We start from the raw sequence: 57671 nt of genomic DNA, 5'->3' as shown, positions 1-57671 counted from the left end.
TCTACATAGACTTGATCACTATAAGCAGCATCCATCAAAGCATCACGACTTTTTACTACTCCTGGTCTTTGTGCTAGGGTCTGTAGAATCAAAAATTCCGTGACCGTTAAAATAACAGGTTTATCTTTCCATGTACAGGTATGACGTTCTTGATCCATCACCAGATCTCCGCGTTTAAGAGAAGAGGTAGGAGAAGTTCCTGTTGCAAGCGGTTGGTTGCGCGCATTGGAACGGCGCAAAATAGCTTTGACACGCTCAATGAGAAGACGTTGAGAGAAAGGTTTGGTAATAAAATCGTCAGCTCCCATTTTAAGACCAAACAGTTCATCAATTTCATCATCTTTAGAAGTGAGAAAAATAACAGGAATATCAGATTTTTGACGCAATCGACGCAAAAGCTCCATTCCATCCATTCGGGGCATTTTAATATCGAAAATAGCTAAATGTGGGGGATGGAGTGTTAAACCTTTGAGTGCAGATGCTCCGTCTGTATAGCTTTCAACCCGATAGCCTTCTGTCTCAAGCGCAAAAGATAAAGATGTCAAAATATTGCGATCATCATCAACAAGTACAATGGTTTGCGTGATTGTTGGTGTATCTTTCATGGCTTCTTAGACCTTTCTATTGCTATAATAGCAAACTATCCACGCTATTTATATGGGAGTTCACATTTTTTTTGCAAAACAAATGTGGTACAAATTGTAGCAAAGTAAACCCCCTTTCATTTTTACGGTAAAATCTTACCTTATCTTTGTAATTTTATAATGTTTTTGTGCATGTAAAGATCCCTTCATTTAAGAGAAAATTTTTATTAAGATGTTTTTTCTCAAAATTTAGTATTGTTTTGTTTCAGAATTGAACAAATTTATTTTTGATTGTTGAAGTTTAGAAAAACCGCCTATCTGTTTTTAACAGCAAAGGAAAGAGTGTAGTGACATATGTGCAAAAAAATTGTTTCCACTGCACAAAAGGAGAGCATAATGGGATTGTTTAATTTTATTAAAACGGTTGGCGAAAAGCTTGGTATTGGAAATCATGAGCCAGAAGAGAAGGACTTTAAAGCTGCATTCGAGAATTTCCAACTTGATACAGAAAGAGTGAATATTCAGGTTGAAAATGGTAAAGCTATTTTGAGTGGTGTGGTTCCAGATAGAGAGACGCTTGAAAAAGCTCTTTTGGTTGTTGGTAATTCGCAAGGGATTTCTTCTGTTGATATCGATCAATTAAAGGTTACAGAGACTTCACCTGTAAAAGCTTCTCACTTTTATGAGGTTAAATCTGGTGATAATCTTTGGAAGATTGCCGAAAAAATTTATGGAAAGGGGCAAGGTGATAAAAACACATTTATTTTTGAAGCCAATAAGCCAATGCTAAAATCTCCTGATAAAATTTATCTTGGACAAGTTTTGCGTATTCCTGAGATTAATCACGCTTAAATGAAGAAAGAGAGTAAGTTTTTCATTTCTTTACTGTCTGTTATTCTATAGTGTTAAATGAAAATAAGGAGCGTGGAAAAATTTCCACGCTGTTTATTTTTGATGGAGAGAGATGAAAAAACTTAGTGATGAGGCATTGATTTGGTAGGTGATTTTCCTGCCATAGCATTTACAGAGAAATCAACGTCAACAGTTCCTGCTTTCTCAAACGTCAATTTTGCACTGATTTTTTCACCTAGTTTGAATGGTTGTGAAAGCCCCATGAACATAAGATGATCACCACCAGGTTTAAGGGTTATTTCGCCATTGCCTGGAATTTCAATACCATGGTGCATTTTTTCCATTTTCATAATATCGTTAACAACTGCCATGGAATGGATTTCTGTTGTTTTTACTCCTTTTGTTGAAACAGACATCAAACGATCTGGGAGATTACCATGATTAATGATGTAGAGATAACCGCTACCAACTTTTATACCTCTAGGTGTTTCACGCGTCCAAGGGTGAAGGATTTCTATGTCTCCAACCTTATATTGTTGGGCGGTTGCAGGGTGGGCTATACAAGCAAAAAGAAAAGCCCACACGATATTTGTGATAACTTTTTTGAATGGATAGTGTGTGTAAGTTTTATATTGGGATACGAGCTTTTTTGTTTTCTCCATAAATAATACGATCATTGTTTTACCCTCCTTTATTTAGATTCACTTGTGAATGCTTTCTTTCATTTTTAGCAGAGTTTTTATTCAAAATAAAAGAAAGAATTGCTAGAGTTATATGAATCAAGGAGTGGAGGTATGGACCTTTTAGACTTTAATGGTGCATTTAAAGGCAAAAGGATATTTTTCGCTCTATTCGCGGATTTAATCTGCCGAAGAATAAAGTGAGATTAGGCTTATTCAAAGCGTAGCTCTCAAAAGCAGAGCTGTGTAAGAGTAAATTGACAGATGATATTTTCACAGACAGTGTAAAAATGATGTTTAACGCTATAGATGAGATGGGTGTAAAAAACATCGCATTTATTGATCATGTAAAAAATTGTTATTCTAGATATTTGGTTAAAAGAGATTGTGATATTTGTGGTGTAAGTTATTTGCCTTTAAGTGATATTGGAATTCCCTATCATGATCTCATGTTGCTATGAGAGATTAAGGAAAAAGATGCAATTTTTATTTTTCCAATTTTATAGGTTGATATGTTTGTGAACATCGTAAATAAAGACATGCTATGATGCTGTCTTATCAGTAAAAGGGCGTTTGCGTGTTAATAGAATGCCTATTTTAAAAGAAAATTTTTATTTTAAGAATGTTTCTCTTATGTCTCTCTTGTAGCGATAAGAGCCTGTTCTTATATACGAGACAGAAAGGCTTGTTGCGACTTGCAGTTTATTGTTTGTGTAACTTGAAGTGAGGTGCAGGCTTTGAGTGTTATGAGGAGCTGTCTTATAGAAATGCTTGATGAAGGTTGAGGTAGCTTGCTGAAATGGAGAATATAATATGGCAAAAGTAATTGGTATTGATTTAGGGACAACGAACTCTTGTGTTGCTGTTATGGATGGCAAAAACGCAAAGGTCATTGAAAATTCAGAAGGAGCGCGGACAACACCTTCGGTTGTTGCTTTTACGGATGGTGGAGAGCGGCTTATTGGGCAACCTGCTAAACGGCAAGCGGTAACAAACCCTGAAGGAACGGTTTTTGCGGTTAAGCGTTTAATTGGGCGCCGTTTTGATGATCCCATGGTTGAAAAAGATAAAGCGCTTGTGCCTTATAAAATTGTTAAAGGTGACAATGGTGATGCATGGGTTGAAGAAGCGGGTAAGAAATATTCTCCGTCACAAATTTCCGCTATGATTTTGCAAAAGATGAAAGAAACGGCCGAGTCTTATCTTGGTGAAAAAGTTGAGCAAGCGGTTATTACGGTTCCTGCTTATTTCAATGATGCACAGCGCCAAGCTACCAAAGATGCAGGTAAAATTGCTGGATTAGAGGTTTTACGGATTATCAATGAGCCGACAGCTGCAGCTTTAGCGTATGGTTTGGATAAAAAAGATGGAAAAACCATTGCTGTTTATGATCTTGGTGGTGGTACATTTGATATTTCTGTCCTTGAAATTGGAGATGGCGTTTTTGAAGTGAAATCAACCAATGGAGATACGTTTTTAGGTGGTGAAGATTTTGATATGCGCTTGGTCGGTTATTTTGCCGATGAATTCAAGAAAGAACAAGGGATTGATCTAAAGAATGATAAGCTCGCATTGCAACGCTTAAAAGAAGCGGCAGAAAAAGCAAAGATTGAGCTTTCTTCCTCACAACAAACGGAAATTAATTTGCCATTTATTACTGCTGATCAATCTGGTCCAAAACACCTAACGATGAAACTAACGCGGGCAAAATTTGAATCTCTCGTTGATGATTTGGTTCAACGGACTATCGAACCTTGTAAAGCCGCATTGAAAGATGCAGGACTAAAAGCTGGTGAGATTGACGAAGTTGTTTTAGTGGGTGGTATGACACGTATGCCCAAGATTCAAGAAGTTGTTCAAAGCTTCTTTGGCAAAGATCCACACAAAGGTGTTAATCCTGATGAAGTTGTTGCTATGGGCGCTGCCATTCAAGGGGGGGTATTGCAAGGTGATGTAAAAGATGTATTGCTGTTGGATGTGACACCTTTATCTTTAGGTATTGAAACATTGGGGGGAGTCTTTACACGTCTTATTGAACGCAATACCACTATTCCAACGAAAAAATCGCAAGTTTTTTCAACGGCTGATGATAATCAAAATGCTGTGACTATTCGTGTATTCCAAGGTGAACGCGAAATGGCTAGTGATAACAAATTATTAGCTCAGTTTGATCTTGTTGGTATTCCACCAGCTCCGCGTGGTATGCCTCAGATTGAGGTTACTTTTGATATTGATGCAAATGGTATTGTCAATGTTTCTGCCAAGGATAAAGGAACGGGCAAAGAGCATCAGATACGTATTCAAGCATCAGGTGGTTTAAGTGATGCTGACATTGAAAAAATGGTAAAAGACGCAGAAGAGCATGCGGCCGAGGATAAAAAGCGTCGTGAAGGTGTTGAAGCGAGAAATCAAGCGGAAGCTCTTATGCATTCAACTGAGAAATCGCTGAAAGAGTATGGCGATAAGGTTTCTTCTGAAGAAAAGGAACAGATTGAAACAGCAATATCTGATTTGAAGACTGCACTTGATGGTACCGATACTGAAGAAGTAACAACAAAGATGCAGAAATTAGCAGAAGTTAGTATGAAGCTTGGACAAGCGATGTATGAAGCTTCACAAGCAGCAACAGAAAACACTGAAACAGATACAAAGGATGATGATGTTGTTGATGCTGATTTTGAAGAAATTAATGATAAAAAGAAATAATGTAAGCAAATGTGTTGATTGATGAATAAACCCAGCCTTTAAAGATTAAGGCTGGGCTTTGTTATTTGAGATAAGTTGCAACTTTTTTTCTAAAAATATAAATTAAAAGTAAATCATGATCCATGAAGATGGATGACAAAGAAATTATCAGGAATACATGATGAAGGTTGATTATTATGAAATTCTTGGCGTAACGCGCGAATGTGATGATAAAAAGCTAAAGTCTGCTTTTCGTAAGTTGGCAATGCAATATCATCCTGATCGCAACGCAGGAGATAAAGAGGCAGAGCGAAAGTTCAAGGAAATTGGCGAGGCTTATGAAGTTCTCAAAGATCCTCAAAAGCGTGCTGCATATGACCGCTTTGGTCATGCTGCCTTTGAAAATAATGACCATGCAGGAGCGAATCCCTTTGGAGGTTTTGCTGCAGGTGGTGGATTTGCTGATATTTTCGAAGATTTTTTTGGTGAAATTATGGGAGGAATGCAGCGTAAGCGTAGTGATGGGCGCGAACGTGGTGCTGATTTGAGTTATAACATGGAAGTGACTTTGGAGGAGGCATTTTCAGGAAAAACTGCACAGATTAATATTCCAAGTTCTGTTACTTGTGATGCTTGTGAAGGATCAGGTGCGAAAAAGGGTTCTCAACCACAAGTCTGTGGAACTTGTCATGGAGCTGGTCGTGTACGTGCTGCCCAAGGCTTCTTTTCTATCGAGCGCACATGTCCTACATGTCATGGACGCGGTGAAACCATTACCAATCCATGCCCTAAATGCCAAGGAACGAGAAGGGTGGAAAAGAAACGTTCATTGAGTGTGAACATTCCAGCTGGTATTGAAGATGGTACGCGTATTCGCCTTTCTGGTGAAGGAGATGCGGGTATTCGTGGTGGCCCTAGCGGTGATCTTTATATTTTTCTTTCCATTAAACCGCATGAGTTTTTTCAGCGAGAAGGGGCAGATATTCACTGTCGTGTTCCTATTTCTATGGTAACAGCTGCTTTAGGAGGCGAGTTTGAGGTTTCTGACCTTGATGGTGTCAAAGCACGTGTGAAGGTTCCAGAAGGTACACAAAATGGACGTCAGTTTCGCCTTAAGGGAAAAGGCATGCCCATGTTGCGTCGTCAGCAAGAAAGGGGTGATCTTTATATTCATATCACGATTGAAACACCGCAGAAATTAACACAAGAGCAACGCGAATTATTGCAAAAATTTGAAACGCTTTCAAATCATGAGAATTCACCACAGTCCCATGGTTTCTTTTCACGTATGAAAGATTTTTTTGAAAATATTTCGAGAAAAAATTAGTGAATATGCACGAGGATTCATTATGGGAAAGAGTATGCTAATAAGATTATTTTTATTAGATTTTTTATTACATCACAATTTTTGTAAGGATTAATGTTTTTGCGTTCTTGAAATTTCCAAAAGAGAAAAGGAATCTATGTTTTAGGATGCTGTTTTGTTGTTCTCTATGGATAACTTCAAGCATTAAGAGTATCACCCAGAGAGAAGAAACAGTAAGAACAATTTTATAGCTCTTTTCAAGGGAAATTTTCTGTCTTGGGTAAGGATACAAAGCAGTATTTTACTATTATCTCTCTCTATAAAATTCGTGACAGTAAACCGTTTAATTGATCTTTTCTTATTTTCAAGGATTGAGAAAAAAGAAGAACAGATAGGTAATAGAGCTTTTTCATCTATAATGATACGGCGAATCTCATCATGATTTTTATTTTCATCTTATAAAATCAATTGTTGTATATCTTCCTATTCATTGTTAAAGATTCAAGGATAAAACAGTAAGTTTAGTGTATACGGGCGTGGGTTAAAAGTTTTTCTAATTTCTGCTTCCATTTTACATAATGGTCATACAACAATGATATTTTATACCCCTATTTTATTTAATTGTAGATACTAATTGTTTTAAGAAATCTACCTTTGTTCATTTCGTTATAATTTTTGTGATAATTAAAAAATAAATATTTTCAGGGAGATGGGTAGAGTAAAATTTGTTTTCACTTTTTTTCTCTTCTGCTTAAGAGAGGGCAAAAAGTGATGAGGAGGCTCTTTTGATGGATAAAGTTGAAAATGATGTTGAAGGTGTTTTTGAAAAACAAGCAGCGTTTTTATCGTCTGCTCTACCCTATATGCAAAAATACGAAAATGAAACGGTTGTTGTAAAATATGGTGGTCACGCGATGGGTGATCCTTCTTTGGGGCGGGCATTTGCGCGTGATATTGCTCTGTTGAAGCAATCAGGAATCAATCCTGTTGTTGTCCATGGTGGTGGACCTCAAATTGCTGAAATTTTGATGAAAATGGGGATTGAATCGCGATTTGAAAACGGTTTACGTGTAACTGATGAGCGGATTGTTGAAGTCGTTGAAATGGTTTTGGCAGGTTCCATAAATAAAGAAATAGTCGCTCTCATCAATGCAGAGGGTGAGTGGGCCATAGGGTTATGTGGCAAGGATGGCAATATGGTTTTTGCTGAGAAGGCTTATAAAACTGTCATTGATCCTGATTCCCATATAGAACGTGTTTTAGATTTAGGATTTGTTGGCGAACCTGTTGAAATTGATCGTACATTGCTGGATCTCTTGGCATGTTCTGAAATGATTCCAGTTCTTGCTCCTGTAGCCCCAGGTCGTGATGGTAAAACCTATAATATTAATGCTGATGTTTTTGCTGGAGCCATTGCCGGTGCATTAGAGGCCAAACGTCTTTTATTTTTAACAGATGTTCCTGGTGTTTTGGATAAACAGGGTAAGCTTTTAAAAGAATTAACAATTTCTGAGGCTGAAAATCTCATTAAAAATGGAACCATTTCAGGGGGTATGATCCCGAAAGTAGAAACTTGTATAAAAGCTCTTCAAAATGGTGTGGAAGGTGTTGTTATTTTAAATGGCAAAACGCCCCATTCTGTCTTGCTAGAATTATTTACCGAACAAGGAGTTGGAACACTTATTATTTCATAAGGTATAGAGAAGAACTGGAGGAAGGCACCTTTCATGACTAGTATAAAACAGTTAAAGCATTCTTTGTTAAGCAAACCAGAATTAGCATTATTTGCTGCGACCATATTGTGGGGTATTACATTTTTAGTGGTTCACATCGCGGTGCGCTATAGTGGTCCTCTGTTTTTTGTTGGATTCCGTTTTATTGTTGCATCATTGATATGTGGAGCAATTTTTTGCCGCTCTATGAAAGGTGTAACTGTTTATGAAATTTTTGCTGGGATGGCTATTGGTGTAGGGATGTTTTTGGGTTACGCCTTACAAGCTACGGGACTTCAAACCATTATTAGTAGTCAGTCAGCATTTATCACGGCGCTTTATGTTCCGATGGTTCCAATATTACAATGGATTGTTTTTAAAAAGCCTCCCCGACTAGCCTGTTGGGTTGGTATTGTTTTTGCTTTTGTCGGGCTTATCTTTATTTCCGGACAAAAGCCGGGAAGTTTTGATTTTTCAAAAGGTGAAATTCTAACTTTATTAGGTGCTTTAGCAATTGCAGGAGAAGTTATACTCATTGGAGTTTTTGCCAATAGAGTTGATAGTAGGCGTGTAACAATTATACAGTTATTCTTTAGTGGTCTTTTTTCATTTTTTTGTATGCCTTTGATGGGTGAAAGCATTCCTGAATTTTCATGGATATGGTTGACTATCGGAATAGGTTTGGCATTGATGAGTGCGATCATTCAATTGGCGATGAATTGGGCCCAAAAGTCTATTTCGCCGACACGCGCAACACTCATTTATGCAGGCGAACCTGTATGGGCTGGTATTGTTGGACGTTTGGCTGGTGAACGTTTATCCCCTTTAGCTTTATTAGGAGGAGCGCTCATCCTGATTGGAATTGTGGTGGCTGAATTACAACCGTCACAATGGCGCAAGAAAGTTAAAACAACCGAAAAGATTGATTAATTTTGCTTCTCTTTTATTATGATATTAGCATCTGAAAATATTTCTATTTCTTTAATGAAATTAAGTGGGTTATTATTATAATTGATATAACTTATTGATTCATAATGATAATTGATGATTTATATTGCATCAAATGAAATTGTGTTGCTTACATATCACAAGTGGTGAGCATAGGGATGAAATCGTTTTAAAAAGAAGTAAGAAGTTCTTTTACGAATGCTTTCAAATGTAAGAGCTATCGGCAACATTGAGAATTGGTAAAAAGAATGATGGTATGATGGTGTTGGCACAAAGCTTATTAAGAAAAGAAAGAGAATAGTTTTTATGAACTTTATCGCAAGACTGTATACGCATATTCTATAATGTACGGCATATCAGTTAAGATCAACGAATATGAAAAAGTGAAGAGCGTTTGGGTGTTTTCAATGATTTCTATGGATGAGCAAACAAAAACCTCATTTTTTAGGTTATGAGGAGTGATGTTTTGAGAATTTTTTTATTTATATTTTTGAAAGGCTTTTGGAGAGGTATAATTGGTCTTTGCCTTTTGTGCTATTCTTTGCTAAATCGCCCCTATGACAATAGATCGTAATTATATCCGTAATTTTTCCATTGTGGCGCATATAGACCATGGAAAGTCGACTTTAGCAGATCGTCTGATTCAAATGACTGGGGGGCTTGAGACCCGCGAGATGAAAGAGCAAGTGCTCGATTCCATGGATATTGAGCGCGAACGTGGGATTACTATTAAGGCACAAACGGTACGTTTGCACTATAAAGCAAAAAATGGTGAAACCTATATTTTAAATCTTATTGATACACCAGGCCATGTGGATTTTGCTTATGAAGTTTCGCGATCATTGGCAGCGTGTGAAGGTTCGCTATTGGTGGTAGATGCGAGCCAAGGTGTAGAGGCACAGACATTAGCAAATGTTTATCAAGCTATTGATAATTCACATGAGTTGGTTGTTGTACTTAATAAGGTTGATCTTCCCGCGGCGGAACCTGAGCGTGTAAAGGAACAAATTGAGGATGTGATAGGTATCGATACATCTGAGGCTGTGGAAATATCAGCAAAAACAGGCTTAGGTGTTTCTGATGTTTTAGAAGCAATTGTTGCACAATTGCCACCTCCCCATACTGGTGATGTTAACAAGCCTTTAAAGGCGATGTTGGTTGATAGCTGGTATGATGCGTATCTTGGTGTCATCGTTTTGGTACGAGTCATTGATGGTGTATTGAAAAAAGGTCAAACCATTCGCATGATGGGGACAGGGGCAAAATATCCTGTTGAACGGGTTGGTGTTTTTACTCCCAAAATGATTCAAGTTGATGAATTAGGTCCGGGCGAGATTGGCTTTATAACCGCTTCTATCAAAGAAGTTGCAGATACGCGGGTTGGTGATACCATTACGGAAGAACGCCGCCCTTGTGAAGAGGCCTTGCCAGGTTTTAAACCTGCACAACCAGTTGTCTTTTGTGGACTCTTTCCCATAGATGCAGCTGATTTTGAAAATTTGCGTGCAGCCATGGGCAAATTACGCTTAAACGATGCGAGTTTTTCCTTTGAAATGGAAACATCAGCGGCTTTGGGATTTGGTTTTCGTTGTGGATTTTTAGGGCTTCTTCATCTTGAAATTATTCAAGAGCGATTAGAGCGCGAATTTAATTTGGATTTAATTGCCACTGCACCTTCGGTTGTTTATCGCATGAATATGAATGATGGTTCTGTCAAGGAACTCCATAATCCAGCAGATATGCCTGATATTGTTAAAATTTCTTCTATCGAAGAACCATGGATTAGAGCGACGATCATGACTCCTGATAACTATCTTGGGTCAATTTTAGAACTTTGCCAAGAACGCCGAGGGATACAGGTGAGTTTGTCCTATGTTGGAACACGCGCCATGGTGACATATGATTTACCACTCAATGAAGTCGTTTTTGATTTTTATGATCGTCTAAAATCAATCTCAAAGGGTTATGCTTCCTTTGATTATCAGATGACGGATTATGTAGAGGGCGATTTAGTAAAAATGTCTATTTTGGTGAATGGGGAGCCTATTGATGCATTGTCAATGCTTGTGCACCGTACTATTGCAGAAAAACGCGGACGTTCACTGTGTGAGAAACTAAAGGACCTTATTCCACAGCATATGTTTCAGATTCCAGTTCAAGCAGCAATAGGTGGTAAGATCATTGCGCGTGAAACAATTCGTGCTTTGCGTAAAGACGTAACAGCAAAATGTTATGGGGGCGATGTCACGCGTAAGCGCAAACTTTTAGAAAAGCAAAAAGAAGGCAAAAAGCGGATGCGCCAATTTGGAAAAGTAGAAATTCCACAGTCAGCTTTTATTCAAGCACTCAAAATGAGTAAATAGCAAAATAAGGGAGTATCCTCCCTTATTCATTTTGCTTTTTTATTTTGTTTATTAGCTAGAGTTTTTAAAAACTGCACTTTAATGGCGCAAAAGATCATTAATAGATGTTTTTTCTCGCGTCTTTTGATCAACACGTTTCACTATAACAGCACAATAAAGATTTGGACCCGCTTCACCATTTGACAGTGGTTTACTGGGGAGGGAACCTGGAACCACAACAGAATAGGGGGGAACTTCGCCTATAAAAATTTCACCGGTTGTACGATCAATAATCTTGGTGGATTTTCCAATAAAAACGCCCATTCCTAAAACAGCGCCTTCACGAATAATACAGCCTTCAACAACTTCAGAGCGTGCACCAATAAAGCAATGGTCTTCAATAATGGTTGGATTTGCTTGCAGTGGTTCTAAAACACCACCGATTCCAACACCACCAGAAAGATGAACATGTTTGCCAATTTGTGCGCAAGAACCAACGGTTGTCCATGTATCAACCATTGTGCCCTCATCGACAAAAGCGCCAAGATTGACAAAAGATGGCATGAGTATGACGTTTGGTGCAATATAGGCAGAATGGCGTACAATCGCTCCAGGAACGGAACGGAACCCCGCTTTTTGAAAATCATCTTCTTGCCAACCAGAAAATTTCGAAGGAACTTTATCCCACCAATATGATTGATTGCTACCACCAGAAATGATATGCATGGGATTGAGGCGAAAAGAGAGAAGGACAGCTTTTTTCAGCCATTGGTGAACATGCCATTGTCCATTTTTTTGACGTTCTGCAACACGGGCTTTTCCTTTATCAAGAAGGTTTAATGCATGTTCTACACTCTCACGAATTTCCCCCTTTGTTGTAGTATTGATAGAATCGCGATCGTCAAATGCTTTTTCAATAATCATTTCAAGTTGTGTAAGATTAGTCATGATCAGAGTTCCGTTAAACAAGTTGAAAGCTTCAAGATTTATTCCTTATAATTTAGGGGAGGAAATAGGTTCAGTCAATAAAGTGATGAAGAAGTAGGACAAGTGCATGAAAAAAGACAATAAGAAAAAAAGAAGAGAAAATAAAACGGTTTGGACACCACTTATTCACGCAAAGGATGCTATAGAACAGATAGATAAGGTCTCTGATACAGAGCAAATTTGTTCGCCTACTTATCGTTTAGCGTATATCGATCAGGATTTTATGATGCGTCCTGAACTGCGCTCACAACGTATTGCTCTCGAGTTTTTAAAACCGGAAATAACCCTGCAAGAATATGATATTCAATCAACAGTCGTTTTATTTGGTAGTGCACGGATTCCTGAATCTGGACAAGCAGCATGGGCCGCAAAAAATGAAACACAAAAGAGAAATTTGCATGCTATGTCACATTACTATGATGAGGCAAGGGAATTTGCACGTTTATGCTCACGCTATTCTGCTACGACAGAATATCGTGAATTTGTTATTGTCACAGGAGGGGGACCAGGGATAATGGAAGCAGGAAATCGTGGTGCCATTGATGTTGGTGCACCAACTATTGGTTTGAATGTTGTTTTACCTCATGAGCAGAATCCTAATCCTTATATAACGCCGCATTTATGTTTTAATTTTCATTATTTAGGGATGCGCAAAATGCATTTTCTTATGCGGGCAAAGGCATTAGCGATTTTTCCTGGAGGATTTGGGACTCTAGATGAGCTGTTTGAGACATTAACTTTAATACAGACAAGGCGTATGAAACAGGTTCCGATTTTACTCTTTGGCAAAGAATTTTGGGACAATGTGATCAATTTTGATTATTTATCAGCGCAAGGTACAATTTCTCCTTCTGATATTAATTTGGTAAAATTTGTTAATACTGCAGCAGAAGCTTTTGAAGAAATTCGTTCCTTTTATAAGCTCCCTTAATTGCCCTTTAAGAAGGAACCTTGAAGGATAATTAATATTCTACCTTAGTCAAATAAAGTCCTGAAGGTGGTGCAATAACACCACAACGTGTTCGATCTTTAGCATGGAGAGCTTCCTCAAGATCTTGAGGACTCCAGCGCCCAACACCAACTTCCATGAGACTTCCTGCAAAGGAACGGATTTGATGATGCAGAAAAGAACGCGCCCGTGCATAGAGAAAGATCTCTTCTCCTTCTCTTTGAACATCGAGACATTCAAGGGTACGAATAGGGCTTTTGGCTTGGCAATGGACCGAGCGAAAAGTGGTAAAATCATGTTGTCCTACAAGTTTTTGAGCCGCTTCATGCATAGCTTGCGCATTAAGAGGCTTTGGCAACCACCACACGCGTTTGGCATTTAGGGCTGGTGGAGAGCGGCGATTGAGAATTTTAAAAAGATAATGACGTTTAATGGCGGAAAATCGTGCATCAAAATCATCAGGGACATTTTCTACGTTTAAGATTGAAATCGCTTCCCCCTGTTGACGTAAAAGAGCATTAAGCGCATCACGCACTGTATGCGTATGCCAGTTTTTTTCAAAATCAACATGGGCAACTTGTCCTGTGGCATGGACCCCTGCATCTGTTCGCCCTGCTGTTTTAATGGTTAATTGTTGTCCACTAAAACGAAAAATCGCCAGTTCAAGAGCTCCTTGTATAGTATGAAGCTCTGCTTGACGTTGCCAGCCAGCATAATTTGATCCATCGTATTCAAGAGTGAGTTTAAAACGTGGCATATCAAAAAACAGCAGAAATATGAGCGCCTCGCAAAAAGCTTGCACTCTCAAGGACTTTACCACCAGATCTTTGCAGATGGGTTATTTCAAGACGTCCTTGTCCACAATGGACAATCAAAGAATCTGGTTCTATTCGACCAATTTCAAGAGAAGGGCCTGTTGTTAAACGACTTCCAAGAATTTTTACGCGTTCTTCTTGTCCAGCGATATTCATGTTGCACCAGCAGCCAGGAAAGGGAGAGAGTGCACGGATATATCGATGAATAAATTCAGCAGATTTTGTCCAATCAATGCGGGTTTCTTCTTTTTTGATTTTGGCAGCATAGGTAATGCCTTCTGCTGATTGCGGGGTAAGTTGGAGCTGTCCTTTTTCTAGAGCTGATAGAACTTCTATCATAAGTTCTGCACCGATATATGAAAGTTTGTTTGAAAGTTTATCCGTGGTGGTGGTATCAGTGATGGGGAGAGAGCGTGAGAGGGCAATAGGCCCTGTATCAAGTCCTTCATCCATTTTCATAATCATCATCCCCGTTTCCTCATCTCCAGCCATAATTGCACGCTGAAGAGGTGCGGCACCACGCCACCGTGGTAAAAGCGAAGCATGGGCATTAAAACATCCAAAACGCGGTGTTTCAAGAATAGCTTTCGGTAAGAGGAGTCCATAGGCAACCACAATAGCAGCATCAACACGAAGCGCTGCAAATTGGGCTTGCTGTTCGGTTGTTTTGAGTGTTTGGGGCGTGAATACAGGAATAGATTTTTCTTCTGCTGCATTTTGCACAGGTGAGGGGACGAGTTTGAGACCACGACGTCCTGCTGGGCGAGGGGGTTGACTATAAACGGCGACAACATCATGGCCGGCATCTAACAAAGCGTTCAAAATGGGAACAGAAAAACTCGGTGTTCCCATAAAACTCAACCGTAATGCCATTATAAAATTGCTTCCTGTGTCGTTTTTTCTTTTGCGCGTTTTTTAAATTTTCGTATCACCATATCACGTTTGATTTTTGAAATGTAATCAATAAAAAGACGCCCATCTAAATGATCAATTTCATGTTGCAAGCAAGTGGACAAGAGATCATCTGCTTCAATTTCTGTTTGTTGTCTTTCACGGTTCTGATAACGAACACGCAGGCGTTTAGGGCGTTCAACTTCTGCAAAATAGTCAGGAATAGAAAGACAACCTTCTTTGTGAATATTACGTTCTTCTGAAAGCCATAAGATTTCAGGATTGATAATAACAAGCGGTTTTTTTTGCTCATCTTCAGAATTTCCAGAGACATCCATAACCAACATGCGCAGTGGTATTCCAATCTGAATAGCAGCAAGACCAATACCGTGGGCATCATACATCGTTTCCAACATATCATCAGCAAGCCTTTGGAGGGCTGCATCAATATGCTCGATGGGTTTGGACACTTCTCGTAAAATTGGGTCCGGTAAAGTAACTAAAGATCTTATTGGCATAGGGCACAGATTAATCAATGCTTTGTTATGGGTCAATATTGAATGACAAATTCTTGCACTTTTTTATAATGAGGGCGTTATATTACTTCTCATGTTTGATTCGTTTTTTTCTTTTATACTTGCTGATGAATCTTTTACGAAACTCGGTATTCTATTTTTACTGATACTCGTTTGCTTAGCATGTTTTATGTTGATTTATTCTCATCGGAAAAAGGCACTTTTGGAAAGTGAAGTTGCCAAGCATGCTCGTGAGGCACAAGAGCAGATGGCTACATTGCTCAAAACACAAGCTGAAATGCAAGGGCGAATGCAAACGATGGCTGAAATTTTTGGTCAAAGGCAGGCTGAATTGAATAAATCACTCAGTGAGCAACTCAATGGTATGACAGCCAATATAGGGCAAACACTTCAGGTACAGACAAAATCAACTTATGAGAATTTGAATCGTTTGCAAGAGCGTTTAGCAGTCATTGATGCAGCGCAAAATAATATTCAGTCACTTACCGGACAGGTTGTGCAACTGCAGGCCATTTTAAGCAATAAGCAGACGCGTGGCGCTTTTGGTCAAGGGCGTATGGAGGCGATTATTGCCGATGCTCTACCAGTCAATTCTTATGTTTTTCAGGCAGTTCTTTCCAATGGAAAACGGCCAGATTGTCTCATTCACATGCCAAATAAAGCACCTTCTCTTGTTGTGGATGCTAAATTTCCTCTGGAAGCTTGGAATGCCATGCGCAAAGCAACGATAGCTCAAGAGCGTCAAGAGGCAGAACGCCAATTTCGCACTGATATGGAAGTTCATATTCGTGATATTGCACAAAAATATCTCATTCCTGGAGAAACCCATGATACCGCTTTTCTCTTTGTGCCATCGGAATCGATTTTTGCAACAATTTATGAAGATTTTGAGCCATTGGTACAAAAAGCCAATAGAGCACACGTGATTATTGTATCGCCGTCTTTATTGATGCTCTCTGTTCAGGTTGTACAAACCATTATGAAAGATGCGCGGATGCGTGAACAAGCACATTTGATTCAGTCAGAAGTAGCAAAGTTGATGGAAGATTTTGGGCGAATGGATACGCGTGTTCGCGCACTACAGAAGCATTTTTACAAAGCTGGTGAAGATATAGAAGGGATTTTAATATCATCCTCTAAAATTATGAAACGGGCTAACCGTATTGAGTCTTTTGAATTAAAAAGCAACGACGCTGAGCGAACCGAAATGATAACAGCTCTTCAACCCCAAACATTGCATTTGGTTGATGAAGAATAAAATAAAGCTCCCAATTATTATGTGCATATTCTTTATGGATTGGTAATAATTTTTTAGTATTCATGGCTTGTTTTATTTCCTAAGTAAGAGGAAGAAAGAATATGCGGCACCTTTTGTTTTTAGCGGCATTGGTGTTTCTGTTAGGCGGATGCGCAACAACCTCTCACATCCCTACACATAACGCTTGTGCCATTTTAGCACATAAGGATAGTTTTTTTGATAATTGGGGAAAGGCGTCTCAAAGAGCAGAAATGCGTTACGGGATTCCTATGCCTATTATTCTTGCAACCATTAATATGGAATCGGGCTTTCGTCATAATGCACGTCCCCCACGTACAAAACTGCTTGGTTTTATTCCATGGAAACGTCGGTCGACAGCTTATGGTTATTCTCAAGCACTTGACAGTACATGGGCAACGTATATGCGCTCTACGGGCAGGTCTTTTGCATGGCGTACCAATTTTGCAGATGCTGCTGATTTTGTTGCTTGGTACCATCGCCAAAGTGTTCAACGCAATGGTGTGAGGTTTAATGATGCTTATAGCCTTTATTTAAATTATCATATGGGGCACGGTGGTTATGCCCGCAGTGGGGGGCACGCTAGTGGTGCACTTACACAAGCAGCGCAGCGTATGGCAAGAATATCCAGACAATATGAGCAGCAATTAAGGGCATGTGGGCGGCGTTAAAAAGGATTGTGAAGATGCCAATCAAGGGTTTAGCTTCACCTTTAAAGGAGAAAGAGAATAATGGTATTATACTTGCATAAGTATAAAAATGGCATTACTCAATAGCATTTACATTTTGAATGCAGAAAAATTACAACATATAGAGTTTGTAAATGAAATAATAGAAGAGTGACGATGTCTCTTAATATTTTCACAACTATAAAGATAAGCACATCAAATGAACTTAACACCATACTATATACGAAAAACAACGGATAAAATTTATGAAAATAGTTCCATTGTTCTTCGTATAGCAATTTAGTGTAGAGTTACAATTTGTAGCTCATGTTCATTAGCTCCCGCAAGAGCGATAGAGCGCTCATCGGATAAAATGATTGGATAACCTGTTTCACCAAAGAGAGCCCATATTGTAATGCCTGGGGTCATTGGTGGAAGATCTGGAAAATTTTTAGCCAAATCATCTGTACAAATTTTTTTCAAATAAGCAATTTGCCCCGCATCAGGATATGACGCATTCTGTAAAGACAAGTTTTGTTTATGTTCTCCCATTTCCTTATTCCTTTACACCTTAACTTTTATACCTCACCATTGCTAATTTTAATTGGAATTTGTTTTGTTTGTTTTTTTAACTTTGGTTGATATAGATTAATGGATAACAGTCCATTTTTCAACTCAGCATTTGTAACGTGCATTCCTTCGGCGAGAACAAAGATCCGTTGAAATTGGCGTGCAGCTATACCATGATATAAATATTGGTGATTTTGATTGTCTGTTTGTTTACCATGAATGATCAGTTGATTGTCATCGAGCAGAATATTGAGATTATCGACTTTAAATCCCGCAACAGCTAAAGTTATGCGTATATGATTTGCCTCATCATTTTTGTTCAGACGCTCAATATTATAAGCTGGATAAGCTTCATCCGCTTTACCAATACGTCGCAGTGTTTTTTCTATCGTTTCAAATCCTAAAAGAAAGGGATTGGAGAAAGGCGTCACATGTGTCATTGTGAATATCCTCTTTAAAGCGGCTTTACTTGACCAAACTCTATAAAAAGTGTTCGCTGCATTTCTCTCTCATATGGCGAGTGTAGGTGATAACTTCAAGAGAGAAGATTGAGAGACTTCAAGAATGACTCAAAGAACAATAAAAACAAAATTGTCAAAGGTACGAAAATCTTCTGCAATATTATACAGGGAAGATGAAATTGAAGAAATATTTCGCCGTTTTTCTGTCCAACGCCCATCTCCTAAGAGTGATTTGATTTATACAGATATTTTTACTCTTTTGATTGCTGTTGTGCTTTCGGCTCAAGCAACGGATACCAGTGTTAATAAAGCAACAAAAGAATTATTTCGCATCGCTGATCAACCAGAAAAAATGGTTTCATTAGGAGAAGAAGAGATTGCACGTCATATTCGTAGCATTGGTCTTTGGCGTGCGAAAGCACGCAATGTTTATGCACTTTGCAATTTCCTAATTGATCACTATGATGGTCAAGTGCCAGATACACGTGAAGCACTTATGGCACTTCCTGGAGTAGGGCGTAAAACGGCCAATGTTGTCTTAAATATTGCTTTTGGTCAGCCTACACTAGCGGTCGATACCCATATTTTTCGTTTAAGTAACCGTCTTGGTTTAGCGCCTGGTAAAACACCAGATATCGTTGAAGAAAAACTACTCAAGATTATACCAACCCATTATCTACGTCATGCGCATCATTGGCTCATTTTGCATGGGCGTTATGTTTGTCAAGCACGTAAAGCACAATGTATACACTGCATTATTGCTGATCTCTGTAAAGCAGCAATGAAAACGAATACAATTCCAGCACCTTTGGTTGAAGTTCAAGGCAATGGAGCTCCGATTTTTTTTTGATACGCTCTTGCTATTTTGTGTATATTAGCTTATGAAAACGCTGTTAGAACCGTCCGGCAGGGCATGCCGTGTCTGTTTAAATGCTTGTTCAAGCGCTGGTCCGCTTGAGTGAATAAATCCACTTTTATGAACAAATAAATTTTATGAATAAACATTATATATTGTATGGAGTAGCAAAATGCCCAAGATGAAGACCAAATCATCCGCTAAAAAGCGGTTTAAAATCACTGCGTCAGGCAAAGTTAAAGTAGCAGCTGCAGGTAAACGTCATGGTATGATTAAACGTTCGAATAAATTTATTCGTGATGCACGCGGAACGATGGTTTTATGCGAACAAGATACCAAAAAAGTTATTCAGTATTATTTGCCAAATGGTATTTAAACCTTACGCTTTTGATTTTGAGGAGAGTATTACATGGCACGTGTAAAAAGAGGTGTAACGGCGCACGCTAAGCACAAAAAAGTTCTAAAACAGGCTGAAGGTTTTTACGGTCGTCGTAAAAATACCATTCGTGCGGCGAAGGCAGCGGTTGATCGTTCAAAACAATACGCTTATCGTGATCGCAAAAATAGGAAACGTACTTTCCGTGCGTTGTGGATTCAGAGAATTAACGCGGCTGTTCGTGCAGAAGGCTTAACATATGGTCGCTTTATTGATGGTTTATCAAAAGCGGGTATTGAAATTGATCGTAAAGTTCTTTCAGATATAGCAATCCATGAAAAAGCGGCATTTTCTGCTTTAGTTGCTTCTGCAAAGAAGGCGTTGGAATATTTGAAAAATACAACGCCTAATGCTTTTGAAGGCGCTGTCAAATAAGCCAGTCGTGTTCTCTTAAAGCATTGATTTATTCGGGGTCCCGTACTGGTTTTTGCTAGTGCGGGTTTTTTTCTATTCAAAAAATAGGCAATGATATGAGCGACATTGAGCGTTTGGAACAAGAAATTTGTTTAGCTTTAGAGGCAGCTGGTGATGAACAAGCACTTGAAACAGTGCGTATTGCAGCATTAGGCAAAAAGGGCAGCATCTCTGAAAGATTAAAAGCATTAGGAAAAATGGATGCTAGTGAGCGTCAAAAAGTTGGCCCAGCTCTTAATGAGTTAAAAAATCGCATTTTAGAATTATGGACGCAAAAGCGTGATTTTTTGAGGCGCCAAGCCATGGATGCACGCCTTTCTCGTGAAAAAATTGATGTAACCTTACCTGTTCGTTCTTCGCCTATGGAACGGGGGCGTATTCATCCAATCTCACAGGTCATTGAGGAAATTATAGCTATTTACACGAAGATGGGCTTTTCTCTTGCAGAAGGACCAGATATTGAAACAGATTATTATAATTTTACGGCCTTGAATTTTCCTGAAGGTCATCCAGCGCGCGAAATGCATGATACCTTCTTTTTTGATGTTGATAAAATGGGAGAGCGGAAATTATTACGCACCCATACCTCGCCTGTGCAAATTCGTACCATGGAAAAGCAAAAAGCACCGATACGCATTATTATTCCTGGGAAAACATATCGTATGGATTCGGATGCGACGCATTCGCCCATGTTTCATCAGGTAGAAGGTCTTGTGATTGATAAAACTTCTACCATTGCTCATATGATGTGGTTGCATGAGACTTTTTGTAAAGCCTTTTTTGAAGTTCCTTCAGTAAAGATGCGTTTTCGTCCTTCTTTTTTTCCTTTTACAGAACCGTCTATGGAAGTAGATATTCAATGTGATCGCTCTGGTTCAGAAGTAAAATTTGGAGAAGGAGAGGATTGGTTAGAAATCTTAGGGTGTGGAATGGTGCATCCTCATGTCTTAAAAAATGTTGGTTTAGATCCCGATGAGTATCAAGGTTTTGCATGGGGTATGGGCATTGATCGGATTGCCATGTTAAAATACGGTATGCCTGATTTACGGGCTTTTTTTGATGCTGATCTACGTTGGTTAGATCATTATGGTTTTCGTTGTTTTGATATGCCAGCTTTTTTTCCAGTTTAAGAAATTTGTGATCTTATCAGAAGCTTTGATGTGAGGTTTTAAAATGAAATTTACATTGTCGTGGTTAAAAGATCACTTAGAGACAGATGCGTCTTTGGATGAAATTTGTGAGAAACTAACGGCTATAGGGCTTGAGGTTGACCATGTTGATGACCGTTCTTCTTTAAAAGGATTTGTTATTGCGAAAGTTTTAACGGCAGAAAAACATCCTGATGCAGATAAACTCCAGATTTTATCAGTCGATACAGGTTCTGCTACACCTCTACAAGTTATCTGCGGTGCACCAAATGCACGCGCTGGACTTGTTGGTGTCCTTGCGTTACTAGGGACTTATGTACCAGGACTTGATGTAACGCTATCGGTAGGAAAAATCCGCGGTGTTGAGAGTTTTGGAATGATGTGTTCATCGGCCGAACTTGAGTTATCAGGTGAACATGATGGGATTATCGAGCTTCCAGAAGATGCACCTATTGGAAGGGCATTTGCAGCTTATGCTGGTTTAGATGATCCGATCATTGATGTTGGTTTGACTCCTAATCGTTCTGATTGCACCGGTGTTCGCGGCATTGCCCGTGATCTTGCTGCTGCTGGAGTAGGAAAATTAAAAGAATTATCCTTACCACAATTCGATGTTACCTTTGAAACACCACTTGATGTTTCTTTAGATTTCTCGTCCAGCACATCCTTATGTTTAGGGTTTGCTTGGCGTGAAGTGCGTAATGTTCAAAATGGTTCATCACCACAATGGATGCAGCGGCGTTTAAGTGCAATCGGTTTAAGGCCAATTAATGCATTGGTTGATATGACAAATTACATCAGTTTTGATCTTGGTCGTCCGCTTCATGTTTTTGATGCGGATAAAATTAAAGGCAATTTGTATGTACGCTGTGCCCATGAAGGTGAAAAGCTTCAAGCACTGAATGGAAAAACCTATAATTTGGGCATGAAAGATTGTGTCATTGCCGATGAAGAGGGTGTTGTTTCCATTGCTGGTATCATGGGTGGTGAGAGAACAAGCTGTGATGAGACGACACGGCGTGTTATTATTGAATCAGCATTATGGGATACAAAGAGCATTGCGCAAACGGGGCGTGCATTAGGCCTTATCAGTGATGCGCGTTATCGGTTTGAAAGAGGTGTTGATCCAGCTTTTATGGAAACAGGGCTTGAGATTGCAACAGAATTAACCTTGCGTCTTTGTGGTGGTGAAGTATCCAAGAAAAAGGTTGTTGGTTATCAGCAACCAGCAGTTAATCAGATTTCTTTCCCTTTTTCTGAAATTAAACGTTTAACACATTTGCAAATAGAGCACGAACAAGTCATCGCTATTTTAGAAAAGCTTGGCTTTTGTATTGAAGGAAAGGGAGATATCGTTACGGTTAAAGTTCCAACATGGCGCCCTGATATTGGTGGTAAAGCCGATTTAGTAGAAGAGGTGATGAGGATTTATGGGTTAGAGAAAATTGAGCCTATTCCATTGGAGAATTTTACAGAAGGCAAAGGCCCAGTTTTAACAGTTTCACAGCTTCGTTCACGTCTTACACGTTTGACTTTGGCACATCGCGGTATGAAAGAGGCTGTAACGTGGTCCTTTATTTCTGAAAATCAGGCGTTTGCTTTTGATGGAGGTCAAGCACGACTTAAATTAGTAAATCCTATTTCTGCGGATATGTCGGTGATGCGTCCTTCTCTTTTGCCAGGTTTGTTGGTGGCAGCACAGCGCAATGCTGATCGTGGTTTTCCAGATCTTGCTTTGTTTGAAGTTTCCAACGTTTATGAAGGCGACAGCCCTGATAAACAACATCGTGTTGCGAGTGGGATTCGTCGTGGAACAGAACAATTTAAAGGAGCAGGGCGCTTTTGGAATGGAAATGCAACAGCCGTTGATGTTTTTGATGCAAAAGCAGATGCATTGGCTGTTTTAGAAGCATGTGGTATAGACAGTGACAAGGTTCAAATTGAAGTTGGGGCGCCTGATTGGTATCATCCTGGTCGTTCAGGAATAATGAGGCTTGGATCAAAGGTTACTCTCGGTTTTTTTGGCGTTTTTCATCCAGCTACATTAGAAAAGTTAGATGTCAGTGGCCCTGTATGTGGTTTTGAAGTTTTTCTTGATCAAATTCCAGAATCAAAGAAAAAAACAACCAAAAGCCGTCCTCCTTTGAAACTCTCGCCTTTTCAAATGGTGCGGCGTGATTTTGCTTTTGTAGCTGATAAAACTGTTGCCTCTTCTCTTATTGTGCGTGCTGCAAGTGGAGCCGATAAAAAGCTTATTCATTCAGTGCAGGTTTTTGATATTTTTGAAGATTCAAGCCTTGGGGAAGATAAAAAATCTGTTGCGATTGAAGTAACCCTTCAGCCCATGGAGCGAACTCTAACAGATGAAGATTTGGAAGAGCTTGCCTTAAAGATAGTGGAGAATGTTGCCAAAATGACAGGTGCATGTTTGCGCTGCTGAGTTTTCGCATTTTTTATAAGACATTTGCATAAAGTGGGAGCATTTTTAAGTGCTCCTTTTTAGTATTCAAGAGCGATAGAGCTTCTTGAAAGAGATTTTTTATCAAAATAAGCTCACTTTAAATCATCAATTTTTTCAAGATGAAAAATACTGTTTTGAAACATCTTGAAAGATTATTTTTCTTCTAATCCTTCATTGCAAACATAAAAGATAACTGCTATTGCTAAATGATAATGCAAATTATTCGCAATAAAAAGAAAGCATATAAGGAAAGAGAGAATCAATGAACGTAAGAACGTTTTTCACCATAGTTTTTGGGAATATTATTTTTTTTACACCCAATTTTGCTTTATCTGCTGGTAAATTTAAAGCTGTTACAACATTCACTATTATTGCTGATATGGCGCGCAATGTAGCAGGTGATGCTGCTGATGTTGAATCCATTACAAAACCAGGTGCAGAAATTCATGAATATCAGCCCACCCCCCGCGATCTTATGCGTGCCCAAGGGGCCAACCTTGTATTTTGGAATGGATTAGAGTTAGAACTTTGGTTTGAAAAGTTTTTTCAAAACATCAAGGATGTTCCAAGTGTTGTTGTTTCAAAAGGTATTGTACCTATTACAATTGGTGAGGGTCCCTTTAGTGGTAAGCCAAATCCCCATGCATGGATGTCACCGACTTCTGCTCTGATTTACGTTGATAATATTCGCGATGCTTTCGTAAAATATGATCCTGAAAATGCTGCTATTTATAAAGAAAATGCTGAAATTTATAAGCAAAAGATTCGCGCAACGATTGATCCCATTAGAGCTGAATTGGCAGCTGTTCCTCAAGATAAACGCTGGCTTGTAACCAGTGAGGGTGCCTTTAGCTATTTGGCACGTGATTTTGATCTAAAAGAACTTTATTTATGGCCTATTAATGCGGATCAACAAGGAACGCCGCAACAAGTTAAGCATGTTATTGATATGGTTCGCAAATACAATATTCATGCAATTTTTTCTGAGAGCACAATTTCTCCAGCACCTGCTAAACAAGTCGCAAGAGAAACAGGGGCTAAATACGGCGGTGTTCTTTATGTTGATTCTCTGAGTGAGAAAAATGGTGAGGTACCCACTTATATTGATTTATTACGTGTCACAAGTGGACGTATTAGCAATGCCTTATTAGAGGGAGTAAAAAGCCAATGACGAAATCTGGAATATTTGCCCAAGAGGTAACAGTAACTTATCGTAATGGACATACAGCTTTACGCGAGGTAGATTTTGAAAGCCCAAGGGGTTCTATTACCGCATTGGTTGGCGTAAATGGATCAGGTAAGTCAACATTATTTAAAGCAATTATGGGGTTTGTGCGTCCTTCAAAAGGAAAAATTCGCATGTTTGGTTTACCCGTTGATACGGCTTTGAAAAAAAACCTCATTGCTTATGTTCCTCAGAGTGAAGATGTTGATTGGAATTTTCCTGTTCTTGTTGAAGATGTTGTCTTGATGGGACGTTATGGTCACATGAACTTTTTTCGTTATGCACGGGCACGGGATTATGAAGCTGTGCGTGTTGCTTTGGAACGCGTGGATATGTTGCCTTTTGCTAAGCGCCAGATTGGAGAACTTTCTGGTGGCCAGAAAAAGCGTGTTTTTCTGGCGCGTGCTCTGGCACAGAAAGCAAAAGCTATTTTATTAGATGAACCGTTTACAGGGGTTGATGTTACAACAGAAGATAAAATCATTGCTTTGTTACAAGATCTTCGTAAAGAAGGAGCAGTGATCTTGGTTTCTACCCACAATTTAGGTTCTGTTCCGGAATTTTGTGATCATACGCTTCTAATCAAAGGAACGGTTTTGGCTTCGGGGCTAACAGAAACTGTCTTTACCAAGGAAAATTTGGAGAAAACTTTTGGTGGATCTTTGCATCATCATATTTTTGATTTTCAAGGTGGTAACAAAGGGGATGTCTTTATGGGGAAAAAAGGATCTACTGTTCATGAGAATATTCAAAAAATGGAGAATGTTGCATGATTTCTTGGTTGCTTGAGCCACTGAGCTATCAATATATGGTGAATGCGATGTGGGTTTCGGGGTTAGTTGGCTGTGTTTGTGCCTTTCTTTCTGCTTTTTTGATGTTAAAAGGTTGGTCACTTATTGGCGATGCACTTTCTCATTCTATTGTCCCTGGTGTTGCAGGAGCTTATCTTCTAGGCTTACCTTTTTCTGTGGGAGCTTTTTTTTCTGGTGGTCTTGCAGCAGCAGCAATGTTGTTTTTTAATCAGAGGACAAAACTGAAAGAAGATACTATTATTGGTCTCATTTTTTCTTCCTTTTTTGCTTTTGGATTATTTCTCAAATCATTAAAACCAATGGCTGTTAATATTGATACGATTGTTTTAGGAAATATTTTAGCAGTCAGTTCATCAGATATTATACAATTGGCTTTTATTGGCTTTTTCTCTTTACTTATATTGCTTTTGAAATGGAAAGATCTCCTTGTTTCTTTATTTGATGAAACACACGCACGTGCCATTGGATTGAACGTAAAGTTTTTAAAGATTCTCTTTTTCACACTGCTTGCTGCTTGTACCGTTGCTGCTATGCAAACGGTTGGAGCATTTTTGGTTATTTGTTTGGTTGTAACTCCTGGGGCAACAGCTTATTTTTTAAGTGATCGTTTTGTGAATATCTTGGTTATTGCAGTTATAATTGGGACATTCACAAGCGTATTAGGTGTTTATGTGAGTTATTTTTTGAATGCACAAACGGGTGGTGTTGTCGTTCTTTTTCAAGCATTCTTATTTATGTTAGCTTTTATTTTTGCTCCTAAACACGGTTATATTGCTGCGCGTTTACGGATAAGTGCAGCAAAAAAAGGTGTGATGTTATCATGATTGATCAATTACTACTTCCTTTTCAGTTTTCTTTTATGCTGAAAGGCATGCTTATTGTTATAATCCTTTCTGTTCCAATGGCAATGCTTTCCTGTTTTCTTATTTTGAAAGGATGGGCTCTGTTAGGCGATGCCATTTCCCATGCAGTTTTTCCAGGTGTTGTTGTTGGTTATATGGCAACACCGTGGGTGATAGCATTTTTAACTTCTTTGCCCTTTGCTTGGTTTCAGCATATGCGTCCAGAGAATATTACTATGACTTTGATTACTTGTGGTGCTTTTGTTGCGGGTATGGTTTGTGCACTTACAACAGGTTTTTTAGGAAGCAATAGTCGTATCAAACAGGATACAGTGATGGGTGTTGTTTTTTCATCGATGTTTGGTTTAGGGCTTGTTTTGGCAACATCTATTTATAGTAGCTTAGATTTAAATCATATTCTATTTGGTAATCTGTTGGGCGTTAATTGGCTTGATATTACACAGACAGCAATCATTTCTGCCATTGTTACTTTTATTTTAGCAGCAAAATGGCGTGATTTTATGCTGTATATTTTTGATTCGGTACAAGGTCGTGCAATGGGGTTGCGAATATCATTGCTCCATTATACTCTTTTAACGATGATTTCTCTCACGATTGTTGCAGCTTTGAAAGCTGTTGGAATTGTGCTTGTTATTTCTTTACTGATAGCACCAGGAGCAATTGCTTATCTTGTCACAAAACGATTTTCTTTTATGTTGGTAATTGCTATATTTGTTGCAGCTTTTTCTGGTTTTTTAGGGATTTATCTTAGCTTATTTATCGGTTCTGATTCTGCTTCAACAATTGTATTGATTTTGACACTGATTTTTATTGCTATTTTCACGTCGATTTTCTTTCGCCGAACCACGGTCCAAGAAATTTGAATTTTCTAAAGTTTATGCATATCAGCCATGCATTTTTGTGTCTTGTCTCTTATGTTTGTTTTAAATAAAAGGCACGGCGCTAGGTTATTTTCCTCCTAACACCTAGTGGATGAATGCAGTATGTATTTCTCCCCCCAACACTGCATTCGTAATTAAGAGGCTGCATTGATTTATTCTGCAGCCTTTTTATTTTTTCTTTTCCTGAAATTTATTTCTATTTCTTGAAAATTTTAAAATGATCCTCACACTGCGTAAACTGTTTTGTGCTTTAGAAGAAGTTGTCACAGAAAATACAATGATAAATAAAGTAATATGCGTGAGTTATGATATAAAAAAGTAAGAAAATATGTAGAGTTATCTTACATGGAGAGAAATAATACAAGAGGATGAAAAAAGATTTTAAAATATCTCGCCCTTTGCGTATTTGCTATTATGTAGCAGGTTGTGCAATGATTGTATTGGCGGTTATCGGTATAGTATTACCTATTATGCCAACTGTGCCATTTTTATTAATTGCTTCATGGTGCTTCGCTCGCTCATCACCGCGTTTTCATCGTTGGTTGCATAATCACCCCGTCTTTGGTCCACCTATTAAGCAGTGGGAAGAAAAAAAGGCTGTTTCTACATTTATTAAAATTTTGGCGGTCATAAGTATAGCAGGTGGTTTTTTATCTTTTCTAATAATAGCGCATCCTGTTTTGTGGTTTGCTTTATTGGTTGCTGCACTTTTACTGCTTATTGCCATTTATATAGTAACGCGCCCATCTTCATAATGAGAGAAAGAATTGGCACAAACCAAATAGTTTTTTGATTGACAGGTTTGTTAGAGCTATTGGCAGAGATTTTTTACTTTCAATTGCAGGGTTACAAATATCAAAAATATATATGAGATAATAAACCTTTTAGAGCGATTTATTGCAGTGAATGATGTGTTCGTAAAATATTTTATGAGCAAAAAAAGCTATATAGGAAGACCATAATCAGAGTAAGTCACTTTTAGGAGTAGTGATAGAGCGCTTTTATCAAAAGATGCTACTTTAAAAATGCTAATAGAAGCTACATCTATCTATCTCGGCGTAAAGTGATTATAACTGTCTGTTTTAATTTTATAGAGATACGCTTATAATTTAAATCCTTATAGGTTTGGCAAAGCGTTTTTCATTGCCAAAAAAGTTGATATAACGTTTTATTTCTTGCAGTTCACCGATGGTTTTTTCAGGATTATCTGAAAGTTTTACGGCTGGCCGTCCATTAGCACGGGTCACTTTACAAACAAGGGAAAGAGCATCAAGGGTTGCGATTTCTTGAGGGGCGCAGCCTGCAAAATCATTCGTCAAGTCTGTTCCCCAGCCAAAACTCATGCGCACTTTTCCGTGGAAATGGCGATAGGTTTTTTCAATTGTATCGACATCAAGTGCATCAGAAAAAATTAAGAGTTTTTCGCGTGGATCTTTGCCTTTTTCTTTCCACCATTGAATAATGCGTTCGCCCCCTTCAATAGGGGGAGCGCTATCCGGTCTAAAACCCGTCCAATCTGCTACCCAATCTGGGGCATCGTATAAAAATGCTTCTGTACCAAAGGTATCAGGTAGAACAATCAGAAGATTCCCACCATAATAACGATTCCAATCTTGTAAAACTTGATACGGAGCTCTGCGTAATTCATCATTGTTTTTGCTGAGAGCTGCAACGACCATAGGCAATTCATGCGCATTGGTTCCAAGAGCTTCTAAATCTGTATCCATGGCAAGAAGGACATTAGAAGTTCCTGTAAAAGAATTACCAATACCTTCTTTTAATGCTTCAACACACCAGTTCTGCCATAAAAAAGAATGGCGACGTCTTGTACCAAAGTCGGATATTTTAATATCAGGCAATTTTTTAAGACGTTCAACTTTACCCCACATTTTTGCTTTAGCACGTGCATAAAGTACATCAAGAGCAAAGCGATCCAATTTTTTCATAGCAGCTCGTGAACGCAATTCACTGACAATAGCAAGGGCTGGAATTTCCCACATAGAGCTATGAGCCCATGAACCATAAAAATGAAGAATATATTGGCCATCTTTGCGGGTGAGTTCATATTCTGGGAGTTGAAAATTTTCAAGCCAACGAAGAAAATCTGGTGTAAAAATTTGTTTGCGTCCATAAAATGTATTGCCAGCAAGCCAGATCATTTCTTTTTTCGTAAAGCGCAAACTAAGAGCGTGATCAAGTTGGGCACGCAACTCACTCTCATCAATATCGTCAGCAAGACGTATTGTTTTTGTGCGGTTTATGAGGGAGAAGGTAACATTGACATTGGGATAAAGCCCCCAAATCATCTGTATCATAAGAAGTTTATAAAAGTCTGTATCAAGAAGTGAACGAATAATAGGATCAAGTTTCCAAGTATGATTATAAACACGTCTTGCGATATCTGGATGATTCATAATCTTCTTTCCTTCTGTTTCATAGAATTTAAAATTTTCGTACTCCAGAAAGTTCCATATAAAAATGAGAGATAATATAAAAATTCTAAGATTTTGAGCAAGAGTAAAAAAACCTTTAGTTTTGCTGTTCTGAGGATTTAAGTGTGCGTATGACTTCATGTTTTCCAGTTTTTTCCAACTTTATTCCTGTTTGAACATGAGCATATTTTCTCCCATTAACACTGAGTGTATTTTTAGATCCCCATTTCACTTTAAGAATATAAACAGCCTCATAAAATTTCATTTTTGCTTCATATTCGGGCCAAATAGAGGGTAAATGTGGCTTTAAAAACAACATATCTCCTTGACGCTGTATTCCAAGAATTGCTTGTGTTGCAGCGTGGTAGAACCAGCCTGCTGAACCTGTATACCATGTCCACCCCCCTTGCCCACGGTGTGGTTCAACGGCGTAGATATCTGCGGCCATCACATAAGGTTCAACACGATAAGTTTCAGGATTTTGTCCATGATTAATAGGGTTAATCGTGGAAAATAAATGATAGGCTTTATCGCTTTCGTCCATTTGTGCAAGCGCTAAAATGCTCCAAATAGCGCCATGGGTATATTGACCACCATTTTCTCGAATACCTGGGGGATAACCTTTTATATAACCGGGTTCGAGAGTTGTTTTATCAAAAGGGGGCCAGAAAAGACGTAGAAGTTTTCCCTTTTCATCATAGAGACGTTCAAGCATTGAGGTCATAGCCTGTTTTTGGCGCTCGAGCGGTGCCATTTGAGAAATGACAGCCCAAGATTGAGCAATGGTATCAATTTGGCATTCATCATTGATTTGAGAGCCAAGAGGGGTTCCATCATCAAAATAACCACGTCGATACCAAGCACCATCCCAAGCATTTTTTTCTAGAGATTTTTTCAAACGCTCAAAATGCACACTCCATTCTTGTACGCGAGTGCTGTCATCACGTTTTTTTGCAAGGGGGATAAATGCTTGTAGTGTGGTACCAAGAAACCATCCTAACCAAGTGCTTTCACCTTTCCCTTTCGTACCTACCAAATTCATGCCATCATTCCAATCACCCCCTAAAATAAGGGGAAGACCATGTTGTCCACAGCGCTTTATGGCAAGATTTAAAGCTAAAGCACAGTGTTCATAAAGTGTTGCAACCTTTGAGGATTGGGTGGATTGAAAATAAGAATCCTGTTGCCCACTATTGAGAACATCTCCTTCAATAAAGGGGATGAGAGTATCAAGAAAAGCATCATCTCCAGTGCTATTAACATAAAGAGCTGTTGCATATGCAAGCCAAACAATATCATCAGAAATGCGTGTGCGAACACCAGCATTGGTGTCAGGTAGCCACCAATGCTGTACATCACCTTCAGGGAATTGATGTGCCACGGCATTTAACAATTGTTCACGTGCTAGTTGTGGTTTTAATAATAATAAAGAGAGGCTATCTTGTAATTGGTCACGGAAGCCAAATGCACCACTGGCTTGATAAAAGGCAGCACGTGCCATCATACGGCAAGCATAGATTTGGTAAGGAAGCCAATAATTGACCATAATATCAAAAGAGGGATCGGGTGTTTTTACTTGGAGTGGAGAAACAAAATCACTCCAATATTGTTTTTGTTGTGTAAGCAAAGTTTCAAAATCACTTGCACGTACTTGATTGAGTAATTTTTCAGCTTCTTTTCTATTTTCAGCGCAGCCAAGATAGAAGATGATTTCTTTTGTTTGTCCTGGAAGAAGGTCAATATCATAAGCAAATGCTGAACAAGGATCACATCCTGCTTCAATGGTATTGGAAAGTGCACTGGCTTTATGGATCGCATTTGGATGTGTTACGGTTCCTGTTGCACCGATAAATTCGCTGCGATTGGTTGTGGTGCTGGTTGGCATTTCGGATGCTGATAAAAATGTGACTTGTTGAGATTTTTCAATATGATAGGGATTTTGAATAAAATGTGTCCCCCATTTAGCCTCATAAGAGGGAACAATAAAGGGAGCATATTTTGTACGGACATTTCCCAAAACCCATTCAACATAATTATAAAGGCGTAAACTGCGTGGTTTTTCCCCTTCATTCCTGAGGATAAGACGTGAAAAGCGAACAGGTTTCTCTAGGTCGAGTGTATGAGTCAGTTCTAATGCGATTTCTGAATGTGTCGATTTAAAAGTTGAGAATCCAAAACCATGACAAGCCTCGTAGACAATATTTTCGTCACATTCTACAGCAGAAACGGGTGAGAAACGTTTTAAAGACAGGCGATCTACAAGATAAAGAGCTTCTCCTGGGCGATTGGAAACAGGATCATTGCTCCAAGGGGTCAATTGATAATCGCGGCTATTGTGAGCCCAAGTAAAGAGTGCCCCTTCAGCAGACACATGAAAGCCAAAGCTTTTGTTAGCAATGACGTTAATCCACGGATGGGGTGTGGTGGTATGTCCTCGAAGACGGATCACATAATAGTTATGATGATTAAATCCACCATAACCATTCCAATATTGCAGGTCTTTTCCGTCAACGAGGATAGGAAAAGATTTTTGTTGACTGATAAGACCAATGGAAGAAAAGAGGCTTTGTTCGGTTTGTTTTGTTCCATATCTTTCTTCGCTATTTTTTTGGAAGTTTAATTTATAATGAAACTCTTGATGACTCTTACGAGTTGCTAAATCGAAATCACTCCCATTAATTCGTTTCAGCTGTTCAGATAAAGAACCACTTTGGGCGTGCAAAACAATACAAGCTGATGCAAGAAGTGTATTAAAACTCTGTTCATTCATTTGATCACGCCGAAGCGTAAAAATATGTTGACGTTCCTCTGTGTTATGAGTGTGGTAGCGATAAGATTCACATACCCATTCAACAGCATGTTGCGTATTCTGTATATAGGAAGACGCTTGTTCATTGAGAATAACCAGATCAACAATGAGCCCACGCATACGCCAATATTCATGAGCTTTCAACAACTCATGCACAACAGCAATATCTCCCTCGTTATTTAATCTGAGAAGACACAGTGGAATGTCTCCTGAAATGGACATGGGCCAAAGATCAGATTGTTGACCAAGTTTTTTTGCTAAGTTTTTTGGAGGAAGACGCCATGTTTGATCAGGATAGATAAGTGGTGTTGCATATTTTTGATAGATAATAGCTTTTTTAAGGTCAATACCGCTCTGATACAGCGATACTTGCGAGCGTGTCCATGCCATTGAAAATTCTTGCTGGAATATATTGGGTTGTCGATAATGTTTAATATGATTGAGTAGGGTTTCTTTTGTATGCGCAGCAAAAGTCCAAAAAATGAGCTCAACTTTTTCATGTGCTGGAATTTTTACACGGCATCGCAGTGAGACAATCGGATCAAGAACACACCCTTGACTGTTACGAAAACGAGTATTTTTATCAAATGCAGCAGGTTGGTGAATAGAACGCCCTCGACCAATAAATAACGAACGATTTGTTTCAGCTTCTGTTTCTCTGAGAGTATTCGTTGGATCAGTGACAAAATGGGCAATATGAATCTCAGGGTCATGAGGAGAGCGTTTACGCCTTTTAGCAAAAATTATTTTTCCTTCTTCAGCAATTTCTGTCTCTATAAACATACGTGAAAAGACAGGATGAGCACAATCTGAGTCTATAGTTGCAAGTGTAAGTTCACCATAAGAGGTTACTTCAATGAGACGGTCTTTATGTGTTGTATTCATAAGTTGAATACGTCTACCTTCGCCACACCCTGCAGATGTAATAAGACATTCAAGTGTTGATTTAATACCATCAACCACTTTTGTATATTCAGCTTTTTCATCTGTAAAAGTGCAGACTGCTTCTTCTTCAACAACACGTGTTGGTTCACCTGTAACCGACCACCACCGACCACTATGCGTATCACGTATAAAGAATAAAGTACCTTGTTGATCTTCTGTTGCATCAGGAATAAAGCGCGTAATTGCATAATCATGCCAACGGCTGTAGCCAGAACCATTCGCTGTCAACATTGTAGAATAGGAACCATTGGATAAGAGCAAAGTTGCACGTGGTTTAAGCAGTGGGTTTTTGATAATGCGCAAAGGGGCGTCGTTAAATTCTTGAGAATTATCACGCATGTGATAAACAACTTTGGTATGAATGATAGGAATGTGGTGTGGCGCTCTTTCCTGTAATAACAATTGTACGGCTTCAATGATTGGATCACGGTGAAAGCGATCACGCATTCGTCCTTGAAAAATAACATTGTCAACAGCGAGAATGGACATGCCGTGATGGTGTGCGTAATAATTTCGTACAACAGCGTATTTTTCTCCTGTCTTTACGCGTGAGGCGGTAAAGTCAATAGAATCGTAATAACCATATGTTCCTAAAGTTCCAAAATCACGCAACCGTTTTAAATTATTTACGGCTTTGTGAGGTACATATTGTGCCGCTAGCAGGCTGGCATAGGGAGCAATAACAGCATTACGTGAGAGACCACGTTGGAGTCCTAGGCTTGGAACACCAAAATTAGCATATTGGTAGTTCATTAAGTGGTCACGAGCATTAAATGCAGCTTCCGAAATACCCCATGGTAATCCGCGTTTGTGGGCGTATTTTATTTGATGACGAATAATCAGTCGATGTGTTTGATCTAGGAGAGACTTCAAAGGTTCATGCATAACAAGAGATGGCATAAGATATTCGAATATAGAACCAGACCATGATAAAAGTGCACCGTTCCAACCAATAGGGACGAGGAGTCGACCAAGATGAAACCAATATTTAAGTTTTATATCTCCTTTTGCTATAGCAAAAAAGCTTGCAAGACGTGCTTCTGAAGCAAGCAGATCATAACAATTTTCATCGAGTTTGTTTTCTTGAACACGATATCCGATAGATAAGAGATGTCGTTCAGGCTGTTCTAAAAAGTCAAATTTCATATCAAAAGCTATTTGCCGTGCCGTTATAGCTAAGATATTTAATTGTTCACATAGTTTTTCGTTGTCATAGTCACCAGTAGCGTCATAATGATGAGCTTCACAAGTTTCTACAAGGCATTTTGCCCAAGAAAGAGCACGTGCGGATTCTGTTGTTTGAACTTTTTCATTAAGTTCATCTGTTAAGTGCACAATATCACGGGCAGTAAGCGCAAGACTAGTAATGTGAGAAAGAAGAGTATCTTGTTTTGCTACAAAAGCACTGAGAGAGCGATGAAAATTGGTGATATGTTCTTCGATTTTTTGGCGTAATGGATGTAAATTATGCTCATTATTCGGAATTTCTTTGATAGTTTCTTCAAGAACAGTATGAACATCAGATAAGCCTGCCAGATCACTTTGAAAAAAAACATGAGGTTTTTTAGCCCATTCCCTTAAGGCTGAAGAGAGTGCTATCAAATGGCCAGCGAGATTACCTGAATCAACGGTTGATACATAAGTGGGCAAAAGAGGTTTAAGGGTATCTGTTGCATACCAATTGTAGAGGTGCCCACGGAATTTTTCCATTTTTGTAAGAGAGTTTAATGTATATTCAATACGTTTTATGGTTTCTTCAAAACTAATCCAGCCAAAATCACGTGCAGCTATAATGGAAAGAAGATAAACTCCAATATTTGTAGGAGACGTGCGATGAGCAACAAGAGGTTCAGGATCTTCTTGGAAATTATCGGGGGGTAAATAATTGCTTTGCGCATTAACAAAGGTTGCATAATAAAGCCATGTCCGCCGTGCAATAGATCGCAGTGCTTTTTTATCTTCAGAAGATATATCAAGGGTATCTTGAAATGTTGAAGTTTGACTGACAAACCACGCAATCAAGGGTGAAAAAAACCATATGAACCCAAAGGGTAAAGCGATAAAGCTGCCGGAAGTATTCGAAAAGAGAAACAATGTTGTGGCCAGAACCCCCAAAAGTGATGCTGGCCACATTATAAGAATATAAAAACTCAAACTATTAGGGGTTGATTTCATCGCAGCTGAGGTTTTCCATTCAAGAAGATGTTGTTTTGAAATTGTCATGCGATAGAGAGTTCGTATAATTGCATTCGTCATAAAATAAGCGGAATGAGCAAGGAATGTAATTTTAAGAAATATATTTGCAGCAGTAAGGGTGATTTTTTTAAAAATTAATTGAAGATATGCGCGCAAAGAATAATCAATATGTGATGGAATAAGCGTTTTTAAGACGTCTAAAATAAGTGAGATGAAGGGGCTAAAAATCAAGAATATTTGCCAGATGATTGCACTCTTTAAAGGTAAAAGAAACCACCCTGTGATTGCTGCAATCAACCACATTAATGGTGTAAGAGAACGACGCAAATTATCTTGCATTTTCCACCGTGTAATGGAGTTTATTTTTCGGTGGGAAAAAAGATAAGGCAAAAGTTGCCAATCACCGCGAATCCAGCGGTGTTGTCGCATAGCATCAACATTGTAGGTTGTGGGATAATCTTCAATAACTTCTATATCACTTACCAACGCAGCACGGGCATATCCTCCTTCCAAAAGGTCATGACTAAGAACAGTATTTTCTTTAATTTTTCCATCAAGTGCTTGTTGAAAGGCATCAATATGATAAAGTCCTTTGCCAATAAAAGTCCCTTCTCCCAAAAGATCTTGATAGGTATCAGAAACAGCAAAGACATAAGGATCAATGCCACGATTAGTAGAAAAAATCTGTTGTAAAAGTGATGTTTCTTTTCCTGTTGTAAGAGAAGGTGTAATACGGGGTTGTAAAATGCTATAGCCCTTTACAACACTTCCGTTTTGCTGGTCAAAAATGGGGTGGTTAAGTGGATGGTTAAGTTTTCCAACGAGTTTTGTAACGCTTTCAGGGGTAAGGCGTGTATCAGCATCCAGTGTCATAACAAAACGGCAATCCATAGGAAGATGTGGATTGGTTGGGTAAAAGCTTGTGTTTTTATCACCTCTTAATAATAAATTGAGTTCATGAAGTTTGCCACGTTTGCGTTCCCATCCCATCCAGCATTTTTCGCTGGGATTATAAAGGCGTCGACGATGTAAAAGAAAAAAGAGAGGGATATCATTGCGATGATAACGGCAATTGAGTTTATCAATGCTCTTTTGCGCATAATTCAAAAGATCAAGATCATCTTGTGTTTGCTCGAAGAGAGCATCAACCCAGTCTGTGATAAGTGCAAAATGGATGGCACCTTTTGGGTTGCAAAGATAATGCACTTCAAGATTGTGTACTTGTTCATCAATATCATCGTGTGAGGTAATTAAAGTAGGCACAACAACCATTGTGCGTGCGTATTCCGGAATACCTTCTTTATATTCATAACCGATGAGCTGTTTTGATGGAATAGTCCATGAAACAATAGAGTTGAAGAAAGCAAAAGCAGCATCCATAGCAGGAAAAAGCGCTAATGCAGTAAAAAGCACAGCCATCCATGGTGTTATGCCAGATATCTGTAAGAGAGTGTAGGTTGCAAGTAAAAGAGTCAGCGTTAAAAAAGAAACAGGAATGGCAATGATTCCTATCTTTGAGCAGGAAAAAAATCGTGCCCACTTTACAAGTAAAGATGGGGTGTAACCACAGGCTTTTTCAAAAGCATAACGTCCATCACCGACAAGATACCATCCAATAGAGGGATGATGCTGTATCTTTTCAGAAGTGGAATATGTCATTTCTATAGCTTTGTGTGCAACCTCCAATTCACTAAGAGTCGAAAAGCGTGCAATTTTTTCAATGACTTGCCGATAGATATTACGTGAGTGAGAATCAATTTCGGAAAAATCACTCTTTTCACGCAAGATAGAATCTACAGAGCTGACAGTTTCAAACCATGTTGTCCAATCAACGTTATCAATAGCTTTAAGGGAGCGGACAATATTGCCCATGGTCACACCATCTGCGGCTTGGTATGTATGTTCATCTGCTGTAGCAGTTTCTGGGTTACTGTCTTTGTTTTGTAATTGTTTTTCAAGCCAAGTTAATGCTGTTGTTGAATCAACAGGTGCACTGCGTAGACGGTAAAATAAATGTGCTGAAAAACTTGGATTAACAGTGAAAGATTTATAACGTGTAAAAAGAGAGTGTAATTTTATTTCATTGTCTGCAAGAAAAATTTGATGAGCAACTTTATTTGCAAGATGACGCATATAAAGTGTTTGTTCGATGCGTAGTGAAAGACGATAGACATTTTCAATGAGCAGCATTTGTATAACAGAAGGAAGTGCCCATAATTCGCCAATTTTTAGGGCACAAATTTCTTGAAATCCGTTGATCATAGCTGTGAGTGTTTTTTGTGAAAATTCACTATCTGTATGGGCGATATAAAGCCAAGCCAAAACAAAGATACGTGGTATATCTGCTCCTTGTTGATAAGGGGGAAGTTGCTTGATGAAGGATTTGGATAAGTTACGGCGTAGCTGTTGTATGGTTTTATCAATTGTATAATGATTATCAATAAGCCATTGAGCGGATGGTGCAATGGTTTCATCGTTGCGAGCGGCAATATCACTGGTATGAAAGACACGGAGAATGAGTTTTGTGTTTTCATTCAATCTTCTGTAAAAATAATTTTCTCCTTTATATTCAGGCAGTAAAATTTCTTTTTTAGAGGCGATATCTTGGCCTAATTTATAAAGTTCATCCTGCGTTTTATAAGTTGAGCGAAGAGGAAAATGGATCTTAGTAAAATGATGCATTTTAGTTTGTTGAGAAAAAAACATTCCATGAGAGATATTGTGCACACCATAATGTCCCATTGCTATTTAATACGTAGTTTCTTTATGTTTAATAGTTCGTAAATGTTTTATTTTAATAATGGGCCGTTTATAGGCAAAAAACAAACTTTTTGTTTTTCTTTGAGAATATTTGCAATTTTTGAGGAAGCAATTGGAAAAACAAGCATATAATTTTCTTGAAAAATAAAAAAGGTCGCTAAAAAGATGAGCGACCTTAATTTGAACAATTATTTTAAAAATTGCACATTAATCTTGTTCTTGTTTTTTCAAAGCAGCACCAAGAATATCACCAAGCGAAGCTCCTGAATCTGTAGAACCATATTGTGCAACAGCTTCTTTTTCCTCTGCAATTTCTAAAGCTTTGATAGACACTGAGATTTTACGTGTTTTCTTATCAAATGTAGTGATGCGGGCATCCACTCTCTGACCAATTGAAAAGCGTTCAGGACGTTGTTCATCACGATCACGAGCCAAATCAGCACGGCGAATGGTCGTTTCAAGATTGTGATCAATCAATTTTACACCGATGTCATTTTCATTCACGGCTGTCACTTCACATGTTACAACAGCGCCTTTGCGAAGTTCACCGGAAGCTGCTGCCTCTCCAACTTTATCGCTGGACAGTTGTTTAATTCCAAGAGAGATACGCTCTTTTTCAACATCAACATCCAGAACCACAGCTTTAACGACATCCCCTTTATTGTAAGTATCAATGACTTGTTCACCAGGACGATTCCAGTCAAGATCAGAGAGATGAACCATACCATCAACATCGCCTTCAAGACCAATGAAGAGACCAAACTCGGTTTTATTTTTAACTTCTCCTTCGATTTGCGAATTGACAGGAAATTTATTTGCAAAAGCTTCCCATGGGTTTTCAAATGTTTGCTTTAAGCCAAGAGAAATACGTCGTTTAGAAGGATCAATTTCAAGCACCACCACTTCTACTTCTTGTGATGTAGATAAAATTTTCCCAGGATGAACATTTTTCTTTGTCCAACTCATTTCGGAAACATGGATCAGTCCTTCGATTCCTGGCTCTATTTCAACAAAACCACCGTAATCTGTAATGTTTGTAACAGCCCCAGTGATTTTTTTACCCACGGGATATCTTGCACTAATGCTTTCCCAAGGATCACTTTCAAGTTGTTTCATGCCAAGAGAAATACGGTGTGTATCTTGATTGATGCGAATAATTTGGACTTTAATCGTTTGCCCAATAGTAAGTACTTCAGATGGATGGTTAACACGTCGCCAAGCCATATCCGTAACGTGTAAGAGACCATCGATTCCACCAAGATCAACAAAAGCACCATAATCAGTAATATTTTTAACCACACCTTCAACGATTTGGTTTTCTTCGAGATTTTGTACGATTTCTGAGCGTTGCTCGGCACGACTTTCCTCTAAAACAGTACGACGTGAGACAACAATATTGCCACGACGACGATCCATTTTTAAAATTTCAAAGGATTGTGCATTATGCATGAGAGGTGAAACATCACGAATGGGGCGAATATCAACTTGGCTACGAGGCAAAAATGCAACAGCACCATCAAGATCGACTGTAAAGCCACCTTTGACTTGACTAAAGATCACACCATCGACACGCACACCAGCATTGAATTTTTCTTCTAAACGAATCCAGCTTTCTTCACGCCGTGCTTTTTCACGCGATAAGACAGCTTCTCCCATCGCATTTTCAATGCGTTCAATGTAAACTTCAACTTCATCGCCAATTTGCAAGGAGCCATCTTTTCCTTTAGCTCCAAACTCTTTGAGTGGAATACGTCCTTCGACTTTAAGTCCAGCATCAATAATGGCCATGTCTTTTTCGATTGCAATGATACGGCCTTTAACAACGGATCCTTCACTAAGATCATTGGTTTGAAAAGATTCCATGAGAAGGGCTTCGAAATCCGCTGTTGTAGGATTGTATTGTGACATAAGAACTCCTGATACATACCTTAAATTTACAAGGTATAAGCGCTAGGTTAGTGTTGACACGATGTAACTTCCTGCCTTTTCCCTTAATACAGGAAGAAAAATTAGCGCACGGCCGGAAATCACCTTAACGGTTTCATCCAATTATATGCGCTTTTATGATTGGATCAATAAAAGTGCATGCAATTGCAAATGTTGCTTCTATACCCAATTCTGACGTATCAAGCAAGTGGGCGTTTTTTGCTGGTCTGAGCGGGCTTTGTTTGCGGGTTATATCGCGGTTATCACGCTGTTCAAGTTGCGCCAAGATTTCATGATAATCTGCCTTCATTCCTTTTTTTAAGATCTCCTGATAGCGGCGTTTTGCACGTATTTCAACATTGGCTAGAAGATAAAGCTTAATATCAGCATCAGGACAAACCACAGTGCCAATATCACGTCCATCAAGTACACTGCCGGGTAAAATTTTAGCAAAACCACGTTGTTTAGTAACAAGAATTTCACGGACAGCAGGGTTGAGTGCTATTTTAGAGGCAGCTTCACCAAGCTCATGAGAAGAGAGAAGAGCTGGATTTAGAGTATTAAAATCAAGTTCTTTAGCGTAAGTGATAGCACTTTTTTCATCATCAAGAGCCAATTTTTGTTGTAAAAGCGCATAGGCAACGCCGCGATAAGTAAGACCAGTATCGAGATAATGAAGATGATAATGTGTAGCAATTTTGCGTGCTAATGTTCCTTTTCCTGAAGCTGCTGGTCCATCAATTGCAATCACAAAGGGTTTCAAGCGATTTTCCCTCCAAGTTGTTTTATGAAAGGGATAAATTCTGGAAAACTGGTAGCGATCATTCGTTTATCATCAATGGTAACAGGTTTTTCTGAGGCGAGTCCAAAAACAAGAAAGCACATAGCAATTCGATGATCAAGATGTGTGGTAACCTGTCCACCACCCAAACCTTTAGCGGAGCCTTTTCCATGAACAATGAGATAATTTCTTCCTTCTTCACAATCAACATGATTGATTTTGAGTCCTTGAGCAACAGCAAACAGTCGATCTGATTCTTTAACGCGTAATTCTTCAATTCCTAGCATAATTGTTTTCCCTTCAGCAAAGGCTGCTGCTACCGCCAAAGCGGGGTATTCATCAATCATGGATGGGGCACGTTCTTTAGGCACACTGACGCCTTTTAATACTGATGATTTGACTCGCAGATCGGCGACATTTTCGCCTCCTGTTTGACGTTGATTTAAAAATTCAATTTGAGCTCCCATTTCCCATAATGTTTCGATAAGACCCATTCGAGAAGGGTTTATAAGAACATTTTCAATAGTAATATCAGAATCTTCTACAAGAAGAGCGGCGATTAATGGAAAAGCCGCAGAAGAAGGGTCTCCTGGAACATATATCGTTTGTCCGGTAAGGTGTTGTTGACCATTCAGATGAATAAAACGTGTACCTTCTGCATCTATTTCTGTCTCAATTTTAGCACCAAATGCTTTTAACATTTTTTCTGTATGGTCTCGTGTAGGAACTGGTTCAACAACCGTTGTGGTGCCAGCGGTATTAAGTCCAGCAAGCAGGATTGCAGATTTAACTTGGGCAGAAGCCATGGGAATACGGTAGCAAATCGGATTAGCCATTTTCGGCCCATAAAGCGTCACAGGGAGACGATCACCATGGGTTGCTTCAATTTCAACACCCATGAGGCGCAGTGGGTCAAGAATACGCCCCATCGGGCGCTTGGATAAAGAGGCATCACCGATAAAAGTTGTTTTCATATGATAAGGCCCAACCATTCCCATAACCAAGCGAGCCCCTGTTCCAGCATTGCCAAAATTGAGAGGTTTTTGTGCCGCTAAAAGGCAGCCATTTCCTGTTCCCCGAATACTCCAAAGACCATTTTTCTGCAGAATACAAGCACCCATAGCTTGCATAGCTGCAGCTGTATTGAGTACATCATCGCTTTCAAGAAGTCCGTGAATATGTGTTTCACCACTTGCGAGCCCTCCCAATATTAGAGAGCGATGGGAAATCGATTTATCCCCTGGTATTTTAATTTTGCCAGAAAGACTGCTGGATTTGTAAGCGGTTATGGAGATTGCTTTTTGCATAGAAGTTCTATCTAATTTTACCTGTATTTTGCTCAATTAAGTTTTCTTTAGCATATGCTTTTAAGGGCGTCATGAGGAAATCAATGTGAAATGATGTATTTATCTTTGACAAAGACCTTATTTTTTGATTAAGCACCATAAAATTTATTTTTTAACAAAATTATAGTTAACCAAAAGAGGCATGATTCATGGCAAAACAGGATCTTGGAACTAAGCGTGTTGATCCAGAAACGGGAAAGAAATTTTACGATCTTAACCGCGACCCTATCGTATCGCCTTACACAGGGATTTCTTATCCGCGTTCTTATTTTGAGGTTGCGGCAGCTGAAGCAAATAATGAAGAGGATGTTGATACTGAAGAGCTTGATACAGCGCTTGAGAAATCTGCTTTTATGCTTCTTGAAGAAGATGGTGACGATTCTAAAGATGATGATCTTCCTGATTTAGAGGATGGTGATGTTGATCTTGGTGATGATGATGACACCTTTTTGTCTCACGATGAGGATGATGAGGATGATGATGTTGCCGATATTCTCGGAGGTGGTGTTTCTAACGATGATGATTCTTAAAAATTCAGGAGAGTTGTAAGGCTATTCTTTTAATGGGGATGCAAGATTCTTCTTGATCTTCGATTTTGATCATTCTAGAAGGCTTTTATTAAGGTTGTTACTACCTTCCTTAAAGATATAGCTGTTTTTATTGTGGGGCTATAGCTCAGCTGGGAGAGCGCTTGCATGGCATGCAAGAGGTCAGCGGTTCGATCCCGCTTAGCTCCACCACAAAGATCAATATTTTTTAAGAGAATAGTGATCTTAAAAAACTTATATACTGTGTTAAGAAATGCCCTCTTAATCTGTAGGAATGTTTCTTCATATTTTCAACAATTCCATAATCAGTCTGGTTACACTTATTGGCTATGCATTAATATTCATTGGGATTTTCTTGTCATAAAAGTGCAAGAGTAGATTGTTAATATTGGGTGATTGAGCAAATCTCTTTATAAAAAAGGGAACATTTGTTCTCACCTTTGTTGTTTAAATTTAAAGATTTTTATGCAGCTAAAAGATAGCTGTTATAGGTTTTTAAAAGCCTTCGTGATCGTTTTTTGAAGAAACTTGTATTTGAATGATAAACAATAGCTATCGAAGAAGGCTTATGCATTGGTTCTCAAATTTGTGATTTAAATGTTTCAATAAGAGGCTTTTTTTATTTATCACAGGAGAACTCTTGTTTTTAAGAGTATATTGCAGCACAACAGAGAAATTGGAATTATTTGAGGGGAAAAAATAATGCCTTCTTACCGTTCAAGAATATCGACGCATGGACGCAATATGGCAGGGGCGCGTGGTCTTTGGCGTGCAACAGGGATGAAAGAGACTGATTTTGGTAAACCTATTATTGCCATTGCGAATTCTTTTACCCAATTTGTGCCAGGGCATGTTCACTTAAAAGATCTTGGACAATTGGTCGCACAACAGATAGCAATTGCTGGCGGTGTTGCGAAAGAGTTTAATACCATTGCTGTAGATGATGGAATTGCTATGGGGCATGATGGAATGCTTTATTCTTTACCTTCGCGTGAAATCATTGCTGATTCTGTTGAATATATGGTCAATGCACATTGTGCTGATGCAATTGTTTGCATTTCCAATTGTGACAAAATTACGCCTGGTATGTTAATGGCGTCCTTACGCTTGAATATTCCAACAATCTTTGTTTCAGGCGGTCCTATGGAAGCAGGTAAAATTAAATGGAAAGGTCAGGATCTTACTGTTGATCTTGTCGATGCCATGGTTGCTGCAGCTTCGGAATATAATTCAGAAGAAGAAGTTGCTGAAATGGAGCGTTCTGCTTGTCCTACATGTGGTTCTTGTTCAGGAATGTTTACGGCTAATTCTATGAATTGTTTGACCGAAGCGTTAGGACTTTCTCTTCCGGGCAATGGGTCAGTATTAGCAACGCATAGAGATCGTCAGATGCTTTTTGAAGAGGCTGGACGACAAATTGTTGCATTGGTCAAGCGTTATTATGAACAAAAAGATGCGACAATTTTGCCGCGCTCGATTGCTTCACGCAAGGCTTTTGAAAATGCCATGACTGTGGATATTGCTATGGGGGGATCAACCAATACTGTTCTACATCTTTTAGCAGCGGCGCAAGAAGGTGAGGTGGATTTTACCATGACGGATATTGATCGCCTTTCGCGTCGTGTTCCTGTTTTATGTAAGGTTGCACCTTCTATTGCAAATGTGCATATGGAAGATGTTCATCGTGCTGGGGGCGTTATGGGGCTTTTGGGCGAATTGGATGCGGCCGGACTCATTGATACTTCTGTTTATACGGTCCATGCAAAAACGATGAAAGAAGCGCTTTGTCATTGGGATGTGAAACAGACACATGAACCAGCGGTTCATGAATTTTATCGCGCAGCGCCTGGTGGTATTCCAACACAAACAGCCTTTAGTCAATTTTGTCGCTATGAAACTCTTGATCTTGATCGTGAAAACGGAGTGATTCGTGAGAGGAAACATGCTTATTCGCAAGATGGAGGATTGGCTGTTCTTTATGGGAATCTTGCAAAAGATGGCTGTATTGTAAAAACAGCAGGTGTTGACCCATCCATTTTAACTTTTAAAGGCACAGCAAGAATTTTTGAAAGCCAAGATTCTGCGGTTTCAGCAATTTTAAATGATAAAATTAAATCAGGTGATATTGTTTTAATTCGTTATGAAGGTCCACGCGGTGGGCCTGGGATGCAAGAAATGCTCTATCCAACCAGTTATCTTAAATCCAAAGGATTAGGGAAAGTCTGTGCGCTTATAACGGATGGTCGTTTTTCAGGAGGGAGTTCTGGGCTCTCGATCGGACATATTTCTCCAGAGGCTGCTGAAGGGGGAGCGATTGCTTTGGTAGAAGAGGGCGATATCATAGAAATTGATATTCCTAATCGCACCATTCATATGTTGGTTGATGATATTGAGTTGATGCAGCGTCGCGCCAAAATGGAAGCAAAAGGAAAAACAGCTTGGCAACCAGATGAGAAGCGTGAGCGTAAAGTCTCGAAAGCTCTCAAAGCCTATGCAGCAATGACAACTTCTGCTTCAAAGGGGGCAGTCCGTAGCATATGATTATGTAAAAAATCCGGTTTATGGAAAATGAACAGAGTTATGAAAGATTTGGTAAGTGTTTTTCATACTATTCCAAGCTGATAAATTGATATGCTCTGGAAAAATATTTTAAACCAGAATACATAAGATTTTGCCAGAGAAATAAAAACAAGTGCTATGATTTTTGGGTGCCACGAATTTTTTTATAGGAAAAGAAACAATTGGGTTTAGAAAAATTTTATGCACTCACTGTATTTGTATCCATGTAAGGTTTCTTAACAGATTTTGCATGAAAGCGATGACAATATAAGCGTAAAATCTAATATGCATAAAAACATTATTTGATTTATTATAAAGGATTATTTTTTTCCAATTGTTTAAGGTGATAAAGTGCTTCTAAAGCTTGCTTAGGAGAAAGTTCATCAGGATGGATATTTTTTAAAGCTTCATGAAGCGCACAATGTTTTTGTATTTTTTCATTTGCAGGAGATGCTGCTTTAAGGGAAAAGAGTGGCAAATCATCAATGAGTTTATGTCCTTTTCCAGCCATTTCACCCTGTTCTAATTGATGTAGCACATTTGTAGCACGGGTAATAACGGCTGGTGGAAGACCGGCAAGCTTTGCAACTTGTACGCCATAGGACCGATCTGCGGCGCCTGGTGTTACTTCATGAAGAAAAACCACCTCACCATCCCAATTTTTAACTTTCATTGTAACATTATGAAGGCGTTCAAGCTTTTCGGTCAGGGCTGTCATTTCATGAAAATGCGTGGCAAGAATAGCACGACAGTGATTAACTTCATGAAGATATTCAACGGCAGCCCAAGCAATGGAAAGGCCATCAAAGGTTGATGTTCCCCGTCCAATTTCATCAAGAATCACAAGGGACTTGTGACTAGCATGATTAAGAATCGTTGCTGTTTCAACCATTTCCATCATAAAAGTTGAGCGTCCTCGTGCAAGATCATCAGAAGCACCAACACGACTAAATAAGCGATCAACAACGCCGACATGTGCTGAAGCCGCTGGAACGAAGGAACCCATTTGCGCCATAATAGCAATGAGAGCATTTTGCCGTAAAAAAGTAGATTTTCCTCCCATATTGGGGCCTGTCAACAGCCAGATTGCCGCATATTGATGATTATCTTGTACGGATAGATCACAGTTATTGGCAACAAAAGGCTCTGCTGCTTGTTTACGAAGCGCTTGCTCTACGACAGGATGGCGCCCCGCGGTGATATGAAAGGTAAGAGAATGATCAATTTTAGGACGACAATATCCTTGTTCTTCAGCCAGATGCGCCAATGCAACCGATACATCCAAAATAGCAAGTGCTTCAGCAGCGTTATGAATGAAATCAACCTGTTCAGTAATTTCATGCACAAGAGTATCAAAAATTTCTAGCTCAAGTGTCATAGCGTGGTTAGCGGCATGGGCAATACGGCTTTCAAGGTCGGCAAGTTCTGTTGTGGTAAAGCGCATAGCACTTGCCATTGTTTGGCGATGAATAAAACGTGCTTTGGCTTGCGGGCTATTGGTAAGTGCAGATGCTTGTATATTGGTTACTTCAATGAAGTAGCCTAGAATATTATTATGCTTGATTTTAAGAGTCTTAATATCTGTTTCTTGGGCATATTGCGCTTGAAGTTCCAAAATAACACGGCGAGATTCATCGCGTAAAGCACGCATTTCATCGAGCTCTTTATGATATTGCGGGCGAATGAAACCGCCATCACGTTTAAGCAATGGAAGATCATCCGCTAATGCTTTTTCTAAATGACAATGTAAAGCAGTAGGGAGATGTGAGAAAACCTGTTGTACGTCACTTATTTCTTGAGGAAGCAATTCATTGTTAAGAAGCTGGTGAATCTCACGAATAATTTCAAAGCCGCGCTGGATTGCTGCCATATCACGAGGACCACCTCGTCCAAGTGCCAAACGTGAAACTGCGCGCGGCATATCTGGTCCCCCTTTTAAAATAAGCTTTATGGCTTCTGCAAGGGAGGTGTTTCGTAAAAAAAAGGCAACCGAATTGAGACGATGTTCAATAGCCGAAGGCGTGGTAAGAGGAGCAATAAGGCGATCAACAAGAAGACGTGATCCTCCTCCCGTGACAGTGCGATCAATGGCTTTTAATAAGCTTCCATCTCGTTGTCCTGATGTGGTTCGAACCAATTCAAGACTGAGTCTGGTTGCAGCATCAATGAAAAGGGTAGCACTTTCATTTTGGCGCTCAGGACGCATGAGAGGAGGACGATGTGTGATTTGTGTTTTTTCGATATAACGAATAGCAGCAGCAATTGCAGAAAGTTCTGGACGCGAATAATCGGCAACACCTTCAAGGGTTGAGAGTTTAAAATAACTGCAAATATCGCGTTCAGCGGTAACTGCATCAAAGAGACTAGCAGGTTGAGGAGAAATGATGCGATCCAGCACATGAAAAAGTGCCTTGTGGGATTTATCATGAAAAAAAGAATCAGCCACAATGATTTCTTGTGGGTCTACGCGCATAATGTCTGCCAAAAGTTTTTCATGACGGCTTTCGGTTACACGGAAGATGCCTGTTGAGATATCAATCCAAGAAAGCGCAAAATCTTCTCCCTCATGAGTTTTGATGCGGGCAAGTGTCATCAGATAATTCGCACGCGTTGGATCAAGGAGCTTTTCTTCGGTTATGGTTCCAGGTGTTACAAGGCGGACGACATCACGGCGAACAACCGATTTTGATCCACGTTTTTTTGCTTCTGCAGGATCTTCTGTTTGTTCACAAACAGCAACGCGGTATCCGCGAGCAATGAGTTTTTGCAAATAATCATCAGCAGCATGAACAGGAACACCACACATAGGAATATCTTCACCCAAATGTTTTCCACGTGTTGTGAGTGTAATTCCTAAAGCTTGAGAAGCTTCAACCGCATCATTAAAAAAGAGTTCATAGAAATCACCCATACGATAAAAAAGCAGGGAATCATTATTGACTGCCTTGATTTCTATATATTGCTCCATCATAGGTGTGAGACGTTGTTGATGAGAAGCAGATGAGGGAGCGGGCTGTGGAATTAAATTATTTTTATGGTTTATTTTCTTCTCCATGTTTTGTGTGCCTGTCTCTCTCAAGTGAAGCTTTGATATCCTTTTTTGTTTACTTCAAGGCTTATCTTCATTATCTCTGAATTAAAATGCATAATCGTATTTGTAAGAGAAATCATAGCGATTTCTAGCATGTGAAGCAAATTTTAAAATTGGATAATGACACACATTATAGAGCAGAATTTGCAAGGTTTGTGGAGAAGATTGAGTGATATGAAAAAAAGTGAGCAAGATCAAAAGACATCTCAAACGATTTATAACGCTAGTGAGCGAGAAGCCCTTGATTTTCATAGTCGTGGTCGGCCTGGAAAGCTTGAAATTGTTGCAACTAAGTCTATGGCAACACAGCATGATTTAGCACTTGCTTATTCACCAGGTGTTGCTGTTCCGGTTAAAGCCATTGCTCAAAATCCAGCCTGTGCTTATGATTACACAGCAAAGGGCAATCTTGTTGCGGTTATCTCAAATGGAACAGCTATTTTGGGTTTAGGCAATTTAGGTGCTCTTGCATCTAAGCCAGTGATGGAAGGCAAAGCAGTGCTTTTTAAACGCTTTGCCGATATTGATTCCATTGATCTAGAAATTGATACAAACGATCCAGAAACTTTTATCAATCTTGTGCGTCATTTGGAACCTTCTTTTGGTGGCATCAATCTTGAAGATATTAAAGCACCAGAGTGTTTTATGATTGAGAGCCGCTTACGCGAGGTAATGAAGATTCCTGTTTTTCATGATGATCAACATGGTACAGCAATTATTGTCGCTGCTGGTGCGCTCAATGCTTTGAAGCTAACAGGGCGTGATATGCAAAATACGCGGTTAGTCTGTAATGGTGCTGGTTCTGCCGGTATTGCTTGTATTGAACTGATTAAGGCGATGGGATTTCGATCTGAAAATATTATCCTTTGTGATACAAAGGGTGTTGTCTATGAAGGGCGTAAAGAGGGAATGAATCAGTGGAAGTCTGCCCATGCTGTTCGAACGGATAAACGTACACTTGCTGAAGCAATGGAAGGCGCTGACATGTTTTTTGGGGTTTCTGCTAAAGGTGCAATTACCCCTGAGATGGTAAAGTCCATGGCACCACGGCCGATCATTTTTGCTATGGCTAATCCCGATCCAGAAATTACCCCAGAAGAGGTTATGCAAGTACGTAGTGATGCCATTGTGGCAACAGGTCGCTCGGATTATCCAAATCAGATTAACAATGTTCTTTGTTTTCCTTATATTTTTCGTGGTGCACTTGATGTTCGTGCAACGGTTATCAATGAGGATATGAAGATTGCTGCTGCAAAGGCTCTTGCTCGTTTGGCGCATGAGGAAGTGCCTGACAGTGTTGCAGAAGCCTACCGTGGAAAGCGATTAAAATTTGGGCCAAATTATATCATCCCTGTTCCTTTTGATCCACGTTTGTTTACAGTTGTTTCAATGGCGGTGGCAAAAGCAGCAATGGAAAGCGGTGTTGCCCAGAAGCACATTGATGATTTAGAAGCTTATGAGCGTGATTTGAATGCAAGACGTGATCCAACTTCTTCCATGATGCGTGGCGTTTATAATCATGTTCGTCAAGCCCCAAAACAAATCGTTTTTGCAGAAGGTGAAGAAGAGCCGATCATGCGGGCTGCTGTTTCCTATGTTCATCAAAAACTAGGAAAAGTGATTTTGATTGGTCGTGAAGAACAAGTGAAAGAAACTGCTGCTGTTGCTGGTATTGACCTTGAGCGTGAAGGTATTTCTATCATGAACGCTAAGCTTTCCTGTCGCACGGATGCTTATGCGAATTATCTTTATACGAAAATGCAACGCCAAGGTTGGTTGTTGCGTGATTGTCACCGTCGTATCAATAATGACCGCAATTATTTTGCTGCTTGTATGGTCGCACTAGGCGATGCTGATGCCATGGTTACAGGGGTAACACGCAATTATGAAACAGCGCTGATTGATATACGTCGAGTGATTGATGAAAAACCAAAAGAACGGTTGATTGGTATCTCAATGGCTATTTGCCGTGGGCGAACTGTATTTATTGCGGATACTGCTGTTTATGAAGATCCTAACGCTGAAGAACTTGCTGATATAGCGGAACAAACAGCGTCTTTTGTTCATGGGTTTGGATATCAGTCAAGAGTTGCTTTTGTAGCATTTTCTACTTTTGGTTACATGAAAGGAAAAGTTACGCAGCATATTCAGGATGCTATTAATATTTTGCATGAACGTCGAGTTGACTTTGAATTTGATGGAGAAATGAGTGCTGATGTGGCGCTCAATTTAAAATTGATGCAGCAATATCCCTTTATGGGATTAACGAAACCAGCGAATATTTTAATAATGCCTGGATTTCATGCCTCTTCTATTGCGAACAAAATGTTGCAAGAGCTTGGTGAGGCGACCATTATTGGACCTATTTTGATTGGATTAGAAAAATCTGTTCAAATTGTTCCATTTAGTGGAAATGACACCGATGTTGTCAATATTGCAATGCTTGCGGCTTACCATGCGAAAAAATTGTAAAAAATAAAGGCCACTGATATTTCAGGGCCTTTTTTGTAATAAAAAACAAACTTTTAAGAAGGTTGCGTTTGGCTCTGATTGTCTTTTTGTTCTTCAGCAAGACGTTTTTGAAACAATGCTGCAAAATCAATCGGGTCAAGCCACAAAGGCGGAAAACCACCATTTTGGGTAGCATCAGATATGATTTGTCGCGCAAATGGAAACAAAAGACGAGGACATTCAATAAAAACAAGAGGCATAACATGCTCTTGTGGAATGTTTTTAATATGGAAAACACCGCCATAAATGAGCTCTACATGAAACAATGTTTCAGCATCATCAGCTGCTTTTACGGAGAGGGACAAAACGACATCATAATTGTCATCACCAACTGGATTCGCATTGACATTAATATTGATATCGATTTGTGGTGCTTTTTCACGCGGACGCAGTGAACGAGGAGCGCTCGGATTCTCGAATGAGAAATCTTTTAAATATTGAGTTAATACAGCAAAAACGGGCTCTCCACCACTGTTGTTTATTTCACTTTCGGCCATAGTACAAACCTTCTCATTATAATGATGTATATATTTCTATCTAGATCTAAAGATCAAGCTGGTTATCATGCCTTGCAAAAGGTTGCAAGAAACGCTCTTCTTGTCTTGCTGATTTTTTTAGTTCATTACAGAATTTTTTAGCGTTTCAATGATTATCATCATTTTTACGCCATGGGGATTCTGTAGTATCATAAACTTTGTAGTCTTCTGCTTTAAGGTCAATTATTTTTTCAGAATCTTTTTGAGCATTGGTTTTATTTTTAGTATGAATGCCCATTTTGTTTCTAAATGATGAGAAGAAATGCCAAATAAGAGAACGCAGTGGCTTAATAAGGAGTAATATTCCCAAAATATCGCTTACAAATCCAGGCAGAATAAGCAAAATTGCGCCACCCATGATGAAAACATCATCTATACTATTGTTTTCTAATCTACGTCCTTGGATAAGTTCACGTTGTATATTTTTTAAAAGGCTAACCCCTTGAATTCGCAACAAAAGGCTCCCAGCTATTGTTGTGAGAACAATCAAACTCAAAGTTGCTAGAATTCCAATTTCTTTGCCAACAAAGATAAAACCAGCAATTTCTATCAAGAAAGCGCTGAGGAGGATAATGACAAAAAAGCGAAGATTTATAGGGTAAGACTTTATCACATGAAAATTCCTCTTTGGAGAGTTTAAAGTAAAAAATCATTAAGAGCTATTCTTTTCAACGTAAATGAATAGAAACTATAAAAATAAAGAGAGGCTATAAAAACATTTGAATAGTAGATTCCTTATTTTACATATTTATTGATAAATGCTATTGACTAAAATGTTTATTACAGATCATTTTAGGCTTGGAGATTAACAGCACCCATGGAATTTGACATTATACTTGTCATAGCTCTTGTTATTATGGTTATCGTTTTTGTGCAACTCCGTAATGTATTAGGAAAACGGATTGGTTTTGAGAAACCTCCCTTTGATCCTTATTCGCGTTGTTCTAAAAAACAAGCTCAAGCTGAGGCAGAAACGACAGAGAATATTGTTTCGTTCCCTCATAAGGGCAATTCGAAGAAAAATGATTTTAGCGAAATTGATGCAATTTCGCCAGAAGGAAGTGCATTAAATGAAGGTTTAAGAGCGATTCGCAAAATTGATTTTCATTTTTCTCCTCAATTTTTTATAAAAGGTGCAGGGGTTGCTTATGAAATGATTGTCACAGCTTTTGCTAAAGGTGATCGTGAACAACTAAAAAAATTGCTTTCTCAAGATGTTTTTAAAAGCTTTTGTGCTGCCATTGAGAAACGCGAAAACAATAATGAAAGAATTCAGTTTACTTTTGTTGGAATCAATAAAATTGAGTTTGTTGCAGCAGCAGTACAGAACAAGGACGAATTTGTAACTGTGCGTATTATCAGTGAAATGATTTCCGTAACCTATAATGAGCAAGGAGAGCCGATAGATGGTGATCCTGATGCGATTGTAGAAATTAGAGATATTTGGACCTTTGTGCGCAATAGCCTATCGTCAGATCCAAATTGGAAGCTTTTTGCAACAGAAGATGAAAATTAAACTCTCTTTTTTCCATAAGATTATATAAAGCAAGCTTTATAAGAGATTGAAGATTGAAATATCCATGGGTGAATGGAGACAAAAAAAGGGGGATTTGATTTCACAAGATCGTCTTTTATGGGAGATGGTTTGTCGTACAATAACACCACTTCATGATAAGCTTCCTTCTTCTCTTACAAAAGATGCTGAAAATATTAATAATAAAAAACAGCATGCAATTCCAATTTTTCCATTGTTTCTGGAGAATCAACAAAGACAAACAGTTATAAAAACAGAAAAGGGAGCGGGTAGCTCAGCACATAAAATCCATTTTTTTGATCGTGTTGCATATCGTAAAATTGCCAAAGGTCATTATCCTATAGAGGCGCGTCTTGATCTTCATGGTTGTATGCAGGAAGAAGCTTATTTTTTCTTAAAAGAATTTTTACAAACATCTCAGCAGAGTGGATTGCGTTATGTACTTGTGATTACAGGAAAAGGCCGTTCACTTGGAAGTGATGGTGCTCTGTATCAGTTTGTGCCTCGTTGGTTATCAACACCAACTTTTCGATATTATGTTCATGCTTTTGAAGAGGCAGCTCGCCAGCATGGGGGTAGAGGTGCACTTTATATTTCACTGCGTCGTTTTGTGTCGCGTAAGTAAATAATTTTTGATTATTCATAAGAAGATTCAAAAAGGGTAATATAATTATATGCAATGCATTTATTCAATCTAAAAAATGTGATTTGTCATTAAAATAAATAGCTTAATAAATGAAAAAGGATTCAAAAAAACAAAGCATATTTTGAAGTCCTTTTGCCATAAGCATAGAGACTGTGTGTTGCTTTGAAAAATTGTATGCTTTATAGTCAATAAAAAAGCCGTTAGCTCTAAAAGAGCAAGAAGTACTAAAATATTTTAAAGGTTTGCTTTCGTTGTCTTTAAGACTTAATTATAATAAATATTTTCTGAGTTGTCAGAAATATTTGTTATGTTTTTTCTTCAGAAAATTCTTGCAGTTTAAAACGGTAAGTTGTTGAGCAAAATTCACATGTAACGGAAATATATTTATTTTCAACCATTTCATTTCGTTCATTACTGGGAAAGCTTTCCAGCATTTCTTTAATTTTTTCACGTGAACAAGAGCATTGGTCGATAAGAGAAAAAGGATTAAAAACTCTAACACTGTGTTCATGGAAAAGACGAAATAATAACCGCTTACTACCGACTTGAGGATCTGTTAACTCTGCATTTTCAATGGTTGCTGTCAGTGCTTTGGCTTCTTGCCATTGATCTTCAAATTGTGCAGAAGTTTTGGTTTTTTCTTGTTTTTGACCTAGATCACATGTTTCATGATGAGAGGATGCTTTGGGCAAGAATTGCGTCAAAAGTCCTCCTGCTCGCCAGAGTTTCTGTGTTTTTCTTTGTGGATCTCGGTTGATTAATATAGCGACTGCCAAACGAATATCGGTAGGAATTTGTTCTGATTGATCAAAATAAATACGGGAAGCTTTTTGTAAATTTGTTCCCTCTAATGCAACGATTCCTTGATAGGGTTGCGTATGGGGACCTTGGTCAATGGTAAAAGCTAGAGTACCTTTTCCAAGCAAGGCTTCTGAAGATATTTGATCATTGGCGATTGCTTTTTTGAGCAGTTCTTTATTAAAGCGCGCATAACCACGTAGACTAGAGGGAGGAGAAAAATCACATACCAACATATTAACTGGTCCATTGGAATGGGTTTGTAAAATAAATTTCCCCTTAAGTTTTAAGGAAGTTCCAAGTAAAACGGTCAAAACCAACGCTTCTGCAAGAAGATAAGAAACGGGTTCAGGATATTGGTGTCTTGTAAGAATAGAATTTAAAGCTTCACCAAGTTGTACAGCACGTCCACGAATATCAAGTTCTTCGACTTGAAAGGGAATAACAGTATCATCTTCACTCAAGTGGATATTATTGAGAGAAGATTCATTCGTGATTTTTCCATGCATATCTTTGCCTTTTATATGATTTGTTGTGTAAGCTATTGTGAAGAGAAAAATACATCTTGTAAACACCACGCAAGAATTGCTTTTTGCGCATGAAGACGGTTTTCAGCTTCGTCAAAGACAACAGAATGCGCTCCGTCTATCACACCGCATCGACAATTTCTTCCCCACGATGAGCAGGAAGACAATGCATGAAAAGAGCATCGGGTTTAGCAAATTCCATGAGAGCTTCATTGGCTTGATAAGGTTGAAAAATAGAATGATTGCGGGCACAAAATTCTTGTCCCATAGAAAGCCATGTATCAGTTATCACACAGTCAGCATCTTTGGCAGCCTTTTGAGGATTATGGGTCAGTGTAATATGAGCTCCTCGTTCACGTGCCCAGTGAACAAATTTTTCTTGTGGTTCGCAACCTTTTGGAGTGGCAATACGTAGATGAAAATGAAAAAGAGCAGCCGCTTCGATTAAGGAATGAAGTACATTATTACCATCTCCCATCCAAGCAAATATTTTATTCGCAACTGATCCACGATGTTCTTCATAGGTCAAGATATCTGTTAGAATTTGGCAAGGATGTGTGTCATCTGTGAGGGCATTAATAACAGGAATTTGTGCATATTGTGCCAATTCGAGCATCCGGTTATGTGTTGTTGTTCGTAATGTAACGATATCTACAAAACGCGATAAAATCCGTGCTGTATCAGCGATGGTTTCACAATGACCAAGTTGCATCTCTGAACCCGTTAGCATGATTGTATCACTACCAAGCTGGCGCATGCTGATATCAAATGAAACGCGTGTTCGTGTGGAAGGTTTTTCAAAAATCATTGTCAGTGCTTTACCAACAAAAGGTTTTGAACTTATTCCTGCTTTGAAAGATGCTTTGAGGTTTTTCGCATAATCGATAAGTGCGCGTGCTATTTGCGGAGTTAAAATAGATAAATCGGTGAAGTGGCGAAGAGCATTTATCATGTTTATAATACTTACCTTTTTTTGTTTGTTTGCGAAAGATAAGCAATTGCTTTTTCGATACGATGCAAACTTTCATCTATTTCTTTTTCTTTAATGATAAGAGGAGGCAATAAACGCACTACATTATTGTTGGCACCAACACTTAAGACATATTCATTTTCTAGAGCATTGACGACAAGATTTGAAGGAATGACACATTGAATGCCCACCATAAGTCCCGCTCCGTGAATTGCACAGATAATATCAGGATATATATTGAGAATCTTTGAGAGTCCATTTTTTAGCTTATCGCCCATATACTGAACATGATGGAGAAATCCTGGTTCTAATATGATATCAAGAACACTGTTGCCTACCGCCATTCCAAGAAGATTTCCGCCAAAAGTTGATCCATGGGTTCCTGGTGTCATATTTTCTGCAATTTTCTCTGTTGCAAGACAAGCGCCCAATGGAAATCCACCTCCTAATCCTTTTGCAAGGGTAAGAATATCAGGTATGATATTACTCCATTCATAAGCAAAAAGCTTTCCTGTTCGTCCAATACCGGTTTGAACTTCATCAAAAATCAAGAGCAAGTTATGATCATCACATATTTTGCGCAAAAATCTTAAAAAATCATGAGAAACTGTTCGGATTCCTCCCTCACCTTGAATAGGCTCAATAAGAATGGCAGCAGTATTTTTATTGAGTACATTCTCTACGGCTCTTTCATCACAAAAGGGAACTTGAATAAATCCACCAGCCTTTGGTCCAAAACCTTCAAGATATTTTTCATGCCCAGTAGCGGCAAGCGTTGCAAGTGTACGCCCATGAAATGCGCCTTCAAAAGTAATAATTTCAACACGTGTTGGATGACCAGATGCATAATGGTAGTGGCGAGCAGTTTTGAATGCGCATTCCAATGCTTCAGCGCCAGAATTACAGAAGAAAACTTTATCAGCAAAGCTATTTTCACAAAGCCGTTTGGCAAAAGCTTCTTGTTCAGGTGATTGAAAAAGATTGGAAATATGCCAAAGTTTTTCAGCTTGTCTTTTGAGAGTATCAACCAACTTTGGATGTGCATACCCTAATGCATTTACAGCAATACCGGATGTCAAATCAAGATAATGTTTTCCTTTGTCGGAAATAAGCCAGACACCACTCCCTTGTTCAAAATATAAATTACGGCGAGCAAAACACTTATAAAGTGGGTATATAGCAGTAGTGCTCATCATTATTTCCTTATATTTAAACTTTACGATACAATAAACAAAACACTGCTGCAGATAAAGCAATCCTCTGTCTTTAGCTACAGTGCAATGGCTATTACACTATGGTCAATTATCGTATCCATATGAGAGATCATTACACCGATTGGTAAAAAGTCAATAAATGTTCTACAATAAGCATTTATAGGGAAGATTTTAAGCAAATATG

At 38.9% G+C, this 57671-nt stretch carries 42 protein-coding genes, 1 tRNA gene and 1 pseudogene (1 of these 44 running past the window's edge); 25 read left to right on the top strand and 19 right to left on the bottom strand.

Annotated features, from left to right (window positions below; translation table 11 throughout):
* Positions 1-605, bottom strand: partial view of a response regulator transcription factor gene (locus BN202_RS03765; protein ID WP_006590020.1) — the 5' portion only. 118 nt of this gene lie to the left of the window's left edge; the window shows 605 of its 723 coding nt (coding positions 1-605); it begins with the start codon at positions 603-605; its stop codon lies beyond the left edge, outside the window.
* Positions 606-980: 375 nt separating this feature from the next.
* Between BN202_RS03765 and lysM the strand changes: the two genes are divergently transcribed.
* Positions 981-1436, top strand: coding sequence for a peptidoglycan-binding protein LysM (lysM, locus tag BN202_RS03760; protein ID WP_034987406.1), 456 nt, complete (start codon positions 981-983; stop codon positions 1434-1436).
* Between the two features lie 122 nt (positions 1437-1558).
* Here the strand turns inward: lysM and BN202_RS03755 are convergent, their stop codons facing one another.
* Positions 1559-2113, bottom strand: coding sequence for a copper chaperone PCu(A)C (locus BN202_RS03755; protein ID WP_019219198.1), 555 nt, complete (start codon positions 2111-2113; stop codon positions 1559-1561).
* A gap of 816 nt (positions 2114-2929) precedes the next feature.
* Here BN202_RS03755 and dnaK point away from each other — a divergent pair.
* From dnaK to lepA, 5 genes are all read left to right on the top strand, one after another.
* Positions 2930-4822 carry a molecular chaperone DnaK gene (dnaK, locus tag BN202_RS03745; RefSeq protein ID WP_019219195.1) on the top strand — a complete coding sequence of 631 codons (1893 nt, stop codon included), beginning with the start codon at positions 2930-2932 and terminating at the stop codon, positions 4820-4822.
* A 160-nt stretch (positions 4823-4982) separates the two neighbouring features.
* Positions 4983-6128: a molecular chaperone DnaJ gene (gene dnaJ, locus BN202_RS03740; protein ID WP_034987230.1), complete on the top strand. Its 1146-nt coding sequence runs from the start codon at positions 4983-4985 to the stop codon at positions 6126-6128.
* 767 nt (positions 6129-6895) lie between these two features.
* Positions 6896-7801 carry an acetylglutamate kinase gene (argB, locus tag BN202_RS03735; RefSeq protein ID WP_019219193.1) on the top strand — a complete coding sequence of 302 codons (906 nt, stop codon included), beginning with the start codon at positions 6896-6898 and terminating at the stop codon, positions 7799-7801.
* A gap of 33 nt (positions 7802-7834) precedes the next feature.
* Positions 7835-8749 (top strand): DMT family transporter, encoded by a 915-nt coding sequence (locus BN202_RS03730; protein WP_019219192.1) that lies wholly within the window; start codon positions 7835-7837, stop codon positions 8747-8749.
* Positions 8750-9324: 575 nt separating this feature from the next.
* On the top strand, positions 9325-11130 hold the full coding sequence (gene lepA / locus BN202_RS03725) for a translation elongation factor 4 (protein ID WP_034987226.1): 1806 nt from the start codon (positions 9325-9327) through the stop codon (positions 11128-11130).
* Between the two features lie 78 nt (positions 11131-11208).
* Here lepA and dapD read toward each other — a convergent pair whose 3' ends face one another.
* Positions 11209-12057, bottom strand: coding sequence for a 2,3,4,5-tetrahydropyridine-2,6-dicarboxylate N-succinyltransferase (dapD, locus tag BN202_RS03720; RefSeq protein ID WP_019219190.1), 849 nt, complete (start codon positions 12055-12057; stop codon positions 11209-11211).
* Positions 12058-12163: 106 nt separating this feature from the next.
* Between dapD and BN202_RS03715 the strand changes: the two genes are divergently transcribed.
* On the top strand, positions 12164-13027 hold the full coding sequence (locus BN202_RS03715) for an LOG family protein (RefSeq protein WP_019219189.1): 864 nt from the start codon (positions 12164-12166) through the stop codon (positions 13025-13027).
* Positions 13028-13058: 31 nt separating this feature from the next.
* On the opposite strand, the gene truA is transcribed toward BN202_RS03715, so the two are convergent.
* Genes truA through def form a run of 3 tightly spaced genes read right to left on the bottom strand, consistent with a single transcriptional unit; the run spans position 13059 to position 15269 of the window.
* Positions 13059-13802, bottom strand: coding sequence for a tRNA pseudouridine(38-40) synthase TruA (gene truA, locus BN202_RS03710; protein WP_034987221.1), 744 nt, complete (start codon positions 13800-13802; stop codon positions 13059-13061).
* 1 nt (position 13803) lies between these two features.
* Positions 13804-14733 carry a methionyl-tRNA formyltransferase gene (gene fmt / locus BN202_RS03705; protein WP_019219187.1) on the bottom strand — a complete coding sequence of 310 codons (930 nt, stop codon included), beginning with the start codon at positions 14731-14733 and terminating at the stop codon, positions 13804-13806.
* Positions 14733-15269, bottom strand: coding sequence for a peptide deformylase (def, locus tag BN202_RS03700; protein ID WP_034987217.1), 537 nt, complete (start codon positions 15267-15269; stop codon positions 14733-14735). The genes fmt and def overlap by 1 nt, the downstream gene beginning before the upstream one ends.
* A 91-nt stretch (positions 15270-15360) precedes the next feature.
* Here def and BN202_RS03695 point away from each other — a divergent pair, with 91 nt between their 5' ends.
* Together BN202_RS03695 and BN202_RS03690 are read left to right on the top strand one after the other, a co-directional pair.
* Positions 15361-16545, top strand: a complete 1185-nt coding sequence (locus BN202_RS03695; RefSeq protein ID WP_019219185.1) for a DNA recombination protein RmuC — start codon at positions 15361-15363, stop codon at positions 16543-16545.
* 101 nt (positions 16546-16646) lie between these two features.
* Positions 16647-17234 (top strand): transglycosylase SLT domain-containing protein, encoded by a 588-nt coding sequence (locus BN202_RS03690; RefSeq protein WP_019219184.1) that lies wholly within the window; start codon positions 16647-16649, stop codon positions 17232-17234.
* Between the two features lie 297 nt (positions 17235-17531).
* Here the strand turns inward: BN202_RS03690 and BN202_RS03685 are convergent, their stop codons facing one another.
* Together BN202_RS03685 and BN202_RS03680 are read right to left on the bottom strand one after the other, a co-directional pair.
* On the bottom strand, positions 17532-17783 hold the full coding sequence (locus BN202_RS03685) for a BQ00720 family protein (RefSeq protein ID WP_019219183.1): 252 nt from the start codon (positions 17781-17783) through the stop codon (positions 17532-17534).
* 26 nt (positions 17784-17809) lie between these two features.
* A complete protein-coding gene (locus BN202_RS03680; RefSeq protein WP_019219182.1) occupies positions 17810-18241 on the bottom strand; it encodes an Hsp20 family protein in 432 nt (143 codons plus the stop codon).
* Positions 18242-18365: 124 nt separating this feature from the next.
* Here BN202_RS03680 and nth point away from each other — a divergent pair, with 124 nt between their 5' ends.
* The 10 genes from nth (at position 18366) to BN202_RS03630 (ending at position 28113) form a co-directional block, all read left to right on the top strand.
* Positions 18366-19112, top strand: coding sequence for an endonuclease III (gene nth / locus BN202_RS03675; protein ID WP_019219181.1), 747 nt, complete (start codon positions 18366-18368; stop codon positions 19110-19112).
* Between the two features lie 178 nt (positions 19113-19290).
* Positions 19291-19494 (top strand): 50S ribosomal protein L35, encoded by a 204-nt coding sequence (gene rpmI, locus BN202_RS03670; protein WP_019219180.1) that lies wholly within the window; start codon positions 19291-19293, stop codon positions 19492-19494.
* Between the two features lie 33 nt (positions 19495-19527).
* Positions 19528-19929: a 50S ribosomal protein L20 gene (gene rplT / locus BN202_RS03665; RefSeq protein ID WP_019219179.1), complete on the top strand. Its 402-nt coding sequence runs from the start codon at positions 19528-19530 to the stop codon at positions 19927-19929.
* 95 nt (positions 19930-20024) lie between these two features.
* Entirely contained in the window at positions 20025-21098 is a 1074-nt protein-coding gene (gene pheS / locus BN202_RS03660; RefSeq protein WP_019219178.1) for a phenylalanine--tRNA ligase subunit alpha, read from the top strand.
* 43 nt (positions 21099-21141) lie between these two features.
* A complete protein-coding gene (pheT, locus tag BN202_RS03655) occupies positions 21142-23556 on the top strand; it encodes a phenylalanine--tRNA ligase subunit beta (protein ID WP_019219177.1) in 2415 nt (804 codons plus the stop codon).
* A gap of 283 nt (positions 23557-23839) precedes the next feature.
* The gene (locus tag BN202_RS03650; RefSeq protein ID WP_019219176.1) at positions 23840-24748 is read left to right on the top strand and encodes a metal ABC transporter substrate-binding protein; all 909 of its coding nucleotides are present in this window, start codon (positions 23840-23842) and stop codon (positions 24746-24748) included.
* The gene (locus BN202_RS03645; protein WP_019219175.1) at positions 24745-25575 is read left to right on the top strand and encodes a manganese/iron ABC transporter ATP-binding protein; all 831 of its coding nucleotides are present in this window, start codon (positions 24745-24747) and stop codon (positions 25573-25575) included. Before BN202_RS03650 ends, BN202_RS03645 begins: the two co-directional genes overlap by 4 nt.
* On the top strand, positions 25572-26438 hold the full coding sequence (locus BN202_RS03640; RefSeq protein WP_019219174.1) for a metal ABC transporter permease: 867 nt from the start codon (positions 25572-25574) through the stop codon (positions 26436-26438). The genes BN202_RS03645 and BN202_RS03640 overlap by 4 nt, the downstream gene beginning before the upstream one ends.
* Positions 26435-27340 carry a metal ABC transporter permease gene (locus BN202_RS03635; RefSeq protein ID WP_019219173.1) on the top strand — a complete coding sequence of 302 codons (906 nt, stop codon included), beginning with the start codon at positions 26435-26437 and terminating at the stop codon, positions 27338-27340. The genes BN202_RS03640 and BN202_RS03635 overlap by 4 nt, the downstream gene beginning before the upstream one ends.
* 386 nt (positions 27341-27726) lie before the next feature.
* Entirely contained in the window at positions 27727-28113 is a 387-nt protein-coding gene (locus tag BN202_RS03630) for a YbaN family protein (RefSeq protein WP_019219172.1), read from the top strand.
* 354 nt (positions 28114-28467) lie between these two features.
* Here BN202_RS03630 and pncB read toward each other — a convergent pair whose 3' ends face one another.
* The 5 genes from pncB to aroA form a co-directional block, all read right to left on the bottom strand.
* Positions 28468-29772, bottom strand: a complete 1305-nt coding sequence (pncB, locus tag BN202_RS03625; protein ID WP_019219171.1) for a nicotinate phosphoribosyltransferase — start codon at positions 29770-29772, stop codon at positions 28468-28470.
* Positions 29773-29887: 115 nt separating this feature from the next.
* A complete protein-coding gene (locus BN202_RS03620) occupies positions 29888-38446 on the bottom strand; it encodes a GH36-type glycosyl hydrolase domain-containing protein (RefSeq protein WP_425277562.1) in 8559 nt (2852 codons plus the stop codon).
* Between the two features lie 261 nt (positions 38447-38707).
* Positions 38708-40408 carry a 30S ribosomal protein S1 gene (rpsA, locus tag BN202_RS03615; protein ID WP_019219169.1) on the bottom strand — a complete coding sequence of 567 codons (1701 nt, stop codon included), beginning with the start codon at positions 40406-40408 and terminating at the stop codon, positions 38708-38710.
* A 133-nt stretch (positions 40409-40541) separates the two neighbouring features.
* A complete protein-coding gene (gene cmk, locus BN202_RS03610) occupies positions 40542-41189 on the bottom strand; it encodes a (d)CMP kinase (protein WP_019219168.1) in 648 nt (215 codons plus the stop codon).
* A complete protein-coding gene (gene aroA, locus BN202_RS03605) occupies positions 41186-42514 on the bottom strand; it encodes a 3-phosphoshikimate 1-carboxyvinyltransferase (protein ID WP_019219167.1) in 1329 nt (442 codons plus the stop codon). The genes cmk and aroA overlap by 4 nt, the downstream gene beginning before the upstream one ends.
* 188 nt (positions 42515-42702) lie before the next feature.
* Between aroA and BN202_RS03600 the strand changes: the two genes are divergently transcribed.
* From BN202_RS03600 to ilvD, 3 genes are all read left to right on the top strand, one after another.
* The gene (locus tag BN202_RS03600; RefSeq protein WP_019219166.1) at positions 42703-43083 is read left to right on the top strand and encodes a TIGR02300 family protein; all 381 of its coding nucleotides are present in this window, start codon (positions 42703-42705) and stop codon (positions 43081-43083) included.
* A 134-nt stretch (positions 43084-43217) separates the two neighbouring features.
* Positions 43218-43293 (top strand) — tRNA-Ala (locus BN202_RS03595).
* A 510-nt stretch (positions 43294-43803) separates the two neighbouring features.
* Positions 43804-45642 (top strand): dihydroxy-acid dehydratase, encoded by a 1839-nt coding sequence (ilvD, locus tag BN202_RS03590; protein ID WP_019219165.1) that lies wholly within the window; start codon positions 43804-43806, stop codon positions 45640-45642.
* Between the two features lie 328 nt (positions 45643-45970).
* Here ilvD and mutS read toward each other — a convergent pair whose 3' ends face one another.
* A complete protein-coding gene (gene mutS / locus BN202_RS03585) occupies positions 45971-48715 on the bottom strand; it encodes a DNA mismatch repair protein MutS (protein WP_019219164.1) in 2745 nt (914 codons plus the stop codon).
* Positions 48716-48925: 210 nt separating this feature from the next.
* On the opposite strand from mutS, the gene BN202_RS03580 reads away from it, so the two are divergent.
* Positions 48926-51223 carry an NADP-dependent malic enzyme gene (locus tag BN202_RS03580; RefSeq protein ID WP_034987207.1) on the top strand — a complete coding sequence of 766 codons (2298 nt, stop codon included), beginning with the start codon at positions 48926-48928 and terminating at the stop codon, positions 51221-51223.
* A 53-nt stretch (positions 51224-51276) separates the two neighbouring features.
* Here BN202_RS03580 and secB read toward each other — a convergent pair whose 3' ends face one another.
* Positions 51277-51759: a protein-export chaperone SecB gene (gene secB / locus BN202_RS03575; protein WP_019219162.1), complete on the bottom strand. Its 483-nt coding sequence runs from the start codon at positions 51757-51759 to the stop codon at positions 51277-51279.
* Between the two features lie 145 nt (positions 51760-51904).
* On the bottom strand, positions 51905-52411 hold the full coding sequence (locus BN202_RS03570) for an FxsA family protein (protein ID WP_019219161.1): 507 nt from the start codon (positions 52409-52411) through the stop codon (positions 51905-51907).
* A gap of 204 nt (positions 52412-52615) precedes the next feature.
* On the opposite strand from BN202_RS03570, the gene BN202_RS03565 reads away from it, so the two are divergent.
* Both BN202_RS03565 and BN202_RS03560 read left to right on the top strand, forming a co-directional pair.
* Positions 52616-53314, top strand: coding sequence for a Tim44/TimA family putative adaptor protein (locus tag BN202_RS03565; protein ID WP_019219160.1), 699 nt, complete (start codon positions 52616-52618; stop codon positions 53312-53314).
* Between the two features lie 58 nt (positions 53315-53372).
* Complete coding sequence (locus tag BN202_RS03560; protein WP_198005542.1) at positions 53373-53957, top strand: Smr/MutS family protein; 585 nt, start codon at positions 53373-53375, stop codon at positions 53955-53957.
* A gap of 326 nt (positions 53958-54283) precedes the next feature.
* Here the strand turns inward: BN202_RS03560 and BN202_RS03555 are convergent, their stop codons facing one another.
* The 3 genes and pseudogenes from BN202_RS03555 to BN202_RS03545 form a co-directional block, all read right to left on the bottom strand.
* Positions 54284-55285, bottom strand: a complete 1002-nt coding sequence (locus tag BN202_RS03555; protein WP_019219158.1) for an Hsp33 family molecular chaperone — start codon at positions 55283-55285, stop codon at positions 54284-54286.
* Positions 55286-55317: 32 nt separating this feature from the next.
* Positions 55318-56255 (bottom strand): annotated as a pseudogene (gene argF, locus BN202_RS03550) (ornithine carbamoyltransferase).
* A gap of 11 nt (positions 56256-56266) precedes the next feature.
* The gene (locus tag BN202_RS03545) at positions 56267-57466 is read right to left on the bottom strand and encodes an aspartate aminotransferase family protein (protein ID WP_019219157.1); all 1200 of its coding nucleotides are present in this window, start codon (positions 57464-57466) and stop codon (positions 56267-56269) included.
* Positions 57467-57671: the final 205 nt, after the last annotated feature.

The organism is Bartonella florencae (genome assembly GCF_000312525.1).
In the GTDB taxonomy this organism is placed as follows: domain Bacteria; phylum Pseudomonadota; class Alphaproteobacteria; order Rhizobiales; family Rhizobiaceae; genus Bartonella; species Bartonella florencae.
This window is presented reverse-complemented; position numbering and strand designations above follow the sequence as displayed.

What these genes read in the sequence shown, in the direction of transcription:
- def (WP_034987217.1), bottom strand. Translation starts at nt 15,269, where the DNA reads ATGCCAATAAGATCTTTAGTTACTTTACCGGACCCAATTTTACGAGAA.
- fmt (WP_019219187.1), bottom strand. Translation starts at nt 14,733, where the DNA reads ATGGCATTACGGTTGAGTTTTATGGGAACACCGAGTTTTTCTGTTCCC.
- BN202_RS03580 (WP_034987207.1), top strand. Translation starts at nt 48,926, where the DNA reads ATGAAAAAAAGTGAGCAAGATCAAAAGACATCTCAAACGATTTATAAC.
- BN202_RS03695 (WP_019219185.1), top strand. Translation starts at nt 15,361, where the DNA reads ATGTTTGATTCGTTTTTTTCTTTTATACTTGCTGATGAATCTTTTACG.
- BN202_RS03680 (WP_019219182.1), bottom strand. Translation starts at nt 18,241, where the DNA reads ATGACACATGTGACGCCTTTCTCCAATCCCTTTCTTTTAGGATTTGAA.
- BN202_RS03545 (WP_019219157.1), bottom strand. Translation starts at nt 57,466, where the DNA reads ATGAGCACTACTGCTATATACCCACTTTATAAGTGTTTTGCTCGCCGT.
- BN202_RS03630 (WP_019219172.1), top strand. Translation starts at nt 27,727, where the DNA reads ATGAAAAAAGATTTTAAAATATCTCGCCCTTTGCGTATTTGCTATTAT.
- BN202_RS03650 (WP_019219176.1), top strand. Translation starts at nt 23,840, where the DNA reads ATGAACGTAAGAACGTTTTTCACCATAGTTTTTGGGAATATTATTTTT.
- BN202_RS03555 (WP_019219158.1), bottom strand. Translation starts at nt 55,285, where the DNA reads ATGCATGGAAAAATCACGAATGAATCTTCTCTCAATAATATCCACTTG.
- pheS (WP_019219178.1), top strand. Translation starts at nt 20,025, where the DNA reads ATGAGCGACATTGAGCGTTTGGAACAAGAAATTTGTTTAGCTTTAGAG.
- pncB (WP_019219171.1), bottom strand. Translation starts at nt 29,772, where the DNA reads ATGAATCATCCAGATATCGCAAGACGTGTTTATAATCATACTTGGAAA.
- mutS (WP_019219164.1), bottom strand. Translation starts at nt 48,715, where the DNA reads ATGGAGAAGAAAATAAACCATAAAAATAATTTAATTCCACAGCCCGCT.
- BN202_RS03645 (WP_019219175.1), top strand. Translation starts at nt 24,745, where the DNA reads ATGACGAAATCTGGAATATTTGCCCAAGAGGTAACAGTAACTTATCGT.
- pheT (WP_019219177.1), top strand. Translation starts at nt 21,142, where the DNA reads ATGAAATTTACATTGTCGTGGTTAAAAGATCACTTAGAGACAGATGCG.
- lepA (WP_034987226.1), top strand. Translation starts at nt 9,325, where the DNA reads ATGACAATAGATCGTAATTATATCCGTAATTTTTCCATTGTGGCGCAT.
- BN202_RS03600 (WP_019219166.1), top strand. Translation starts at nt 42,703, where the DNA reads ATGGCAAAACAGGATCTTGGAACTAAGCGTGTTGATCCAGAAACGGGA.
- secB (WP_019219162.1), bottom strand. Translation starts at nt 51,759, where the DNA reads ATGGCCGAAAGTGAAATAAACAACAGTGGTGGAGAGCCCGTTTTTGCT.
- BN202_RS03690 (WP_019219184.1), top strand. Translation starts at nt 16,647, where the DNA reads ATGCGGCACCTTTTGTTTTTAGCGGCATTGGTGTTTCTGTTAGGCGGA.
- rpsA (WP_019219169.1), bottom strand. Translation starts at nt 40,408, where the DNA reads ATGTCACAATACAATCCTACAACAGCGGATTTCGAAGCCCTTCTCATG.
- truA (WP_034987221.1), bottom strand. Translation starts at nt 13,802, where the DNA reads ATGCCACGTTTTAAACTCACTCTTGAATACGATGGATCAAATTATGCT.
- BN202_RS03565 (WP_019219160.1), top strand. Translation starts at nt 52,616, where the DNA reads ATGGAATTTGACATTATACTTGTCATAGCTCTTGTTATTATGGTTATC.
- BN202_RS03715 (WP_019219189.1), top strand. Translation starts at nt 12,164, where the DNA reads ATGAAAAAAGACAATAAGAAAAAAAGAAGAGAAAATAAAACGGTTTGG.
- lysM (WP_034987406.1), top strand. Translation starts at nt 981, where the DNA reads ATGGGATTGTTTAATTTTATTAAAACGGTTGGCGAAAAGCTTGGTATT.
- aroA (WP_019219167.1), bottom strand. Translation starts at nt 42,514, where the DNA reads ATGCAAAAAGCAATCTCCATAACCGCTTACAAATCCAGCAGTCTTTCT.
- rplT (WP_019219179.1), top strand. Translation starts at nt 19,528, where the DNA reads ATGGCACGTGTAAAAAGAGGTGTAACGGCGCACGCTAAGCACAAAAAA.
- argB (WP_019219193.1), top strand. Translation starts at nt 6,896, where the DNA reads ATGGATAAAGTTGAAAATGATGTTGAAGGTGTTTTTGAAAAACAAGCA.
- BN202_RS03730 (WP_019219192.1), top strand. Translation starts at nt 7,835, where the DNA reads ATGACTAGTATAAAACAGTTAAAGCATTCTTTGTTAAGCAAACCAGAA.
- BN202_RS03755 (WP_019219198.1), bottom strand. Translation starts at nt 2,113, where the DNA reads ATGATCGTATTATTTATGGAGAAAACAAAAAAGCTCGTATCCCAATAT.
- BN202_RS03640 (WP_019219174.1), top strand. Translation starts at nt 25,572, where the DNA reads ATGATTTCTTGGTTGCTTGAGCCACTGAGCTATCAATATATGGTGAAT.
- ilvD (WP_019219165.1), top strand. Translation starts at nt 43,804, where the DNA reads ATGCCTTCTTACCGTTCAAGAATATCGACGCATGGACGCAATATGGCA.
- BN202_RS03685 (WP_019219183.1), bottom strand. Translation starts at nt 17,783, where the DNA reads ATGGGAGAACATAAACAAAACTTGTCTTTACAGAATGCGTCATATCCT.
- nth (WP_019219181.1), top strand. Translation starts at nt 18,366, where the DNA reads ATGACTCAAAGAACAATAAAAACAAAATTGTCAAAGGTACGAAAATCT.
- dnaJ (WP_034987230.1), top strand. Translation starts at nt 4,983, where the DNA reads ATGAAGGTTGATTATTATGAAATTCTTGGCGTAACGCGCGAATGTGAT.
- dapD (WP_019219190.1), bottom strand. Translation starts at nt 12,057, where the DNA reads ATGACTAATCTTACACAACTTGAAATGATTATTGAAAAAGCATTTGAC.
- BN202_RS03620 (WP_425277562.1), bottom strand. Translation starts at nt 38,446, where the DNA reads ATGTTTTTTTCTCAACAAACTAAAATGCATCATTTTACTAAGATCCAT.
- BN202_RS03635 (WP_019219173.1), top strand. Translation starts at nt 26,435, where the DNA reads ATGATTGATCAATTACTACTTCCTTTTCAGTTTTCTTTTATGCTGAAA.
- rpmI (WP_019219180.1), top strand. Translation starts at nt 19,291, where the DNA reads ATGCCCAAGATGAAGACCAAATCATCCGCTAAAAAGCGGTTTAAAATC.
- dnaK (WP_019219195.1), top strand. Translation starts at nt 2,930, where the DNA reads ATGGCAAAAGTAATTGGTATTGATTTAGGGACAACGAACTCTTGTGTT.